Here is a 55,762-nt window from a genome sequence, read left to right as displayed (position 1 = left end):
GTCGGTCAAGCGCCACATGGGCACCGACTGGAAGACCGACATCGACGGCAAGGACTTCACGCCGCAGCAGATCAGCGCGTTCGTGCTGCAGAAGCTCAAGCGCGACGCCGAGGCCTACCTCGGCGAGACGGTCACCGACGCGGTGATCACCGTCCCGGCGTACTTCTCCGACGCCCAGCGCCAGGCCACCAAGGAGGCCGGCGAGATCGCGGGCCTCAACGTCCAGCGCATCGTCAACGAGCCCACCGCGGCCGCGCTGGCCTACGGCCTCGACAAGGGCGACGACCAGACCATCCTCGTCTTCGACCTCGGCGGCGGCACCTTCGACGTGTCCCTGCTCGAGATCGGCGAGGGCGTCGTGGAGGTCAAGGCGACCTCCGGCGACAACCACCTCGGTGGTGACGACTGGGACGCCCGCATCGTCGAGTGGATGGTCAAGAGGTTCAAGGACAACAACGGCGTCGACCTCGGCGCCGACAAGATCGCCAAGCAGCGCCTCCAGGAGGCCGCGGAGAAGGCGAAGATCGAGCTCTCCTCCTCGAGCGAGACCACCATCCACCTGCCGTACATCACCCACGGCGAGTCCGGCCCGCTGCACTTCGAGGAGAAGCTGACCCGCAGCGAGTTCCAGAAGCTGACCTCCGACCTGCTCGACCGCACCAAGGCGCCCTTCCAGAGCGTGCTCAAGGACGCCGGGGTCGACGTCAGCGGCATCGACCACGTCGTGCTCGTCGGCGGCTCCACCCGCATGCCGGCGGTGACCGACGTGGTCAAGGAGCTGCTCGGCGGCAAGGAGCCCAACAAGGGCGTCAACCCCGACGAGGTCGTCGCCGTCGGCGCGGCCCTGCAGGCCGGCGTCCTCAAGGGCGAGGTCAAGGACGTGCTGCTCCTCGACGTCACCCCGCTCTCGCTCGGCATCGAGACCAAGGGCGGCGTGATGACCACGCTGATCGAGCGCAACACGACGATCCCGACCAAGCGGTCCGAGATCTTCACGACCGCGGACGACAACCAGCCGTCGGTCGAGATCAAGGTCGCCCAGGGTGAGCGCCAGATGTGGTCGCAGAACCAGCCGCTCGGCAACTTCGAGCTGACCGGGCTCCCGCCGGCCCCGCGCGGCGTTCCGAAGATCGAGGTCACCTTCGACATCGACGCCAACGGCATCGTCCACGTGACCGCGAAGGACCAGGCCTCCGGCAAGGAGCAGTCGATGACGATCTCCGGCGGCTCCGCGCTGTCGAAGGACGACATCGACCGGATGGTCAAGGAGGCGGAGCAGTACGCCGAGGAGGACGCCAACCGGCGCGCCGCGGTGGAGACCCGCAACCAGGCCGACCAGCTCGTCTACACGACCGAGAAGTTCCTCGCCGACAACGGCGAGAAGCTCCCGGAGGACGTGAAGACCGAGGTGCAGGCCGACGTCGACGCCCTCAAGGCCACCCTCGAGAACGCCGAGGCCGGCGCCGAGGAGCTTCAGGCCGGCATCACGAAGCTCGGCGAGTCCAGCCAGAAGATGGGCGCCGCGATGTACGCCGCGGCCGAGGCCGACCAGGCCGCGGCGGGCGGTTCGGACGGCTCGACCGGCGAGGCCGACGACGACGTCGTCGACGCCGAGATCGTCGACGAGGAGCCGGCCGACGGCGCCGAGGGCGAGAACAAGTGACCGAGCCGTCCCGGGACGAGCAGGCTCCTCGGGAGCCCGAGGAGCAGGAGTCCCCTGCTCCTCGGGCCGAGGAGGCCGCCGACACCGTCACCGACGAGGTCGTCGAGGAGGTCGATGAGCTCGCCGAGGCGCGCAGGGCCCTCGCCGAGCTGACCAACGACCTGCAGCGGCTCCAGGCCGAGTTCGTCAACTACAAGCGGCGGGTCGAGCGCGACCGCGAGCTGATCAAGCAGAACGCGACGTACGCCGCGCTCACCCCGATCATCGAGGTGCTCGACACCATCGATCGGGCGCGAGAGCACGCCGAGAAGAGCGGGCAGAGTCTGGACCCGGGCTTCCAGGCGACAGCCGACCAGCTCGAGCGGGTGGTGGCCGGGCTCGGGCTGACCAAGTTCGGTGCTCCGGGCGACGTCTTCGACCCGACGATCCACGACGCGCTCAGCCACATCGGCGAGGACGCCGAGGTCCAGGTGACCACATGCAAGGTGGTCGCCAAGGCCGGCTACCGGATCGGCGACCGCGTCGTCCGGGCCGCGCAGGTCCTCGTGGTCGATCCGGCGAGCAACTGACGAGGGGGGGAGGTGCGCGATGAGCAACGGTGACGGCTTCCGGGCCGACTGGGCGCAGAAGGACTTCTACAAGGAGCTCGGCGTCTCCAAGGAGGCGACCAGCGACGAGATCAAGAAGGCCTACCGCAAGCTCGCGCGCGCCAACCACCCCGACTCCAACCCGGATGACGCCGCCAAGCACGACAGGTTCAAGGCGGTCGCCGAGGCCTACGACGTGATCGGCGACCCCGAGAAGCGCACGAAGTACGACGAGATGCGGTCGGTCTACGCCGGCGGCTTCGGCGGCGGCTTCAGCGGTGGCGGCTTCCCGGGCGGGGCCGGCGGCTTCGACCTCAACGACCTGCTCCGCGAGCGGGCCGGCGGTGGCGGTGGGTTCGGCGACATGTTCGGCGACCTCTTCGGTGGCGGCTCCCGCCAGGGCCGCGGTCGGCGCGCTCGCGCCCAGAAGGGCGCGGACGTCGACACGTCGGCGACGATCAGCTTCACCGACGCCATCGACGGGGTCACGGTGTCGCTGCGGCTCACCGCCGACTCCGCCTGCCCCGACTGCAAGGGCACGGGAGGCAAGCCCGGCACGAAGCCGCACGTGTGCCCGGAGTGCGAGGGCGCCGGCTTCGTCGTGGCGTCGGCCGGCGGCGCGTTCTCGATCAACGAGACCTGCCCGAGGTGCGGCGGTCGCCAGCTCGTGTACGACGAGCCCTGCCCGACCTGCCACGGCAGCGGGCGGGGCGTCTCGGCGCGCACCATCCAGGCGCGCATCCCGGCGGGCGTCAAGGACGGTCAGCGGATCCGGCTGCGCGGCAAGGGCGCGCCGGGCGAGAACGGCGGGCCGGCGGGCGACCTCTACGTCACCGTGAAGGTGTCGCCGCACCGACTCTTCGGTCGCAAGGACGACAACCTGACCCTCGACGTACCGGTGTCCTTCGACGAGCTCACGCTCGGTGCGGAGATCAGGATCCCCACGCTGGGCGGCGCTCCGGTGACCCTCAAGGTCCCGGCCGGCACTCCGAACGGGCGCACCTTCCGGGTGCGCGGCCGCGGCGCGCCGAAGAGCGACGGGAGCAAGGGCGACCTGCTCGCGACGGTCGAGGTCCAGGTGCCCGCGTCCGTCGAGGGTCCGGCCCGCGAGGCGATCGAGACCTACCGGTCGGCCATGTCGGGTCGCCCCCTCCGCACGAAGCTCTTCGAGGAGGCGTGAGGATGCCCGGCCGCGCCCCGTTCGAGCCCCCGCCGCCGGATGCCGCGGTCTTCGTGATCAGCGTCGCCGCGGAGCTCAGCGGCCTGCACCCCCAGACCCTGCGCACCTACGAGCGGATGGGACTGATCACGCCGGGTCGCACCGGTGGCGGCGGACGCCGCTACTCCCACCGCGACATCGAGCTGCTGCGCGAGATCAGTGACCTCACCTCGACGGGCATCGGCATCGAGGGCGTGCGCCGGATCCTCGAGCTCGAGCACCGGGCCGCCGCGCTGGTCCAGCGCAACGAGGAGCTCGAGGCCGAGCTGGCGGCGACCCGCGAGGCGTTGCGGCGGGCGCTGTCCGCACGGCGCAGTGATGCTCCGCCCAGCCGACTACCCGCGCTGCGTCCGCCGGACCCCGGCCAGTCCGTGGTCGTCTGGCGACGGGGGCGGTAGCCGGGCCCCGTCGCGCGGGCCGGATTCAGGCCAGCCTGCGCTGCAGCTCCTCGACGAGCGTCCGTCCGTCGGAGTCGAGGTCGCCGGTCCGGATGACCAGGGCGCCGGGCGTGACGCGCGCGCGCCACGGTCGCGGCGTCAGCCGACGGTGCACCGGCGAGACCCCCTCCAACGGCTCGAGGTGCAACGTCTCCGAGCGGGGACTCATGCCGGCGACGTCCGCGAGCGCGAGCTCGCTGCGCAGCCCGTAGTGCTCGTCGATCACCCGGGTCGGCGTCACCCGGACTCCGCCGGGGCGGAAGCGGCCGGCTGCCCAGAGGATCGTGAACCCGGAGAAGTACGTCGCGGGCACCAGCGCCAGCACCGCCCACAGCCAGGTGCGCTCGACGGCGCCCGTCACGCCGATCGCGACGAACCAGGCCCCGAGCAGTCCCGTCACCACGAACGTCGTCGCGGTGGGCAGGCCGCCGCGCCGCGGATGGAAGCGCGTCGGCTCGCCCGCCCGCACCTCGTCGCGGGCGGGGGGCGCCGCGCGCGACCATCGGGGCTGGGTCGCCACCGCGCTGGCCAGGACGATGAGGCCGAGGATCACGAACCCGCACGCCCACACGGCGCCGAAGCCGGTCTCGACCCGGCCGAGCAGGCCGACGCCGAGCGCGATCGATGCGGCGCCCGCGAGCAGCCCGAGCACGAGCAGCACGGGACCCGGGGCGCTGCGCGCGGTCAGCTGAACCACCCGCCGACGGTGTCGGCGACGCTCGAGACGCCGTCGGCGATCGTGTCGCCGGTGTCCGCGAGCGCGTCGAGACCCTCGTCGAACGCCTTGCCGACGTCGGGCCCGTTCTCGAAGAGCGAGTCGATGGCGCCGTCGGCGAAGATCGCCACGCCGGCACCGACGACGGTGCCGACGACCGCGCCGACCGCCGTGCCGACGCCGGGGACGACGGACCCCGCAGCCGCGCCGATCGCCATGCCCGTGAGGGCGCTGGCGCCGGCACCGGCGGCGATGCCGGCGGCGGCCGACGCGCCCTGCGAGACGACGATCTGGGTGCCGCTCTCGCCCTCCTGGTAGTCGTTGTAGATCCCGAGCCCGAGGCCGAGTGGCCCGAGGACCTTGCCGGCCCTGCCGAGGAACTTCGGGAGCTTGGCGTCGTCGAGCGCGGAGGACCTCCGCAACAGGTCCTCGGCCTCGTCGAGCTTGCCCTGGATCGCCAGCCGGTCGGCCTCGAGCTTGGCGTCGTCGAGCGTCTTGAAGAAGAGCCACTTGCGCTTCAGGTAGCGCTCGGGGTGTGCCTGCAGGTCGTCGACGGCGCGCCTGGCGTCGTCGACCAGGTCCTGTGCCTTGGTGTGCAGCTTCGACTGCTGGAGGCCGATCTGCACGCCCACCGCTCCGGCGGCCGCGTCTCCGAGGATCTCCGTCGAGGTCAGCAGCCACGAGGCGTGCTGGCCCACGGTGTACTCGTCCTGCAGCTCCCGGCAGGCGGTGGCGTACTTCCGGTCGATCCGGGCGGCCTCGCTCGCGGCGTGGCTGTAGGCGGTGATCAGCAGCTGGTGGGCGTCGTACGCCGCGACCTTGTCGTTGTGCGCCGCGACCTCCGCCTCGGTCCCCGTGAAGTTGTCGGGCGGTCGCGCGGGACCGGGACCCGGGTCCTGGATCAGGAAGCCGGCGACGGTGAGTCCCGCGGCGGAGGCGTCGGAGCGGATCGTCTGCATGTCCTGCTGGCAGGTGCGCAGCTTCTCGGCGAAGTCGTCGAGGTCGCCGCCCATCTTCTTCGCGGCCTTCTCGAGGTCGTCCACCTTGTCGCGCCCCTTGCGCATGCACGAGGAGAACTCGTCGCCCGCCTTGCTCTCCCACGAGGCGTCGGCGTCGCGGCGGGCGTCGTTCATGCGGTCGGCCGCCGCACCGATCTTGACGGCCAGCTTGTCGCGCAGCCAGTCGGCGGCCGACTCGATCGTGGCCGGCTTGCCCTCGATCTCGGTGTCGATGCTCACCGCGACATCACGTCCTTGATGTCGGTGAGGCTCGCCTCGGCCGAGGCGTCCGCGCGCTCGTAGTAGCGCCGGATCTGGCGGACCAGGGCCGCGACGCCGGTCAGTGACGTCGACACGTCGCCTGCGCTGTCGGTGACCTGGGCGAGCATGCTGGCGATCACGGCGGTCATCGGGCCGGCGTCGACGCCGCTCGGCACGCTCCCGGCGAGCTCCTCGAGGCCGCTCGCGCCCTTGTCGAGCCCGTCGGCGATGGCGCCCAGCACCGGTCCTTCGACGTGCATCTCGCTCATCGTGCGTCCTCGTCCGCGTCGCGCAGGCCGGGGTCGACGTCGACGAAGAGCAGGTCGTAGGGCGTCTCGTCGTGGATCCGCTGCAGCGCGGTGCCGTCGCACAGGATCCAGGAGCTGTCCGGCAGGTAGTGGTCGCGCAGCCGGTCGAGCGCCGAGTAGGTGTAGAGGGCCGTGCGGCCGTCCGCGACCAGGTGCATGAGGACCCGCCGGGTCGACGGGTCGGCCTCGTCGGTCGTCGGGACGTAGACCACCGGCGGGAGCTCCGGGCGCTCGGTGCTGGACGGATCGGGACTCGTGCTCACGCGGGCATCATGAGCAGCCGGGGGGCCGGTCAAACCCGTCGGGCGGCGTCCGGCTCAACGTCCCGCGGCGCAGACCCCGAGCTCCGAGCCCAGCCAGGCGGCGAGGTCGCCCGCCTCGTGGGCCGTCATCGAGCAGTCGGCCACGATCCGGCTCGAGCCCGCGTCGAGGCGGGTCCGGCGCCACGGCCGGGGGCACACCTGTCGACCGACCGGCCCGTCGACCTCGAGCACGAGCTCGGCGCTCGCGGTGGCGGGCCGGACCCGCACGACCTGCTCGCGTCGTACCCGCTCGCGCCCCCAGGGCGCGTCGTGGACGATCTCGTGCGGAGTCAGCCACAGCGCGTGGTTGCGGCGGCGCCCGGTGATCGTGAGGATCACGCGGACGAGGAAGTAGGCACCGACCAGCGCCACCGCGACGGTCCCGAGGACCCACGACCCGCCGGCGTCGACGCCGAGCCCGACCAGTACGCCGGCGAGGACGACCAGACCGGCGTCCAGCGCCACGGCGTACCACCACTCCGCGGCCCAGGACCGTGCCACCAGTGCCGGTGCGCCCTCGAGGCGGGATTCCCGGAGGGCCGGCAGCCGGCGCGTGGCGGCGGTCGCGATCGCGAGGCCGAGCGTGACGAGCGCGGCGGCGACGGTGTACCACGCCAGTGCGCGCACCGCGGCGACGTCGCCCGGGACGGCGGCGAACCCGATCCAGGCCAGTCCGACGCCCAGGCCGGCCAGGAGGAGGTTGCCGATCACCCCGGCCCACTTCGCCCGGCCGCGGAACTCGCGGATGGGGGGCCTGTCCACGTGCAGGAGTCTAAGAGCCCGTCCCGACATGACGACGGCCCGCCCGAGGGTCTCGGGCGGGCCGGCATCCGCAGAGATCAGGGCACGACGTGCACGACGATCGGGCTCGAGTAGATGTACTCGGCGAACGACGCGGTCTCGGTGTAGAACGCCTGGAAGGTGTAGTCGCCGACGGGCATCTCCTGGACCTTGGCCAGGAAGCTGTAGCCGCCGAACTCGAACGCGCCGTTGTCGGCGACGCTCGCCATGCAGCAGTAGTCGGGCGAGGAGCTGCCGCCCTTCTTATTGCCGTCCTTGTAGATGTCGACGTAGCCGTCGTTGGCCGGCTTGTCCTTGTACTGCACCGTCCCGGTCATCGCGGGGAGATCCCAGCTGTCCGTGGCCTGCGAGACCGTGAACTCGACGGCCGAGAGCGAGATCGCCGAGTTGTAGACCCGGACCTTCGTGGACTTCTTCTTGCCCTTGTACTTCGCGGTCACCGTGTAGACGCCGGGCGCGTTGGTGCTCGCGAGGCGGTAGCTGGCCTTGCCCTTCCTGAGCTTCTTCTTCGCGACGGCGGCGCCGTTGACGGTGAAGGTGACCTTGCCCTTCGCCTTCTTCTTGCCCTTCTTGGCCACGGCGGTGAGCTTCACGCCGGTCTGGCCGACGTGGGAGTACTTCGCGGACCGCTTGAGCTTGAGCTTGACCTTCTTCTTCGCCTTCTTGCCCACGATCTGGCTGTGCTGGTCGGCGTGGCTGACGCCGGCCGGTGCGGCGTTCGACGCGGTCGCGGTGATGGCGGCGGTGGGCACGCTCAGGGCCAGGGCCGCGACGACGGCGGTGGCGGTGCGATGGATGAGATTCATGCAGGCTGCTGCTCTCTACGATCGGGAGTGAACGGAACTCCCGGCGCGGATGCAGCCCGAGATGTCCCCCGTTTGACGTAGGGGTGCTGCCCGTGGGGCGGGTGGGGCAAACGGGTGGTCTAGTCCGGTTCGTCCGAAATTCGGAAACTGGGGTCGACTTGAGTGGAATGGACTCAACTTTTCTGAGGTTGTGCCAATGAAGGGCCGCGCAGCGGTGGCCGAGTGTCGAGATCAGCAGGAGAATCACGCCCATGAGCCAGTTCGGCGCCGAGAAGTTCACGACCCGCAGCCGCGAGGCGATCGAGGCTGCACAGCTCGCCGCGACGACCGCGGGCAACTCCACCGTCGAGCCCGTCCACCTGCTGGTGGCGCTGCTCCTCCAGGAGGGCGGCACCCCCGCGTCGCTGGTGAGCAAGTCGGGCGCCGACCCGGCCACGCTGGTGCGCGCGGCCGTCGCGGTGCGCGACGGCCTGCCCACCGCCAGCGGCGCCAGCGTGCAGACCCCCAAGGGCTCGGCCGCGCTGACGCGCGTGCTCGCGAGCGCGCTCGACCTGGCCGGAGGCCTCAACGACGAGTACGTCGCGACCGAGCACCTGCTGATCGCGATCGCGACCGTCGAGAGCCCGGCGCAGAAGGTGCTCACCGACGCCGGCCTCACCGCGGACGGGCTGCGCGAGGGCCTGACCGCCGTGCGCGGCAACCGCCGGGTGACGAGCGAGGACGCGGAGTCGACGTACGAGGCGCTGGAGAAGTACTCCGTCGACCTGACCGCCGCGGCAGAGGAGGGCCGGCTCGACCCGGTCATCGGCCGCGACGCCGAGATCCGGCGCGTGGTGCAGGTGCTGTCGCGGCGCACCAAGAACAACCCGGTGCTCATCGGCGAGCCCGGCGTCGGTAAGACCGCCGTCGTCGAGGGCCTCGCCCAGCGCGTCGTCGCCGGCGACGTCCCCGACTCGCTCAAGGACCGCCGGGTGCTCAGCCTCGACCTGGCCGCGATGGTCGCGGGCGCGAAGTACCGCGGCGAGTTCGAGGAGCGTCTCAAGGCCGTGCTCGACGAGATCAAGTCGGCCGAGGGTCAGGTCATCACGTTCATCGACGAACTGCACACGGTCGTCGGCGCGGGTGCCGGCGGCGACTCCGCGATGGACGCCGGCAACATGCTCAAGCCGATGCTCGCCCGCGGCGAGCTGCACATGATCGGTGCGACCACGCTCGACGAGTACCGCGAGCGCATCGAGAAGGATCCCGCGCTCGAGCGCCGCTTCCAGCAGGTCTTCGTCGGCGAGCCGAGCGTCGAGGACACGATCCAGATCCTGCGCGGCATCCAGGAGAAGTACGAGGCGCACCACGGCGTCCGCATCACCGACGCCGCGCTGGTCGCCGCCTCCACGCTCTCCGACCGCTACATCACCGGCCGCCAGCTGCCCGACAAGGCGATCGACCTGATCGACGAGGCGGCGTCGCGGCTGCGGATGGAGATCGAGTCCTCCCCGGAGGAGATCGACCAGCTGCGTCGCCAGGTCGACCGGCTCAAGATGGAGCAGTTCGCGCTCGAGAAGGAGACCGACGACGCCTCCCGCGAGCGCCTCGCCGCGCTGCGCCAGGACCTGGCCGACCAGGACGAGCAGCTGCGCGCGCTCGAAGCCAGGTGGGACCTGGAGAAGCAGTCCCTCGAGGGCGAGGGAGAGCTGCGTCGCCAGCTCGACCAGCTGCGCATGGAGGCCGACCGGCTGCTGCGGGAGGGCAACCTCGAGGCCGCGAGCCGGATCAACTACGAGTCGATCCCCGCCCTCGAGCGCAAGATCGGCGAGGTCGTCGCAGCCGAGAAGACCGACGTCGACCCGCTGGTCGGCGAGGAGGTCGGCGCCGAGCAGGTCGCCGAGGTCGTGGAGGCCTGGACGGGCATCCCCGTCGGCCGGATGCTCGAGGGCGAGACCGCCAAGCTGCTCCGCATGGAGGACGTGATCGGCGAGCGGCTGATCGGCCAGCGGGCCGCCGTGACGGCCGTGAGCGACGCCGTACGCCGCTCCCGGGCCGGGCTCTCCGACCCCAACCGGCCCACGGGCTCGTTCCTCTTCCTCGGCCCGACCGGCACCGGCAAGACCGAGCTCGCGAAGTCGCTGGCCGACTTCCTCTTCGACGACGAGCGCGCGATCGTGCGCATCGACATGAGCGAGTACTCCGAGAAGCACTCGGTGGCCCGCCTCGTCGGTGCGCCCCCGGGCTACGTCGGGTACGACGAGGGCGGCCAGCTCACCGAGGCCGTGCGGCGTCGCCCCTACTCGGTCGTGCTGCTCGACGAGGTCGAGAAGGCGCACCCCGAGGTCTTCGACATCCTGCTCCAGGTGCTCGACGACGGGCGGCTCACCGACGGCCAGGGCCGCACCGTCGACTTCCGCAACACGCTGCTGATCCTGACCAGCAACCTGGGCTCGAACTTCCTCGTCGACCCCACGCTCGACCTCGAGAAGAAGCGGGAGTCGGTGATGGCGACCGTGCGGGCGTCGTTCAAGCCGGAGTTCCTCAACCGGCTCGACGAGGTCGTGGTCTTCGAGGCGCTGACCCGCGACGAGCTCACCCACATCGTCGACCTGCAGCTCGCGCTCCTCGAGAGGCGACTGGCGGTCCGCCGGATCACGATCTCGGTCACCGACGACGCGAAGCGCTGGCTGGCCGAGACCGGCTACGACCCGGCGTACGGCGCGCGCCCCCTCCGTCGCCTGATCCAGACCGCGATCGGGGACCCGCTCGCGAAGATGCTGATCGGCGGGCAGGTCGCCGACGGCGGCCGGGTGACGGTCGAGCGGTCCGACCAGGGCCTGACCATCACCACCTGACGCCGACCCGCCCGAAAGTTTCGGGCGGGTCAGCGTCAGGGGAGGACCTTGCCGGGGTTCATGGCGCCCCGGGGGTCCAGTGCCTGCTTGACCGCGCGCATCAGGTCGTTCTCGACGTCGGACTTGTACGCCGCGGCGGCCTGCCTCTTCAGCGCGCCGAGCCCGTGCTCGGCGCTGATGCTGCCGCCGAGCGCGGCGACCTCGTCGTACACGGCCGCCGTGAGGTCGGGGGCGGCGGCGCGGAGGGCGTCGTCGTTCCCGGCCGGCGCACTCAGGTTGTAGTGGAGGTTGCCGTCGCCGACGTGGCCGTAGGTGACGAGCCGGACGCCGGGCAGCAGCTCCTCGAGCCGCGGCCCGGTCCGGGCGACGAAGCGGGGGAGCTCGGCGATCGGCACGGTGACGTCGTGCTTGACCGAGACGCCCTCGATCCTCTGGGCCTCGGAGACGCCCTCGCGCAGCGCCCAGAGCGACGCGCGCTGGGCCGGACCGCCGGCCACCACCGCGTCGACGGCGAGGTCCGGCCCCACCGCGGCCGCCAGCGCCGCGTCGAGCCGTTCGTCGACGTCGTCGGAGGTGCCGGCGAGCTCGACGAGGCCGTACCACCCGTGGATCCCGTCGAACGGGTCGCGCACCCCGGGGAGGTGGTCGACCACGAGGTCGACGGCCTGCCGGTTGAGCAGCTCCCACGCCGTGAGCAGTCCGCCGCCGTGCTCGCGCAGCACCGGCAGGAGCCCCACCGCGCACTCGACGTCCGGCAGCGCGAGCAGCGCGGTCGCGCGTCGCGGCGTGGCGGGCACGAGCCGCAGGACCGCGGCGGTCACGATGCCGAGGGTCCCCTCGGAGCCGATGAAGAGCTGCTTGAGGTCGTAGCCGGTGTTGTCCTTGCGCAGCGCGCGCAGGCCGTGCCAGACCCGGCCGTCCGGCAGCACGACCTCGAGCCCGAGCACCAGGTCGCGCATCATCCCGTAGCGCAGGACGGCCGTGCCGCCGGCGTTCGTCGCGACGTTGCCGCCGATCGTGCACGAGCCCTCGGAGCCCAGCGACAGCGGGAAGAGCCGGCCCGCCTGCCGGGCAGCCTCCTGCACGGTCTGCAGCACCGCGCCGGCCTCGACGGTGATCGTGTCGGCGACCGGGTCGACGTCGCGCACGCGGCGCATCCGCTCCAGGGAGAGCACGACCTCCCCGCCCCGCGGTGTCGCGCCTGCGGCGAGGCCGGTGTTGCCGCCCTGCGGCACGACCGCGACGCCCGCGTCCGCGCACAGGCCCACGACCGCGGCGACCTGCCCGGTGTCGGCCGGGCGGACCACGGCGGTGGGCGATCCGCGGAAGCGACCGGTCCAGTCGGCGACGTACGACGCGACGTCGTCGGGCTCGGTCAGGACGGCGCCGGGGCCGAGGGCTTCGTGGAGGCGGTCGATCAGCGTCATGGTCTCTCTCCGATGTCAGCCGAGCAGCAGCGCGACCAGCAGTGCGACCGGCAGGCTGCACAGCGTGGTGAGCAGGATGCTCTCGCGGGCGACGGCCTCGCCCACGCGGTAGCGGGTGGCGTGCAGGAAGATGTTCTGGGCGGTCGGCAGCGCGGCGGTGAGCACGACGCCGAGCAGCACCGGTCCGTCCAGGCCGAGGGCCGTGCCGACCAGCCACGCGACGACCGGCATGAAGACGAGCTTGAGCACGGCGACGGTGGAGACCTCGCGGTTGTGGCCGGACCTCCCCGGGAGCGGGCTCAGGCGCAGCGCGGCGCCGTAGGACATCAGCATCATCGGGATCGCCGCGCCCCCGAGCAGTTCCAGCGGCTGCGCGACGACCCGTGGCAGGGTCCAGCCCGTCCCCGCCAGCACCAGGCCGACCAGCGCCCCGATCGTCAGCGGATTGGTCACCAGCCGGCGCAGGATCGTGGCGGCGCCCATGCCGCGACCGGCGTGGCGGTCGAGCGCGACCAGCGCGATCGGCTGCACCACCAGCATCTGCACGAGCAGAGTCGGGACGACGACGGTGATGTCACGCACGACGTACGCCGCGATCGCGAGGCCGAGGTTGCCCGCGTTGACGTACGACGCGGAGAGCGATCCGATCAGCACCGCGCCGCCGTCGAGGCGCCAGCGCAGCCGCGCGAGCGCGGCGTACACCGCGAAGCTGGCGGAGAGCGCGGCCGCGGAGGCGACCAGGTTCGTCGCGGCGCCGCCGATGTGGGTCTTGCCGATCGTCGTCACCATCAGCGCGGGCGAGGCGACGAAGAACGCGATCTCGGCCAGGGTCCGCTGCGAGCGCGCGTCGAGCACGCCGGCGTGCGCGAGGGCGAGGCCGGCGCAGATGACCACGATGATCGTGGAGAAGCCGATCAGCAGGCCCACGCCGTGCCCTCTCGATGCCGCATCGGCAATGGACGATGCCGTGGGCCGCCGCCTACGGTCACGCCGTGACCGAGCGACGAGTGGTGATGGTCGGCAGGATGCGGGCTGAGCTGGACGCCGCGCTGCGTGAGAGGTACGACGCGGTCGGCCTCGACGAGGCCGACCCCGACACTGCGGCGAAGGCGGCGGTCGCGGTGACGAGCGGAGTCTGGGGTGTGCGCGGCGAGCACCTCGACCGGCTGCCCGGGCTGGGTGCGATCGTGAACTTCGGCGTCGGCTACGACTCGACCGACGTGGCCGAGGCCGCGCGCCGCGGCGTCGCGGTGTCCAACACCCCCGACGTCCTCACCGACTGCGTCGCGGACACCGCGGTCGGCCTGGTGATCGACGTGATGCGCGGCTTCTCGGCCGCCGACCGCCTCGTGCGGCGCGGTGACTGGGCGGCGGGCACGATGCCGCCACTGGCCCGCCGGGTCTCCGGCAGCCGCGTCGGCATCGTCGGCCTCGGCCGGATCGGCCTGGCGATCGCGCAGCGGCTGACCGCGTTCGACGCGACCATCGGCTACCACAACCGGCGCGAGCGCACCGATGTCCCGTACACCTACGCCGCCCGGGTTCTCGACCTCGCCCGGGAGAGCGACGTGCTCGTGCTCGCTGCGGCGGGCGGGGAGTCGTCGCGTCACCTCGTCGACGCCGCGGTGCTCGACGCGCTCGGACCGGACGGCTTCCTCGTCAACGTCGCGCGCGGGTCCGTCGTCGACCAGGACGCGCTCGTCGCCGCCCTCGTGCAGGGCCGCATCGCCGGGGCCGGGCTCGACGTCTTCGCCGACGAGCCGCACGTGCCCGAGGCCCTGCTCGGCCGCGACGACGTCGTGCTGCTGCCGCACATCGGCAGCGCCACGGTCGAGACGCGGGCGGCGATGATCGACCTGGCGCTCGCGAACGTCGAGCGGTTCCTGACCGACGGCACGCTGGTCACCCCGGTCCCGGCCTGACCTCACGAGGCCCGCAGCCGCACGTGCTCGGGGCCGATGCTCGCGACGTCCGGGGTGCCGAGCAGGCACATCGCGCGGCGCAGCTCGTCCACGAGCAGGTCGAGGGTGGCCGAGACGCCGCGCTGCCCGCCCACGATCAGCCCGTAGAGGTAGGCGCGGCCGATCATCACACCGCGCCCGCCGAGGCCGACGACGGCCGCGATGTCGCCGCCGGACCGGACCCCGGAGTCGACGTACACCTCCGTGCGGTCGCCGACCGCGTCGACCACCTCGGGCAGCAGCTCGAGCGGCACCGGCGCCCGGTCGAGCTGGCGGCCGCCGTGGTTGGAGAGCACGAGCGCGTCGGCCCCGGCGCGCACGGCCGCGAGCGCGTCGGCGACCGACAGGATGCCCTTGACGACGACGGGGCCGTCCCAGCGCTCCTTGAGCCACGCGATGTCGGTGGGGCGGATCGCCTGCTCGCGCAGCTGGTTGGACATGCCCCAGCGGCCGTACGTCGAGCCCTCGGGGAAGGTCGCGAAGCGCAGCGGCTCGGTGGTCAGGATGTTCGCGACCCAGCCCGGGTGCCGCGCCATGCCGGCCAGGGTCCGCGCGGTGAGCTGCGGCGGGATGGCGAAGCCGTTGCGCTTGTCCTTGCGCTTCATCCCGGTGACGGTGGTGTCCATCGTGAGCACGAGCGCGTCGTACTTCTGCTCCCTCGCCTCGTCGAGATGGGCGAGGCTCACGGCCCGGTCCTTCATCAGGTAGAGCTGGAACCAGTTGCGGCCACCCTCGGCCGCCCGGGCGGTGTCGGTGATCGAGGTCGTGGCGTAGGTCGAGAGCGTGTAGGGGAGGCCTGCCTCGGCGGCGGCCGCGGCCACCGCGCGCTCGCCGCTGTGGTGGCTCAGCCTGGTGTAGCCCGTGGGCGCGAGCACGATCGGCGCGGTCGCGGGCCGGCCGAGGATCGTCGTGGCCACGTCGGGATCCGCGACCTGGCCGAACGCGGTCGGCCGCAGCTCGACCCGGTCGAACGCCGCGCGGTTGCGGGCCATCGCGACCTCGCCGTCCGAGCCGCCGTAGACGTAGTCCCACACCGCGCCGGGCACCCGACGGCGGGCCAGGCGCTCGAGGTCGTCGACGCTGAGGCACCGGGAGAGCCTGCGCTGCGTGGCGTTCCGGTGCACCGGACGGCCCTTGAGGAACGGCTCGAGGTCTCGCCACCGGGGAACCTGTCGGCTCGACGTCACCTCTGGACTCCGCATCACTTGTGGGATAACTTCATAACTCGTCATACAAGTTACCGCATCGAGGGAGAACCCGCCATGGCCGCCGACCGCATCCGGAGCCTGACCCTGTCGCACGTCGTGCTGCCGCTCGACAACCCGGTCAGCGACGCCAAGGTGCTCACCGGTCGGCAGAAGCCGCTGACCGAGACCGTGCTGCTCTTCTGTGAGGTGACCACCGAGCAGGGCCTCGAGGGCATGGGCTTCAGCTACTCCAAGCGGGCCGGCGGACCCGCGCAGTACGCGCACCTCGCGGAGGTCGCCCAGGTCGCGATCGGCAAGGACCCCTCCGACATCGCCAAGATCTACGAGTCGCTGATGTGGGCCGGCGCCTCGGTCGGCCGCAGCGGCGTGGCGACCCAGGCGGTCGCGGCCCTCGACGTCGCGCTGTGGGACCTCAAGGCCCGCCGCGCCGACCTGCCCCTGGCCAAGCTGCTGGGCGCGCACCGGGACTCGTGCCGGGTCTACAACACCTCGGGCGGCTTCCTCCAGGCGTCCGTGGCCGAGATCAAGGCGAAGGCGACCGCATCGCTCGACTCGGGCATCGGCGGCATCAAGATCAAGGTCGGCCAGCCGGACTGGGCCGAGGACCTGCGCCGCGTCGCCGCCATGCGCGAGCACCTGGGCGACACCCCGCTGATGGTGGACGCCAACCAGCAGTGGGACCGCGCCCGGGCCCGCCGGATGTGCCGCGAGCTCGAGCAGTTCGACCTGATCTGGATCGAGGAGCCGCTCGACGCGTGGGACGCCGTCGGCCACGCCGACCTGTCGCGCACCTTCGATACGCCGATCGCGACCGGGGAGATGCTGACCTCGGTGCCCGAGCACATGGCGCTCCTCGACGCCGGTTACCGCGGCATCGTGCAGCCCGACGCCCCGCGCATCGGCGGCATCACGCCGTTCCTGAGGTTCGCGACGCTCGCCTCGCACGCGGGCCTCGCGCTCGCGCCGCACTACGCGATGGAGATCCACCTGCACCTGGCCGCGGCGTACCCGACCGAGCCGTGGGTCGAGCACTTCGAGTGGCTGAACCCGCTCTTCGAGGAGCGCATCGAGATCCGCGACGGTCAGATGTTCGTGCCCGACCGCCCGGGACTCGGCTTCACGCTCAGCGACAGGATGCGATCCCTGACCAAGGAGACCGCTACCTTCGGCCAGTGACGTCCCAGCCCACGCTCGCCCAGACCGTCGTCGCCGGGCTCAAGGCGCGCATCCTCGACGGCTCGCTCCCGGCCGGGGCCAAGCTCCCCTCCGAGAGCGAGCTGATCGAGGAGTACGCCGTGTCCCGGACGGTCATCCGGGAGGCGGTGACCCGGCTGCGCGCCGAGGGCCTGGTCGAGACCTTCCAGGGCCGCGGCTCCTTCGTGCTCGCGATGCCGGAGCCCACGTCGTTCACCGTCGAGGCCTCGGCGATCCGCAGCCAGGCCGACGTCCTCGCGATGATCGACTTCCGGCTCGGCATCGAGAGCGAGGCGGCGTACCTCGCCGCCCGCGACCGCTCGACCGCCGCCGCGGACGCCGTCCGTGCGGCGCTCGAGGACTTCGCCGCCGCCGGCCCCGAGGACGCGGTCGAGGCCGACTTCGCCTTCCACCGCGCGGTCGCGGCGGCGAGCGGCAACCGCTTCTACCTCGACCTCGTCGACTCCATCGGGCCGATGATGATCATGCTCCCGCGCACCCGACTGCCCGAGGAGTTCTCGCTCACCGACGCCGCGCACGTCGACCGGGTCCGGCGCGAGCACGACAACGTCGCGGCCGCGGTGATCGCGGGGGACCCGGAGACCGCCCGCGCCGCCATGCGCGTGCACCTCGGCAACACCAGGCGCCGGCTCCAGGGCTGAGTGGCCCGGCGCCGAGCGGCTGGTTCATCAAGGCATGATGTGGGAGCCGCGCCTCCCTCGGCGAGCTCGGCGCGGGAGGCGGGACTTCACCCTCTTCCCTTGATGAACCGCCCGCCGGCCCGCCGCGCGCCGCACCCCGGGACGGCCCTACCAGCGGGCGGTGTTGGGCGTGAACGACGGCTCGATCGAGCGCATGTAGACGGTGTCCTCGCGGCGCCGGACGCCGCAGGTGAGGTACTGCTCGTGCAGGACGCCGAGCTGGTCGCGGTCGAGGTCGACGCCGAGGCCCGGACCGGTCGGGACGCCGACCGCGCCGTCGGAGAAGGAGAGCACGCCGGGCGCGATCACGTCCTGGGACTTCCACGGGTAGTGGGTGTCGCACGCGTAGGTGAGGTTCGGGGTCGCGGCGGCGAGCTGGACCATCGCGGCGAGTGAGACGCCGAGGTGGGAGTTGCTGTGCATCGACAGCCCCATGCCGAACGTCTCGGTGATGCCGCCGAGCAGCGCCGAGCGCCGCAGCCCACCCCACAGGTGGTGGTCGGACAGCACGATCTGGACCGCGTCGGCCGCGACCGCGGGGGCGAGGTGCTCGAAGGCGATCACGCACATGTTCGTCGCGAGCGGGACGTCGGTGCGGGCGGCGACGTACGCCATCCCCTCGATGCCGGGGGTGGGGTCCTCGAGGTACTCCACGACGCCGGCCAGGCGCGAGGCGACGGAGACCGAGGTCTCGGGAGTCCAGGCACCGTTGGGGTCCAGGCGCAGTGGCAGGTCGGGGTACGCCGCGCGCAGCGCCTCGATCGCCGCGCACTCCTCGTCGGGGTGGAGGACGCCGCCCTTGAGCTTGAGCGAGCCGAAGCCCCACCCCGCGACCATCCGCTCCGCCTGGGCGACGACGCCATCCGGATCGAGCGCCGCGCCCCACTCGTCATCGGGGTGCCCCGGATGGCCGGCCCACTTGTAGAAGAGGTAGCCGCTGAACGGCACCCGGTCGCGCACCGCGCCGCCCAGGAGGTCGCTGACCGGCCGGCCGCACTCGCGACCGACGATGTCCAGGCACGCGACCTCGAAGGGGGAGAGGACGGTGTCGACGGCCGACGAGACGTCGAGCATCCCGCCGAACGACGCGCCGGCGCCCCCGGTCTCGCGGCCGAGCACGTCGGTGACCAGGCGGCGCAGGCCGTTGAGGTCGTAGGGGTCCTGGCCGGGCAGCGCGGCCGCGACCGCCCCGAGCCGGGCGAGATGCATCTCGTCGGCGTAGGTCTCGCCCAGGCCGAGGAGTCCCGAGTCCGTGTGCAGCTCGACGATCGCGCGCAGCGCCCACGGCTGGTGGACGCCGACGACGTTCAGCAGTGGGGGATCCGCGAACGCGACCGGGGTGACGACGACCCGGTTGATCCGGGAGCGGCTCATCACGGGGTGTTCATGCGGGCGGCTTGACGGCGAGCACGGGCACGCTGGCCTCGAGCAGGATCCGCTGCGCGCTGCTGCCCATCACGAGCTTGCCGACCGGCGTACGCCGGCGCAGGCCGATGACGATCAGCCGCGCTCCGGTCTGGCGGACGGCGGCCTCGAAGGTCGCGACGACGTCGGGGCCGTGGTCGGCCTGGTCGACGCGGGCCGTCACCCCCAGGTCGGCGGCCCGAGCGACCAGGGCGGCGGTCGCCGCGTCGTCCACGAGGTCGGCGTCGACGGTGGCGCCCCGGCGCGGGCTGTTGAGGATCACGACGTCGTCGCCGTGGACGGTGGCCTCGGCGAGGCCGGCCTCCAGGGCCGCCTCGCCCACGGGCGTGGGGACGTACCCGATCACGATGGTCATGCTCGTGCCTCTCAGACGGTGGTGTGGTCGCGATCGGCGGGTGCGACCGCGGGAGCCTTGCGGCGCCGGAAGACGAGCTTGGCCGCCGGCCAGAGCGCGACCAGCAGGAAGGCCGCGAAGATGACCCCGGAGATCGGTCGGGTGACCAGGCCCAGCGGGTCGCCGTTCTCGATGATCAGCGACCGGCGGACGTTGTCCTCGAGGATCAGGCCGAGCACGAAGGCGAGGACCATCGGTCCCGGCTCGAACCCTGCCTTCTTCATCAGGTAGCCGATGATCCCGAAGACGACCATCACGAAGATGTCGAACGTCGAGTTGTTGATCGTGTAGACGCCGAGGATCGTGATCAGCGCGGTGAGCGGCGCCAGGATCGCGGGCCGCACCAGCAGGATGCGCACGAAGAGGCCGACCAGCGGGATGCTGAGCATCAGCAGGATCAGGTTGCCGAGGTACATCGAGTTGACGACGCCCCAGAAGACGTCGGGGCGCTCCTCGATCAGCTGCGGCCCGGGCTGCACGTTGAGGACGAGCAGCGCCGCGAAGAGCATCGCCATCGACGCGTTCGCGGGGATGCCGAGCGTCAGCAGGGGGATGAACGACGAGGTGGCGGCCGCGTTGTTGGCGGTCTCCGGTGCGGCGACGCCCTCGACGGCGCCGCGGCCGAAGCGCTCGGGGTGCTTCGAGATCCTCTTCTCGGTGGCGTACGCCGCGAGCGAGGACATCACGGCGCCGCCGCCGGGCAGCACGCCGAGACCGAAGCCGATCACCGAGCCCCGGCCGATCGCGCCGGACGACTGCCTGAGGTCCTTGCGCGAGGGCCAGACGTTGGACACCTTCGCCGGCACGTGCGCCTTGCCGTGCCGCTCCTCGAGGTTGTAGAGGATCTCGCCGACGCCGAAGAGGCCCATCGCGACGATGACGAAGTCGAGGCCGCCCTGGAGCTCGAGGCTGCCGAAGGTGAACCGCTCGGCGCCGGTGAACTTGTCCTGGCCGACCGTGGCGAGCAGCAGCCCGATGGTGGCGGCGATCAGGGCCTTGACGGTGTTGCCGCTGCCGATGGTGGCGACGAGCAGCACGCCGAGGAGCGCGAGCGCGGCGTACTCCTGGGGCCCGAAGTCGAGCGCCCAGCCGGCCACGACCGGCGCGACCAGCGTCATGATCACGATCGACACGGTGGCGCCGACGAAGGAGCCGATCGCGGCGATGCCGAGCGCGGTGCCGGCCTTGCCCTGCCTGGCCAGCGCGAACCCGTCGAAGACCGTGACCACCGTCGACGCCTCACCGGGCAACCGGAGCAGCACCGAGGTGATGGTCCCGCCGTACTGCGCGCCGTAGTAGATGCCGGCCAGCATGATGATCGCCGAGACCGGGTCGACGGAGTAGACGATCGGCAGCAGGATCGCGATCGTCGCCGAGGGGCCCAGGCCCGGCAGCACGCCGATGAGCATGCCGATCAGCACGCCGATCAGGCAGTAGAGCATGTTGTGCGGCTCCGTCACGAGGGCGAAGCCATCGGCAAAGGCGTTGAGGTCCACGGTCTCCCTCTCAGAAGAGGTGGGGCAGCGGGATGCCCAACCCGTAGAGGAACAGGAAGTAGAAGGCGGCCACGGCTCCGACGGAGACCAGGATCGTGCTGCGCCAGGTCTCACCGCCGAGGAAGCGCAGCCAGATCACGCAGAGCAGGAGCGAGGGGATCTCGAAGCCGACGGCCGGCATCAGCGCACCGAGCCCGAGGAAGGTCAGGATCCCGATCGCCGGCAGCAGGCTGGAGCGGGTGAACCTCTCGCTGTCGGCCAGCTGCCGTCCGCCGACCAGCAGCGCCAGCGACAGCGCCGTGATCAGCAGGCTCACCACGAACGGCCACATGCCGGCGCCGGGTTTGCGCAGCGTGCCGAGGCCGTAGCCGTAGGAGAGCACCGTGCCGCCGACTCCGACGGCGAGAGTGACGAGCGCGCCGACCACCTGGTACGCCGGGCCGCCGGCGGGCGGTCGCTCCTCGGCGAGCTCCTCGGCCACCTCGGCCTGGAGCTCGGCCAGGATGTCCGGCTCGCCGGACTCCGGTCGCGGTGCGCGCTCGTCGCTCATCGTCATGTGTCCTCCGTGTGTGCCCGGTGGGGGATCAGCCCTCGCCGAGGTTGATGTCGTACTCCTCGACGAGGTCCGCGTAGCGCTGCTTGTCCTCCTCGAGCTGGGCCACGACCTCGTCGCCGGGGATCTCCATGGGCGTCAGGCTGTTCTGCTCGTTGAACGCCTTGTACTCGTCGGTCTCGAACGTGGCCTGCATCGCCTCGATCAGTGTCTCCTTGACGTCGTCCGGCGTGCCCTTCGGGACGGTCATGAAGCGGTACTGGGCGACCTCGACGTCGAGGCCCTGCTCCTGGGCGGTCGGCACGTCGGGCAGGTAGTCGATGCGCTCGTCGCTGAAGACACTGAGCGGGACCAGCTTGCCGGACTCGATGTTCTCGATTGCCTCGCCGGTCTGCATGCACGCGGTGTCGACCTGGTTGCCGAGCACGGCGGTCAGGGTCGGGGCGCCGCCGTCGAAGGGCACCGCCTCGGCGTCGACGCCGGCCGTCTCGTAGGTGAGCGCGCAGGAGAGCTGGGCGCCGGTCCCGACGCCGGACGTGCCGTAGGTGACCTTCTTGGTGGCGGCCTTGATGTCGCCGAGCGACTTGTAGCCGCTCTTCGGGTTGGTGACGAGCACGTAGTCGTCGCGCGAGACGCCCTGGATCACCTCGAAGTCGTCGATGCTGGTCGCCTCGTCCTCGCTGACCGCGAGCGGCGTGATGACGAAGAGGGACGCGTTCTGGATCGCGATCGTCGAGCCGTCCGGCTCGGCGCCGGCGACCTCCGCGGCCGCGAGCGCGCCGTTCGCGCCCTCGCGGTTGATGACCGGGAAGGACTCGCCCAGCTCGTCGGAGAGACCCTTGGACACCTGGCGGCTGATCAGGTCCGACGAGCCGCCCGCCGAGGCGCCGACGTACATCTCGACGGTGCCGCTCGGGTAGTCGCCACCCCCGTCCCCACCGCCGGTGGAGCTCTCGACACCGCCGCAGGCGGTGAGGGCCAGGCTCGCGCCGCCGATCGCGACGGCGAGGCGGGTGCTGTGCTTGCGCATCGTTACTCCTTGGTCGGTCGCCGGGACACGGTCCGGCGCGGTGTGACCACCGACACTAGGTAGCCACGTCGATGCCCGTCCAAGCCCGATTCGGCATGGAGTGATCCACTGCGTGCATCGTCAACTACGCTGGCCCGGTGATCACGCTCGACCAGGTCCGGTCGTTCGTCGCGGTGGCGGAGGAGCTGCACTTCGGCCGCGCGGCCGAGCGCCTGCAGATGACCCAGCCGCCGCTGTCGCGGCAGATCCAGAAGCTGGAGAGGTCGATCGGGGCCCAGCTCCTCGAGCGGGACAACCGCCGGGTGGTGCTCACCGGCGCGGGCGAGGCCTTCCTCGACGAGGCCTACCGGATGCTCAACCTGGTCGACAGCGCCGGCGACCTCGCCCGCCGCGTCGACGCCGGCGCCGCGGGCGTGGTCCGGCTCGGCTTCACCGCCGTCTCCGCGATCTCGATCCTCGGCCCGCTGCTGCGGCGGCTGACCGCCGAGCTGCCCGACGTCGAGGTGCGGCTCTCCGAGCGGGTGACCAACGCCCAGGTCGACGGGATCCGGCGCGGCGAGCTCGACATCGGGCTGGCGCGGCCGCCGTTCGACACGGCCCTGCTCTCGTCCCGGGTGATCCTGCGCGAGCCGCTGATGGCCGTCGTCCCGGAGGCGCACCGGTTCGCCTCGCTGGGCCGGCCGCTGACGCCGCGGGACTTCGAGGGGGAGGCCGTCATCGGCTACCACCCCCAGCAGTCGCGCTACTTCCACGAGCTCGTGGTGCGCTTCCTCGCCAACGCCCACCCGCGCATCGAGCAGCGGGTCCACCAGGTGCTCACCGCCATGCTGCTCGTCGCCGCCGAGCGCGGGCTGGCCCTCGCCCCCGCCTCCGCGACCTCGCTCCACGTCGAGGGCGTGGTCTTCAAGGAGCTCGACCACCACGGTGGCGACACCCGCCTCGACGCCGATCCGGAGCGGCCGGTGGAGCTGCACGCGATCTGGGCGCGCGACGTCGCCAGTCCCGTCGTACGACGGGTGCTGGGTGTGATCGCCGACGTGGTCGAGTAGCGGCGCCTCACCGGGGCAATGCTCGGAGTGCATCACGAGATTCAAATTCGGGCTTGGACAGGCATCGTTCTGGCTTCCTAGCGTGGTGACCACCGCCACTTGGCGGACCGACGACCGACGAGAAGGACGCCTCGTGACCGAGTACAGCCCCACCGACCTGGCCGCCCAGCTGAAGAGCGGGCTGCTGTCGTTCCCGGTCACCCACTTCACCGACGACCTCGGCTTCGACGAGGGCGGCTACCGCAAGCACCTCGCCTGGCTGGCGGAGCACCCGGTCGCCGGGCTGTTCGCCGCCGGCGGCACCGGCGAGGGGTTCTCGCTCACCTTCGACGAGACCGACCGGGTGGTCCGGGCCGCCGTCGACGAGGTCGCCGGCGCCGTGCCCGTGCTGGCCCCCGCCACCGGAGGCACCGCCAACGCGATCGCGCAGGCCAAGGCGGCCGAGGACGCCGGCGCGGACGGCCTGCTGCTGATGCCGCCGTACCTCACCGAGGCGGGTCAGGACGGCCTCGTCGAGCACGTCAGCCGGATCTGCGCCGCGACCGGCCTGGGCGTGGTCGTCTACAGCCGGGCGAACGCGGTGCTCAACGACGTGTCGGTCGCGACCCTCGCCGACCGCAACCCCACGCTCATCGGCTTCAAGGACGGCGTGGGCAGCATCGAGCAGATGACCCGCACGTACGCCCGGGTGGGGGACCGGCTCACCTACGTCGGTGGCCTGCCGACGGCGGAGACGTTCGCGTTGCCGCTGCTCCAGCTCGGCGTGAGCACCTACTCCTCCGCGCTCTTCAACTTCCTGCCGGGGTGGGCCATCGAGTTCTACGACGCCGTGCGCGCCCAGGACCGCGACGAGGTCTACCGTCGGCTCAACGAGTTCGTGATCCCCTACCTGGACATCCGGGACCGCACTCCCGGGTACGCGGTCTCCATCGTCAAGGGCGGCCTGGCCGCGGTCGGCCGGCCGGCCGGGCCGGTCCGCCCCCCGCTGACCGACCTGCGGGCCGAGGAGGTCGCCGAGCTCCGCGACCTGGTCGCCCGCGTCTCCTGATCTCCCCACCGAACTTCCCGGGAGGAACCCATGTCTGAGCAGCCCCGCTCGATCATCGCCGGCGCCGAGTCCGACCGCGCCGACCTCGTCGCCGCGACCACCGCGGCAGCCGCGGCGTTCGGCTCCTACCGGGCGACGACGCCCGAGCAGCGCGGCGCGTTCCTCGACTCGGTCGCAGACGAGATCGAGGCCGACAAGGTGGCGATCGTCGAGGCCGCCGTGGCGGAGAGCCACCTCCCCGAGCCCCGTCTCGCCGGCGAGGTCGGGCGCACGACCGGGCAGCTGCGGATGTTCGCCGGCGTCGTACGCCGCGGCGACCACCTCGGCGTCCGGATCGATCCCGCCCTGCCCGACCGCGCGCCGCTGCCGCGCGCCGAGATCCGGCAGCGCCACGTCGCGCTCGGCCCGGTCGCCGTCTTCGGGGCCAGCAACTTCCCGCTCGCGTTCTCCACCGCCGGCGGCGACACCGCGTCCGCGCTCGCCGCCGGCTGCCCGGTCGTCGTCAAGGGCCACCCCGCCCACCCACGCACCGGCTTCCTCGTCGCCCGCGCGATCGGCCGCGCCGTCGAGAAGCACGGGCTGCCCCCGGGCACCTTCTCCTTCCTGCTCGAGGTCGATGGACAGCGCGGCATCGACCTCGGGCAAAAGCTCGTCGCGGACCCGCGGATCAAGGCCGTCGGGTTCACCGGCTCCCGCGGGGGTGGCCTCGCGCTCGTCGCCGCGGCCGCCGCGCGGCCGGAGCCGATCCCGGTGTACGCCGAGATGTCCTCGATCAACCCCGTCGTGGTGCTGCCCGGCGCGCTCGGGGGCGACGTGGCCGCGCTCGCGACGGCGTACGTCGGCTCGCTCACCCTCGGCTCCGGCCAGTTCTGCACCAACCCCGGCCTGCTCTTCCTGCCCCGCGGCGAGGCGGGCGACGCGTTCCTGGCCGCCGCCGCGGCGGCCGTGCGCGAGGCGGCCGGTGCCCCGATGCTCACCCCGGCGATCGCCGCGGCGTACGCGTCCGGCACCGAGCGGCTGCGGGGCGCCGAGGGCGTGCGCGTCATCGCCGAGGGCTCGGGTGCCGACGGTGCGCCGGCGCCCCAGCTCGTCGAGGCCGCGGCACTGGGAGCGCCGGTGACCGACGAGGTCTTCGGCGCCTCCGGCGTCGTCGTCCGCTACGACGACGTCGACGACCTGCTGCCGCACCTGGAGTCGCTCGAGGGCCAGCTGACCGCGACCGTGCACGCCACCGACCGGGACGCTCCGGCGGCCCGTGCGCTGCTGCCGGTGCTGGAGCTCAGGGTCGGGCGGATCCTCTTCAACGGCTGGCCGACCGGTGTCGAGGTCGGGCACGCGATGGTCCACGGCGGCCCGTTCCCGGCGACCTCCGACTCGCGGGGGACCTCGGTCGGCAGCCTCGCGATCGAACGCTTCCAGCGTCCGGTCGCCTACCAGGACGTGCCGGCCGACGTGCTGCCCGAGGCGGTGCGCGACGACAATCCGTGGGGCCTGGTCCGCCGGATCGACGGCGAGCTCCAGCTGCCGTGACCTTCACACAGAGTTCCCCTCCTCGGCTGCGCTCCCCCGAACAACTCGGCGGGGGCCCCGAATGAGCAGCACCATCGCCCAGGTCGAGGTCGTGCCCGTCGCGGGGCGCGACTCGATGCTGCTCAACCTCAGCGGCGCGCACGCGCCGTACTTCACCCGCAACCTCGCGGTCGTCACCGACAGCGAAGGTCGCGAGGGCGTGGGGGAGGTGCCCGGCGGGGAGGCGATCCGCGCCACGATCGCCGACGCGGCGGCGCTGCTCGTCGGGCAGCCGGTCGCGACGTACCGCTCGCTGCTGCGCAGCGTCGCCGCGCGCTTCGCCGACCGCGACGCGGGCGGTCGCGGCCTGCAGACCTTCGACCTGCGCACGACGGTGCACGCGGTGACCGCGCTGGAGTCGGCGCTGCTCGACCTCGCCGGTCAGGCGCAGGGAGTACCGGTCGCCGAGCTGCTCGGCGACGGGCAGCAGCGCACGCAGGTGCCGATGCTCGGCTACCTCTTCTACGTCGGCGACCCCGACGACACCGACCTGCCCTACCTCCGCGAGCCCGACGGCGCCGACGACTGGGAGCGGGTGCGCCGCGAGAAGGCGCTCACGCCAGAGGCCGTCGTCCGGCTGGCCGAGGCGGCGCAGCAGCGCTACGGGTTCGTCGACTTCAAGCTCAAGGGCGGGGTGCTCGCGGGCGAGGAGGAGGTCGCGGCGGTCACCGCGCTCCACGAGCGCTTCCCCGACGCGCGGATCACCCTCGACCCCAACGGCGGCTGGCTGCTCGCCGACGCGATCCGCCTGCTCCGCGGCACCGACGACGTGCTCGCGTACGCCGAGGACCCGTGTGGCGCCGAGGGCGGCTACTCGGGACGCGAGGTGATGGCCGAGTTCAAGCGCGCGACCGGGCTGCGCACGGCCACCAACATGATCGCGACCGACTGGCGGCAGATGGCGCACGCCGTGCGCACCGACGCCGTGGACATCCCCCTCGCCGACCCGCACTTCTGGACGATGGCCGGCTCCGTGCGGGTCGCCCAGCTCTGCCACGACTTCGGGCTGACCTGGGGCTCGCACTCCAACAACCACTTCGACGTGTCGCTCGCGATGTTCACCCACGTCGGCGCCGCGGCGCCCGGCGAGATCACCGCGCTCGACACGCACTGGATCTGGCAGGACGGGCAGGGGCTCACCGAGGAGCCGCTGCAGATCCGCGCGGGCGCGATCGAGGTGCCCACGGCGCCCGGGCTCGGCGTACGTCTCGACCGCGACAAGGTCGCCGCGGCCCACGAGCTCTACCTCGAGCACGGCCTGGGCGCCCGCGACGACGCGGTCGCGATGCAGTTCCTCGTCGAGGGCTGGGTCTTCGACGCCAAGCGCCCCTGCCTCGTGCGGTGAGCCGCCCACGCACGTGGTGAAATGACCGCGTGAGCGAATCGGCACCGACCCGCCCCCGCCAGGTCACCCTGGCGGGCTGGCTGCTGATGGTCGGGTCCGCCCTCGTCGTCGTGCTCGTCTACCAGCGCGTCGGCTCGCTGCACTCGCTCGAGACGCAGGCCGCGGTCGACCGCTTCCTCGCCGAGCCGCCGGGCTCCGACCTGGGCATCTCCGACGACACGGCCATCGCGGTGATGCGCGCCCTCGCCATGGTCACCGGTGGATGTGCGGCGGCCGCCGGCGTGCTCGGCTACCAGGTGCTGCGGCGCAGCCGGGGCGCCCGGCTCGCGGTGACCGTGCTCGCGGTGCCCCTCTTCTTCGCCGGGCTGGTGACCGGCGGCTTCCTCAGCTCGCTCGTCGCCGCCTCCGCCGCCATCTTGTGGTTGCAGCCGTCGCGGTCCTGGTTCGACGGCCGCACGCCGCCCGAGCGGCCGGCGGCACCGGTCGCCGGGTCGGCGCCTCCCGCCGAGTCCCACCCCGTGCACCCGGCGCAGTCCCAGCACGCACAGCCCGCCCACCCCCTTCAACCGACACGGCCCCGGGCCGTCGTCTGGTCCGGCGTGCTGACCTGGATCTCCACGTCGGTCACCGTCCTGGCCCTGGTCGTGAGCGCCGTCGTGCTGGCGGTCTGGCCCGACCGGATGCTCGACGAGGTGCACCGCGACAACCCCGAGCTGGTCGAGCAGGGCATCTCCGACGACCTGCTCATCGGCGCGACGTACCTCCTCATCGCCGGGGTCGTCCTCTGGTGCGCGTCGGCGGCGGCCCTGGCCGTGCTGGTGCTCCGCGGCGCCGAGTGGGCGCGCATCGTGCTGATCATCTCCGCCGCGACCGCGGCCGCCCTCTGCCTGCTGGGCACGCTCATGGGCGCCGTCCTGCTGGTCCTGCCCCTGGTCGCCAGCGCGCTGTGCATCCGCCTGCTCGTGCGCACCGACACCCGCGCCTGGTGCGCCCCCCGCCGGGGGGATACTCCCTGACATATTCGGGGTCTCCGGGCGCGGTGAGAACCCCGAAAACGTCAGGGACTATCGCGCCAGGTCGGCCCTCGCCAGCCGCGCGATGCCCTCCTCGATGACCGCCGGCTCCTTGCAGAAGGCCCAGCGCACCAGGTGGCGGCCGGCGTCGGAGTCGTAGAACCCCCGGGTCGGGATGGCGACGACGCCGGCGCGCTCGGGGAGGGCGAGGCAGAAGGCCGGGCCGTCCTCCCAGCCGAGGCCGGAGATGTCGGTGGTCGCGAAGTAGGTCCCCTCGGGCACGCGTACGTCGAGGCCGACCTCGGCCAGTCCGGCGCAGAGCAGGTCGCGCCGGGCCCGCAGGTCGGCGGCCAGCGCGGAGGGGAAGTCCGGCTCGTCGTCGAGGGCGTGCGCGACCGCCGGCTGCAGCGGCGAGCCCGAGGTGAAGGTCAGCCACTGCTTGGCGGCGAGCACCGCCCCCACCAGCTCCGCCGGGCCCGTCGCCCAGCCCACCTTCCAGCCGGTGAACGAGTAGGACTTGCCGGCGCTCGAGAGCGTGAGCGTCCGCTCGAACATCCCCGGCAGGGTCGCCAGCGGGACATGGGCGTGGCCGTCGTACACGAGGTGCTCGTAGACCTCGTCGGTGATCACCACGAGGTCGTGCTCGAGCGCGACGTCGGCGACCGCCCGGAGCTCCTCGGCGGTGAGCACCGTGCCGGTCGGGTTGTGCGGTGAGTTCAGCAGCACGAAGCGGGTCCGCGGCGTGACCGCCGCGCGCAGCTCGTCGGCATCCAGCCGGAAGCTCGGCGCCCGCAGCGTGACCGGGTGTCGCACGCCGCCGGCCATCTGGATCATCGCGGTGTAGGAGTCGTAGTAGGGCTCGAGCACGACGACCTCGTCGCCGGGGTTCACCAGCCCGAGCAGCGCGGCGGCGACACCCTCGGTGCAGCCGGTGGTGACGACGACCTGGCTGTCGGGGTCGAGCTCGAGGCCGTAGTGGCGCAGCTGGTGGCGCGCGATCGCCTGCCGGAGCGCGGGTACGCCGGGGCCGGGCGCGTACTGGTTCTGCCCGCCCTCGAGCGCCTGCACCGCGCGGGCGATCACGGCGGGCGGGCCGTCGACGTCCGGGAACCCCTGGCCGAGGTTGACCGACTGGGTGCGGACCGCGAGCGCCGACATCTCCGAGAAGATCGTCGGCGGAATGCCGTCGAGACGCTGGGCGAGCATGCAGCCGACAGTAGCCGGAGTCATGGCTAGGCTCTGGAGGCGTGGACGAGACCCTCGCTGCCGACATCGACGCGACCTGCCGGCTGACCGGGGAGTTCACGCTCCGCTCCGGTCAGCCGGCGACGGAGTACTTCGACAAGTACCTCTTCGAGGCCGACCCCGAGCTGCTGCTCCGGGTGGCGCGGGAGATGGTGTCGCTGCTGCCGCCCGACACCGACCTGCTCGGCGGGCTCGAGCTCGGCGGTGTGCCGATCGCGACGATGGTCAGCAGCCTGACCGGCCGCCCGGCCCTCTTCGTGCGCAAGTCGGCCAAGGAGTACGGCACCTGCAAGCTCGCCGAGGGCCCGGGCGTCGCCGGCCGGCGGGTGACGCTGATCGAGGACGTGATCACCACCGGCGGCGCCGTACGGGACGCGACGAACGCGCTGCGGGCCGCCGGTGCGACCGTCGAGGTCGTCATCTGCGCGATCGACCGCAGCCCCGAGGGGGAGAAGCCTCTCGCCGATGTCGGGCTCGAGGTGCGTCCGGTGCTCACCAAGGCGCAGCTGGACGCCGCGCGGGGCTGAGCCGCGCCGCGTCAGTCGCGGTGGGTGGTGTCCAGGCCCATGATGTCGAGGTCGGGCACGCCGTCGTCGTCGTTGTCGGCGGCCCGACGGCTCGACGTACGCCGGTGCCGCCACCACTCGTAGGCCACCGGCACGACCGTGAAGGCGAGGATGACGAGGATCGCCTTGTCGATGTTCTCGCCGAGGCTCGGGAAGGCCTGGCCGAGGGTGAACCCCAGCAGCAGGATGCTGCCGACCCAGAGCACGGCGCCGACGAAGCTCCACACGAAGAAACGCCGCCGGTCCATCCGGGTCACTCCGGCGACGACGGTGATGAAGGTGCGCACGAACGGGACGAAGCGGCCGATGACCAGCGCCTTGTTGCCGTGCTTCTCGAAGAACGCGTGGGTCTGGTCGAAGTACTTCTTCTTGAGGATCCGGCCGTCGCGCTCGTAGAGCGGTGGCCCGATGGCGCGGCCGATCTCGTAGCCGACGACGTTGCCCAGGAACGCCGCGACCGTGAGCAGCACGAAGGCGATGAGCATCTCGACGAGCGGCGGCGTGCCGAACATGTCGATCCGGCCGGAGTTGAGGAAGAGGCCCAGCGCGAAGAGCAGAGTGTCTCCGGGGAGGAACGGGAAGAACAGCCCGCACTCGACGAAGACGATGGCCAGGCTGACCCAGTAGAAGGCGCCGCCGAAGCGGTCGAGGAGCCAGTTGGGATCCATCCAGTCCATGCCGAGCAGCAGTGGCTGCACGAGCAGGGCCTCCATCACGCCACCACGGTACCGGCCGGGTCCACAAGATCCGGTATCCGCGTGGTGGCCCGTTAGCCAATGGTTACCTCCCGGTGGGTGACGGCCACTACTGTCGCGCGGGTGGAGGGCGACGACGAGCCCCGCGCGCCGTACGACCCGATGCCGCACGGGCCGCCCGAGGTGGGCGTCGGGCCGTGGGACGGGCCGCGGCCGGAGGGGCAGCAGTACGACGCGTCGCTGCTCGCCGAGGGTGACCGGCGCAACGTGGTCGACCGCTACCGCTACTGGACCGTCGAGGCGATCGTCGCCGACCTCGACTCGAGACGCCACGACTTCCACGTCGCGATCGAGAACTGGCAGCACGACTTCAACATCGGGACCATCGTGCGGTCCGCGAACGCCTTCCTCGCCGCCGAGGTGCACATCGTCGGCAACCGGCGGTGGAACCGCCGCGGCGCGATGGTGACCGACCGCTACCAGCACGTCCGGCACCACCCGTCGGTCGCCGAGCTCGCGGCGTCCCTGCACGAGCGCGGCGTCGTGCTGTACGGCGTGGACAACCTGCCCGGGTCCCTCCATCTGGAGACCACCTCGCTCCCGCGGCGGGTCTGCCTCCTCTTCGGCCAGGAGGGTCCGGGCCTCTCCGCGGCCGCCCGGGAGGCGTGCGACGCGACGTTCTCGATCGCGCAGTTCGGCTCGACGAGGTCGATCAACGCCTCCGCCGCCGCGGCCATCGCCATGCACGCCTGGGTGCGGCAGCACGCCGACCTCTCCGGCGATGACGCCTGGCGGGGATAGCGCAGCTCAGCGCTGCTCGGCCAGCACGGCGCGCAACGACGCGAGCGCCCGATGGCTGTGCGACTTGACGGTGCCCTCGCTGATCCTCAGCTCGTTCGCGGTCTCGGCGACGGAGAGGCCGAGCCAGTGGCGGAGCACGACGACCTTGCGCTGCATCACCGGAAGCGCCTGGAGGGCGTCGAAGAGCGCGGACCGCTCCTCGACCGGCACCCCGTCGGGTGCCGCCCGTTCCCGCTCCGGGAGCCCCGGCGACTCCCGCCGCCAGGGGCGCCGCGCCTCGTCGATGCCGGCCCGCACGATGATCGTGCGGACGTAGGCCTCCTCCCGGCCGTCGCGGTTGATCCGGGGCCACGCGACGTAGAGCTTCGTCAGCGCGGTCTGCACGAGGTCGTCGGCCCGGTGCCAGTCGCCACAGATCGCGTACGCGACGCGGCGCAGGTGGGTCCGGCGAGCGCGGACGAACTCCGAGAACGCGGCGTCGCGCTCGGCGGCCCTCACAGCAGGCCACCGCCGCCCTCGGCGTACCGGCTGCGCGCGAAGTCGAGGAATGCGTCGAGCGTCGCGCCGATCTCCGGCCCCGCCTCGACCGCGATGAACTGGGGCTCCGGGACGTCCGCGGTGCTGCGAGCGAGCACGTAGTAGCGACTGCCGTCGAGGCGGACCTCGGCGACGGCGCTGCGGTCGCGGGCGGTCGCCTAGCTGTCCGGCAGATCGGGATGCGGACGCTGCTGGAGCAGCGTCACACCGTCGAGTGGTGCCAGCTCCTCGGTGCCATCGGCGAAGCGGACCAGTGGTACGTCGGTGCGACCGGGCCACCCCGCGCCGGGGGTCGTCGCCGCGCTCGGCGCGTCGCCGTCGAGCGGGAACGTGGACTTCTCCCGCGCGACCCAGCTGTCGAAGTCGGTGTGGACGAACCGCGCGGGCATGCTGCTCGAGGAGCCGCTGCCCTGCTTGTCGACGTACCCGACCCACCAGGTGACCTCGCCCCGGGCGCCGCGGTAGGACACGGCCACGGACCAGGCGCCGTCCGGACGGAGGTGCAGGGGGTCGTCGACCACCTTCAGGATCTTCACCTTGGGCGAGACGTGCAGTCCGTCCGGCTGGGCGGCGAGCGGCCAGTTCAGGGGCAGGTTGCGGTCGCGGATGACCGGGGTGCTTGCGGCCCGGTCGTCGTCCTCGGGTCGGGTCGGCGGGGGTGGCGCGTCGACGGCGGTGGAGGCGCTCGCGCTCGGTGACGGTGCGGCGGGCTCCGGCGTCCCGTGGTCGCCGCCATCGCCGCTGGTGACGATCGCGGTGGCACCGACGGCGATGACGGCCACGACGAGCATCGACCCGGCCTCGGCCAGCCGCCGGCGGTGGAGCGCCGCGCGGCCCCGGGCCACCAGCAGCTCCGGTGCGGGCGTGGGCGGACCGTCGCCGAACGAACGGTCGATCTCGTCGCGGATGTCGGTGTCCATGCTGGTGATACGCAGCGCGCGGGCCGTGGGTTGTCAGCCGGCGAGGAGTTTCTGCAGCGCGACGACCGCGTCGGGTGTCGATGCTGAGCGTCGCGCAGCGTGCGAGCCCGTGGAACGAGTCGTCTAGGGTCGGGGGCAGAGATCCGCCGCCGTCCGAGGAGCGCAGTCAGATGCCCATCGTCACCCCCGAGAAGTACGCCGAGATGCTGGACACCGCCAAGGCGGGAGCATTCGCCTTCCCGGCGATCAACGTCTCCTCCTCGCAGACCCTCAACGCGGCCCTCAAGGGTTTCGCGGACGCCGGCTCCGACGGCATCATCCAGGTCTCGACCGGCGGCGCGGAGTACCTCTCCGGCCCGTCGGTGAAGGACATGGTCTCCGGGTCGGTGGCGTTCGCGGCGTACGCCGCGGAGGTGGCGAGGAACTACCCGGTCAACATCGCGCTGCACACCGACCACTGCCCCAAGGACAAGCTCGACGGCTTCGTCCGGCCGCTGCTGGCGATCAGCGAGGAGCGCGTCTCCCGCGGCGAGGCGCCGCTCTTCCAGTCCCACATGTGGGACGGCTCGGCCGTGCCGCTCGATGAGAACCTCGCCATCGCGGAGGACCTGCTCGACCGCTCCATCAAGGCGAAGGTGATCCTCGAGATCGAGGTCGGCGTCGTCGGCGGCGAGGAGGACGGCGTCGAGAACGCCATCAACGAGAAGCTCTACTCCACGCCCGAGGACGCCGTCGCCACGGCGCGGGCGCTCGGCTACGGCGACCGCGGCTACTACATGACCGCCCTGACGTTCGGCAACGTGCACGGTGTCTACAAGCCCGGCAACGTCAAGCTCCGTCCCGAGGTGCTGCAGGAGGCCCAGGCGGCGGTCGTGAAGGAGTTCGACCTCGACGCCGGCTCGAAGCCCTTCCACCTCGTCTTCCACGGCGGCTCCGGCTCGTCGGCGGAGGAGATCGGCGCGGCGGTCGACTACGGCGTGGTGAAGATGAACGTCGACACCGACACCCAGTACGCCTTCACCCGCCCGGTCGCCGCGCACATGTTCCAGAACTACGACGGCGTGCTCAAGGTCGACGGCGAGGTCGGCAACAAGAAGGCCTACGACCCGCGCGCCTGGGGCAAGGCGGGCGAGGCCGGCATGGCCGCCCGCGTCGTCGAGGCCTGCGAGAACCTGCGCGCGGCCGGTAAGTCGATCGGCTGAGCCGCTCGCGATGTAACGCGGGATTATGGTCGCTGGAGCCGTCGCACGCCACGTGTGGAGCGTCCATAACCCCGCGTTACAGCTGACGGGTGGCCCGGGCCGACGTGTCACCACGCGCCTGGAGCGACCACAACCCCGCGTTACAGCTAGTCGGCCGCTGCGGCAGGCGCCGGAGCCGCGGTGTAGCCCTCGTGCTTGGGCTTCTCGAAGCACAGCGCGGCGATGAAGCCCAGGACGAAGGCCGCGGTCGGCAGCAGCACCGAGGTCGACATGGCGTTGCTGAACGACTCCGCGACCGCGGGCGGCAGCCCACCGCCGGAGGCGGCGCCTTCGCCGCCCTGGTACGACGGCAGCCCCTCGGCCGCGAGCCGCGCGTCGATCAGCACGGCGATGGCCGCGGAGCCCAGCACCGCGCCGACCTGACGGGTGGCGTTGTAGACGCCGGAGCCTGCGCCGGCCAGCTGCACGGGCAGGTTGCGCGTCGCCGTGGCGCTGTTGGGCGCCCAGACGAAGGCGTTGCCGATGCCGAAGATCACCATCGGCGGGACCGTCCACCAGATCGACGTGTCGGGCGTCATCACCCGGGTCAGCCACAGGAGGCCGACGAACAGGCACACGAAGCCGAAGCCCGTCAGCAGACGTGGGTGCACCCGGTCGGTGAGCCGGCCCACGACCTTCGCCAGGACGATGGTCATCACCGCCATCGGCACCAACAGCAGCGCCGCGCGGGTCGGGCTCAGCTCGCGCACCACCTGGGCCCAGATCATGATGGGGATCGCGAGTGCGGTGATCGAGAACCCCATCACCGAGATCGCGACGTTGGCCAGGGAGAAGTTGCGGTCGCGGAAGAGCCGCAGCGGGACGAGGGGCTCGGCCCTGTTGCGCGCCTGCCAGAGGACGAAGAGGGCGAGCACGGCCAGGCCCGCGACGATCATCGACCAGATGACGGCGTTCCAGTCGTACTGGTGGCCCTCCTGGATGCCGAACACCAGCAGGAACATGCCCGCGCCGCTCAGCGCCACGCCCAGCCAGTCGAAGCGGTGGGTGTGGGTCGGGAGCGTCGGCACCAGCCGCGCGGCCAGCACGAAGCCGACGACGCCGACCGGCACGTTGATGAAGAAGATCCACTCCCAGCCGAGGCCGTCGACCAGGACCCCGCCGAGGATCGGGCCGACCAGCGTCGCGACGCCCGCGGTGGCGCCCCACAGCGACATCGCCGCACCGCGGCGGTCGGCGGGGAAGATCCGGGTGATGATCGCCATCGTCTGGGGCGTGATCATCGAGGCGCCGATGCCCTGCGCGACCCGCGCCGCGATCAGCATCTCGATGGAGTTCGTGAGCCCGCACCACAGCGACGCGAGCGTGAACACGGTCAGGCCGACCATGTAGACGTTCTTCGGCCCGAACCGGTCGCCCAGGCGCCCGGTGATCAGCACGGGCGCCGCGTAGGCCAGCAGGTAGGCGCTGGTCACCCAGACGACGTCGTTCACGTCGGCGTGCAGGTCGTCGATGATCGCCGGCGTCGCGACCGACACGATGGTGGTGTCGACGAGGATCATGAAGAACCCGATGCACAGCGCGAACAGCGCCGGCCACGGCTCCTTGCCTCCGGTGGGGTCGGGACTCGTCGGCTGCGCTGCCTGGGCTGGTCGTTGGGTCACAGACCTACCTAACACCCGACCATGGACAATTGCTTCCATGAGCGAGCGGAGCGAGCGAACCTTCCGAGGCAGCGTGACCTGTGCCTCATGCGCGCACGGAGCGAAGCGGGTGCGCGCATGAGTGACTTCAGCGGGCAGGACCTGATGGCGGGCCCCCCGCCCACCCACCTCCCCGAGGACCCGGCGGCCGCGGAGCTGACGCCGGGTGCGGACGCCATGGAGGTCGTCCGCCGACACCCGGAGTCACCGGTTGCGTGGGCGACCCTGGCGACCCTCGCGGCCGAGGCCGAGGACGACCCGGTGACGATCTACGCGTACGCGCGGGTGGGCTACCACCGCAGCCTCGACCTGCTCCGCCGCAACGGCTGGAAGGGTCACGGCCCGGTGCCGTGGGAGCACGAGCCCAACCGTGGCTTCCTCACCTGTCTCGCCCTGCTGGCCCTGGCCGCGCAGGCGATCGGCGAGGATGCGGAGTGGGAGCGCTGCTCGACCTTCCTGCGCGACTCGAGCCAGACTGCCTACGACGAGCTGCTCGCCGAGGACTGAGCCCGCGCCACCCGCACCAGGTCGGCGGCGGCGCCCGCCGGCCTCCGGCCGGGCAGCCAGACGGCGCGCAGGGCGCGGGTGAGGTCGAGGCCGTCGACGGGGACGGCGACCAGCAGGCCGGTCGCCAGCTCGGCCTTCACCGCGAGCTCGCTGAGCACGGCGGCCGACTCGCCCGCGGCCGCCTTCACGGCGGCCGTGCTGGCGAGCTCCAGGCGAGACGGGCCGAGCGCGAGCCCGGCGCGGTCGAGCGCGCGCACCAGCGTCTCGCGCGTCCCCGAGCCCGCCTCGCGCAGGACCAGGTCGCCGGCGACCAGGTCGCCGGGCGAGAGCGGCGTACGCCGCCGGGCCCACGGGTGCTCCGGCCCGACGACCACGACGAGTGTGTCGCGCGCGACGGCCGTCGACGACAGCGAGCGCGGGACCGTCGGTGACTCGACGAACCCGAGCGCGACCTCGCCCCGCTCGACCCGGTCGAGGACCTCGACGGAGTTGCCGACCTCGAGGCTGACGTTGAGGTCCGGGTGGCTCCGCCGGAAGCGGGCCAGCCATCGCGGCGCGAGGTGCTCCGCGATCGTCAGGCTGGCTGCGACGGTCAGGTGTGCCGCCCGCTGCTCGGCCAGCGACCGGGCGCCCATGCTGATCCGGTCGACCGCGGTGATCGCCTCCCGGGCCCACGCGACCACGACCTCGCCCTCGGTGGTCAGCCGCGACCCGGCGGGGGTGCGCACGAGCAGTGTCAGCCCGAGCCTGCGCTCGAGGCGACTCAGCGCGCGGCTGGCGTTGGGCTGGGCCATGCCGGCGGCTCGGGCCGCCGCGCCGAGCGATCCCGACTCCGCGACCCGGACCAACAGGTCGAGGGCGGTCAGGTCCGGTCGCGTGCTCATGCGTCGATGATATGAGTCGGTGCCCGAACGACGGCTACCGGCGCGCCCCGCGTGGCCCGAGGCTGGAGCCATGGTCGCCCGACTCGTGCCCGGACTCGCGCTGGCCGCCGCCGGCGGCTCGGCGGCGCTGCTCACGCACGCCGTCGTGCCGGCGCTGAGCCCGACGCTCGTGGCGATCCTGCTCGGCCTCCTGCTCGCGAGCCGAGGCGGCGTCGCGAGCGCGAGCCGGGCGGGGCTCCGGGTCGCGTCGCGCCAGGTGCTGCGGGTGGGCGTCGCCCTGCTGGGCCTGCAGGTCGTGCTGCCGGAGCTGCTGGCGCTCGGCTGGCCCGTGCTGGTGGTCGTCGCAGGTGTCGTCGTGGGCGGGATCGCCGGCACGCTCGCCCTGGCCCGCCCGCTCGGCGTACCTCCCGAGCGGGCGCTGCTCGTCGCCTGCGGCTTCTCGATCTGCGGTGCGGCGGCGGTCGCCGCGGTCGACGGCGTGCGGAGGTCGAAGGACGAGGACGTCGCCACGGTCGTCTCGCTCGTGGTCGTGTGGGGGAGCGTCGCCATGCTCGCGCTCCCGCTGGGCGCGATGGCGCTCGGCCTCCCGCCGACCGCGGCCGGCGCCTGGTCGGGCGCGTCGGTCCACGAGGTCGGCCAGGTGGTCGTCGCAGGCGGCCTGATCGGCGGCGTCGCGCTGCAGGTCGCGGTCGCGATCAAGCTCGGCCGGGTGCTGATGCTCGCGCCCGTGCTCGCCGCGATCTCCTACCGGTCTCGGCGTGCTGCCGAGGTCCGCCCGCGACTCGTGCCGGTGTTCCTGGTCGGGTTCGTCGCGTGCGGTCTGGTCCGGGACGTCCTTCCCGGGCCGGTGCTCGACGTCGCCTCGGCGGTGCAGGAGGCGGCGCTCGCCATGGCGATGTTCGCCCTCGGCTGCAGCCTGGAGCCCGCCGTGCTCCGGCGGACCGGACGGCCGCTGCTCGCCCTCGCGGGGTGCGCCACGGTGCTCGTGGCGCTGCTCGGGCTGCCGGCGGCGCTGCTCACGGCGTGAGCAGCGCCCGCACCTTCGCAGGCCCGAGGGCGAGGAAGAGCGTCGGCAGGCGCGGGCCGCGGTCGGCGTCGACGAGCAGGTTGTAGAGGAGCCGGAAGAAGTCCTTCTGGTCCTGCTTGACCTGGTCGGTCGGTGCGTCCTCGAGGCCGAGACCCCGGGCGAGCTTGGGCACGCCGTAGATCAGCGCCGTCGTCTGCTCGAGCTCCAGCCGGTCGGGCAGTCGGTCGAGCAGCTGGCGCAGCCAGAGCTCCTCGTCCTCCGACAGCTCCGCGAGCCGCAAAGTGTCGGGTGTCTCGCGGACCGTCGTGCGGTCCTCGCTCGGCACGAACTCGGTCGTCCAGCTCATCGCCCTGCCCAGCCGGGGCTGGAGGTCGTCGACCGAGTCGTGCGCGTGGCCGACGTCGCCGACGATCCGGCTGATCAGCTCGGCGCTGCCCGCGGTGACGTCGGCGACCGACGAGAGGAGCCGGAAGGGCACGACCACCGGCGGAGTCGGCAGCCTGCCGGCCGCGGCCGTGGCCGAGGCCCGCTCGAACGCCAGCACCTGGGCGTCGCGCTTCGACCCGTCGTCGGCCTTGCGGCCGAGCGCGTCCCACTCGTCGTACAGCCGCACGACCTCGGGACCGAAGTCGATGTTGAACGCCTGCTTCGGCTGGCGGCGCACGTAGAGCCACCGCAGGATCGGGGCCTCGAGGATCTTCAGCGCGTCGGCGGCGGTGGGCACGCCGCCGGCCGACGACGACATCTTCTGCACGCCCGCGAAGCCCACGAACGCGTAGGCGACGTACGACGGGGCCCGGAAGTCGAAGACCCGCTTCACCAGCTCCTTGCCGACCGTGTACGACGAGCCGGGTGTCGAGTGGTCGAGGCCGCCGGGCTCGAAGTCGACGCCCTCGTGGGCCCAGCGCATCGGCCAGTCGACCTTCCACACCAGCTTGCCCTCGTGCTGGGTCGCCACGTTGGTCACGCCGACGAAGCCGCACGACGAGCAGGTGTAGGAGAGGTCGGTCGTCTCGTCGTCGTATGCCGTCACCTCGACGGTGTCGCGCCCGCACCGGCGGCAGTAGGGCTTGTAGGGGAAGCGGGCGAGCGACCCGTCGCCGGTCGGCTCGTCGTCCTCGTCGGCGACGGAGTCCTCGACCGCCTCGGCCTTCTTGGTGCGGTGCTTGCCGAGCACCTCCTCGATGACGTCGCGGTGGCGGATCGCGTGCAGGACCTGCTCGGTGTAGGCGCCGGACCGGTACTGCTCGGTCTGCGACACCTCCTCCATCTCGATGCCCATCTCGGCGAGCGCGGCGCGCAGGGGCGCCTTGAAGTGCTCGGCCCACGACTCGTGGCACTGCCACGGGTCGGGCACGGCGGAGAGCGGGCGGCCGATGTGCTCGGCCCAGGCCGGGTCGACCCCGGCGGGGACCTTGCGGAAGCGGTCGAAGTCGTCCCAGCTGTGCAGGTGGCGCACCGCGGTGCCGCGACGGCGGATCTCCTCGGCGACGAAGTGCGGGGTGATGAACTCGCGCAGGTTGCCCAGGTGGATCGGGCCGGACGGACTGGCCCCGGAGGCGCACGTGATGACCCGGTCGCCGCCCCCGGTCTCGCGGGCGTGGCGGATCGCGTCGTCGGCGGCGCGGGTGACCCAGTCGTGCGGCTCGCCGGACTGCGCGCCTCGTGCCATCGGTGGTGCTCCTGCGTGTGGGGCCGGGGGGTAGGGCGGCCCACGCTACCGGTCGCGTCCGGCCGGAAACGCAGGAGTGCCGGGACCACCGCCCAGTGGGGTCCCGGCACCTCCTGCGGCGCGCACCGGCGCACGACCTCATCCCCCGACGTGGGTCGTGCGGCGTGGCGGCGCCTGGCGGCATCTTCGCACTGACACCTCCGTGCCAGGCCGCGCCAAGCGGCCGCTGGCACTAACATGCCACCATGGGCGGATCCGGCACGCTGCTGACCGCGCTCGGCTACCCGGCCGAGCTGGATCGGCTCTACCAGCGACTGCGACCGCAGTCCGGTCGGACGCTCGACCGGGTCGCCGCCGACATGCTCCGCAGTCCCGAGGAGCTGCTCGAGGAGGTCGCGCTCCTCGTCGAGGCGGGGATCGTCGCGCTGGTGGACGCGCGGCTGCAGGTGCTGACGCCCGTCGAGGCGCTGCGCGGCGCCGTCGAGGCGCAGGTCGCCCATGCCGGGCGCACCCAGCGGCTCCTCGCCGGCGTCGGCCAGGCGATCGACGTGCTGGCCGTCGAGCAGCAGCTGTCGATCAGTGCCGACGCGAGCACCGAGCCGGTCCGGGGCGAGGTCTGGGTCGGGGGTGACGCGTTCGAGCGGGTGCGGAGCATGGTGCTCGACAACCAGGGCGACCTGGCCTGGCTGCGGCCCGACCAGTGGCGAGGGCCGCGTGAGGACCGGATGATCGGCCTGGTCGCCGAGGCGGTCGCCGGCGGGCGTGCCTCACGGGCCATCTACCCAGTGCGGGCGCTGCACGATGCCCCGGATGTGCTGGCGGCGCGGCGGCGTGCGGGCGAGCAGGTCCGGGTGCTGCCCGAGCTCCCGACCCGGCTGCTCGTCGTCGGCGACTCCCACGCGGTGGTCCCGGAGCCGCTCGGCCTGGCCGACCTGCCGCTGTCGATCGTGCAGCAGCGCGGCGTGGTCGAGGCACTGCGGACGTGGTTCGACGAGCTCTGGGGCCGGGCCGCGGTGCCGACGCTCGGCGGCGTCGAGCCACTGGTCGACCTGCGCCGGTTCCTGCTCGAGCAGCTCGCCGCCGGCGCGCACGACGAGCAGATCGCGCGCAAGCTCGGCATCAGCCTGCGCACGGTGCGGCGCCGGGTTGCCGGGCTGATGACCGAGCTCGGCGCCGACTCCCGCTTCCAGGCCGGCGTCGAGGCCGCCCGGCGGGGCTGGGTCTAGGTCTTCCCCCGATCAACAACGGTGGTTTCGAGACAGGCGCTTCGCGCCGTCCTCAACCACCGAAACCGGGCCGCGGTGGTTGAGGAGGGACGGAGTCCCGTCTCGAAACCACCCGGGCGTCAGGGCAGCAGGAGGTGGTACGCCGCGGTCTCGACGCGCCACGAGCGTTGCCGCTCCGGTCCGTAGACCTCGCCGTCCCCGCTGCACCAGAACGGGCCGCCGGCGACCGTGACCCGTTCGCCCCGCAGGTAGGTCACGTCGTCGCGGTGGTGGTGGGTCGCGAACCCGAGCCGCAGCCCGTACAGGACGCGCGCCAACGGGCCCGTCGAGCGGGAGACCATCACGTCCAGCCTGCCGTCGTGCGGGTCGGCCTCGGGGGTCAGGTGGGTGCCGCCGCCGACCGACGGGCCGTTGCCGACCGCCACCTGCAGCACCGGTTCGTCGACGTCGCACACCGGCTCGCCGTCGACCTCGACGCGCAGTCGCACGGTGGGCGGGTCGATCGCGGTCATCGCGGCGCCGATCGGGTAGCCGAGCCTCCCGAGGTTGACGCGGCCGACGCCGACCGCGCCGAGCCGCTCCTTCCAGCCCGCGCCCCGTCGGCTGGCCTCGGCGCCCGCGCCGACGTGCACGCTGTTGACGACGACCTCGCCGACCTCGTCGACCACCAGGTCCATGGGCCGCGGCGTGCCGTCGAGCACCACGCGCGCGGCCTCCTCCGGGTCGAGCGGGACGTCGGTGCCCCGGGCGAAGTCGTTGCCCGTCCCGAGCGGGATCAGCCCGAGCACGGCGTCCTTGAGCTCGCGACGCCGGTGCAGCGCGGCGACGACGGCGTGCAGGCTCCCGTCGCCGCCCGCCACGACGATGCGGCGCGACCCGGCCCGGTGCAGCACGCCGTCGAGCTCGCCGGGGTTGCTCGTCGAGGCGACCTCGACCGACGCCTTCTCGCGGAGCACGGCGAGCGCCGCCGCCAGTCGCTCCTCGTCCGAGGTGCCGGCCGCGGCGTTCGTGATCACGAGCAGCGGGTCCACTCCGCGGACCCTAGCCGACGACACAGGTCGCCAAACCACCCTTTGGTAGCGTGTGGCCGCAAGAGCTCCGGTGCACTTGTGCCGGAGCTGCTTCGTTTCCAGAGGGATTCCCAGAGGGAGCAGTGCATGCCGGCGATCGCCATCATCGGAGCCCAGTGGGGCGACGAGGGGAAGGGCAAGGCCACCGACCTCCTCGGCAGCCGCGTCGACTACGTCGTGAAGTTCAACGGGGGCAACAACGCCGGTCACACGGTGGTCGTCGGCGACGAGAAGTACGCACTGCACCTGCTGCCCAGCGGCATCCTCACGCCGGGCTGCACGCCGGTCATCGGCAACGGCGTCGTCGTCGACCTCGCCGTGCTCTTCCACGAGCTCGAGGACCTCGAGGCCCGCGGCGTCGACACCGGTCGCCTGCGCGTGAGCGCCAACGCGCACGTCATCGCCGACTACAACCGCACCCTCGACAAGGTGACCGAGCGGTTCCTCGGCTCGCGCCGGATCGGTACGACGGGGCGCGGCATCGGCCCGACGTACGCCGACAAGATGAACCGGATCGGCATCCGGATCCAGGACATCTTCGACGAGAAGATCCTGCGGCAGAAGGTCGAGGGCGTCCTCGACCTCAAGGCCCAGGTGCTGACCAAGATCTACAACCGTCGTCCGGCCACCGTCGACGAGACCGTCGACGAGCTGCTGGCCTTCGCCGACCGGCTCGCGCCGATGGTCTGCGACACCGGGCTGCTGCTCAACCAGGCGCTCGACCGCGGCGAGACAGTGCTCCTCGAGGCCGGCCAGGCGACGCTGCTCGACGTCGACCACGGGACCTACCCGTTCGTGACGTCGTCGTCGGCGACCTCCGGCGGCGCGTGCACGGGCTCCGGCATCCCGCCGACGCGACTCGGGCAGGTCATCGGGATCGTCAAGGCCTACACCACGCGGGTCGGCGAGGGCCCGTTCCCGACCGAGCTCCACGACGACGCGGGCGAGCACCTGCGCAAGGTCGGCGCGGAGTACGGCACCACCACCGGCCGACCGCGCCGCTGCGGCTGGTACGACGCGGTCATCGCCCGCTACGCCGCGCGCGTCAACGGCGTCACCGACTTCGTGCTCACCAAGCTCGACGTGCTCACCGGCCTCGAGCGGGTGCCGGTCTGCGTCGCGTACGACGTCGACGGCACCCGCCACGACGAGATGCCGGTCAACCAGAGCGACTTCCACCACGCCGTCCCGATCTACGAGCACCTCGACGGCTGGTGGGAGGACATCTCCGGCGCCCGCACCTTCGAGGACCTGCCGGCCAACGCGCAGCGCTACGTCGAGGCGGTCGAGGCGATGTCCGGCGCCCGCATCTCGGCGGTCGGCGTCGGCCCGTCGCGCGCCGCGACCGTGGTGCGGCACGAGCTGATCTGAGCCGCGCATGAGCGCCTTCACCTTCGCGCCGCTCACTCCCGCCTCGTTCCTGGACCGCTCGGCCGCGGTGTTCGCCGAGCGCCTCGCCGTCGTCGACGGTGACCTGCGGCTGACCTACGCCGAGCTCGCCGACCGCTGCGCCCGTCTCGTCAGCGCGCTCGCCGCCGCGGGCGTGGAGCCCGGCGACCGGGTGGCGGCGTTGTGCGCCAACAGCCACGTGATGCTCGAGCTGCACCACGGCGTACCGGCCCGGGGAGCCGTGCTGGTCTCGGTGAACATCCGGCTCAGCCACGACGAGATGCGCTACGTGGTCGAGCACTCCGGCGCCCGGCTGCTCGTCGCCACCCGAGAGCTCGCCGAGCAGGCACGGGCGCTGGCCGACGGGCTCGGGATCGACCTCGTGGTCGAGGAGGAGTACGACGCGTGGCTCGACGCCGCGCCGGCCGACCCGGTCGACCGTGCGGACGTGGACGAGCGCGACCTGATCGCCCTCAACTACACGTCGGGCACGACCGGACGCCCGAAGGGCGTGATGTACCACCACCGCGGCGCCTACCTCCAGGCGGTCGCGATGGCCTACCACGCGCGGCTCGGTCCCGGAGCGCGCTACCTGTGGACGCTGCCGATGTTCCACTGCAACGGCTGGTGCTTCACGTGGGCCGTCACCGCCGCCGGTGGCACCCACCTGTGCCTGCGCGCCGTCGAGGCCGGCGAGATCTGGCGGCTGCTGCGCGAGGAGGGCGTCACGCACTTCAGCGGCGCGCCGACCGTGCTCGCGATGATCGCGACCGACCCCGCGGCCGACTCCGCGGCCGGGCCGCTGGCGCAGCGCGTGCACGTCGACGTCGGCGGCGCACCACCGTCGCCGGCGCTGATCGGCCGGCTCGGTCCGCTCGGCCTCGACGTCACCCATCTCTACGGGCTGACCGAGACGTTCGGGCCGATCGCCATCAACGAGTGGCAGCCCGAGTGGGACGACCTCGACACCGACGAGCGCGACCGGCTGCGCGCCCGCCAGGGCATCGGCAACATCGTCGCCCGGCCGCTGCGCGTGCTCGACGCCGACGGCCACGACGTACCCGCCGACGGCGAGACGATCGGCGAGCTCGCCGCCCGCGGCAACGACGTGATGCTCGGCTACTACCGCGACGACGAGGCGACGGCCGCCGTCACCCGCAGCGGCTGCTTCCTCACCGGCGACCTCGCGGTCCGGCACCCGGACGGGTACGTCGAGATCCGCGACCGGCGCAAGGACGTGATCATCTCGGGCGGCGAGAACGTCGCCTCGGTCGAGGTCGAGCGCGCCCTCGACGAGCACCCCGCGGTGCTGGAGTGCGCGGTGGTCGGCGCCCCCGACGAGAAGTGGGGCGAGGTGCCGGTCGCGTTCGTCACGCTGCGCGAGGGTGCGGACGTCGACGTCGACGAGCTGCGGGCGTTCCTGCGCGAGCGGATCGCCGGGTTCAAGGTGCCCCGGCGCATCGAGCTCGTCGAGCTGCCGAAGACCTCGACCGGCAAGATCCAGAAGAACGTGCTGCGACGACGCCTTAGGGTGGACGCCCGTGAAGACACTGGTGATCGGCACCGGCGGACGTGAGCACGCTCTCGCGCTGGCCCTCTCGCGCGACCCGGGCGTCAGCGAGGTGCACGCCGCGCCGGGCAACCCCGGCATCGCCGCCGTCGCGAGCCTGCACGAGGTCGACCCGATGTCCGGTGGGTCCGTCGCCGACCTCGCCGAGTCGCTCGGCGTCGACCTCGTGGTCGTCGGCCCCGAGGCGCCACTGGTCGCCGGCGTCGCCGACGCCGTGCGCGAGCGGGGCATCGCGGTCTTCGGCCCGTCCGGGGCCGCGGCTCGGCTCGAGGGGTCGAAGGCGTTCTCCAAGGACGTGATGGAGGCGGCCGGCGTCCCGACCGCTCGTGCGCGCACCTGCGAGTCCGAGGCCGAGGTCGAGGCCGCGCTGGACGCGTTCGGCGCGCCGTACGTCGTCAAGGACGACGCCCTCGCGGCGGGCAAGGGCGTCGTGGTGACCCGTGAACGTGCGGAGGCGCTCGCCCATGCGGGGCTCTGCACATCACGGGGGAGCGGGCGCGTCGTGGTCGAGGAGTTCCTCGACGGTCCCGAGGTCTCGCTCTTCGCGATCTGCGACGGCGCCACGGCGTACGCGCTCCAGCCGGCCCAGGACTTCAAGCGGATCTTCGACGGTGGCCGCGGTCCGAACACCGGCGGCATGGGCTCCTACACCCCGCTCGCGTGGGCGCAGCCCGACCTCGCCTCGGTCGTGCTCGACCGGGTCGTCCGGCCCACCCTCGCCGAGATGTCGCGTCGCGGCGCGCCGTTCGTCGGGTGCCTCTACGTCGGGCTCGCGCTCACCGAGTCGGGTCCGCGGGTCATCGAGTTCAACGTCCGCTTCGGCGACCCCGACATCCAGCCGGTGCTCGCCGTGCTCGAGTCGCCGCTCGGCGCGCTCCTCGCCGCGGCCGCCGGCGGCCGCCTCGCCGACGTGCCGCCGCCCGCCTTCCGCGACGCCGCCGCGGTCACCGTGGTGTTGGCCTCCGCCGGCTACCCCGAGTCGTCGTCGAAGGGCGACGTCATCACGGGCGCCGACGCCGCCGGCCGAGGGCCCGACGTCGACGTGATCCATGCCGGCACCGCGCTCTCGGGCGACGACCTGGTCACGGCCGGTGGCCGCGTGCTCGCCGTACGCGCGCTCGGCCGCGACGTCGCCGACGCCCGCGCCCGCGCGTACGCCGCCGCCGACCTGATCTCCTTCGACGGCCTCCAGCGCCGCGGCGACATCGCCGCCGAGCCCCTCGGCGTCGTCGAGGGCGCCTCCGTCCGTTGAATCGGGACTTCTGACGGTTGAGCCCGGACTTTACTCCCGATTCAACCGTCAGAAGTCCCGACTCAACCGTCGTGGGAGGATGAGGCACGTGACTGTGCCCAACGTCCTGGCAGCCCGCTACGCCTCCGCCGAGCTCGCGCGGATCTGGTCACCGGAGCACAAGATCGTGCTCGAGCGGCAGCTGTGGATCGCGGTGCTGGAGGCGCAGCGCGACCTCGGCATCGACGTGCCCGACGGCGTCGTCGAGGCCTATCGCGAGGTCGTCGAGAAGGTGGACCTCGAGTCGATCGCCGCGCGCGAGCGCGTCACGCGACACGACGTGAAGGCGCGCATCGAGGAGTTCTCCGCGCTGGCCGGGCACGAGCACATCCACAAGGGCATGACCAGCCGCGACCTGACCGAGAACGTCGAGCAGCTCCAGGTCCGCCAGAGCCTCTCCCTGGTGCGCGACCGGGCCGTCGCCGCGCTGGCCAGGCTCGCGCGGCTGGCCGCCGAGCACGAGGCCACGGTGATGGCCGGTCGCAGCCACAACGTCGCGGCGCAGGCGACCACGCTCGGCAAGCGGTTCGCGACGATCGCCGACGAGATGCTGATCGCGCTCGAGCGGGTCGAGGAGCTGCTGGCGCGCTACCCGCTGCGCGGCATCAAGGGCCCGATGGGCACGGCGCAGGACATGCTCGACCTCCTCGACGGCGACGCCTCGAAGCTGCAGCGGCTCGAGGAGCGCGTCGCCCACCACCTCGGCTTCGAGCGGGTGCTGACCAGCGTCGGCCAGGTCTACCCCCGCAGCCTCGACCTCGACGTCGTCAGCGCCCTGGTGCAGCTGGTCTCCGGCCCCTCCAACCTCGCGACCACGGTCCGGCTGATGGCCGGCAACGAGCTGGTGACCGAGGGCTTCCGGGAGGGCCAGGTCGGCTCCTCGGCGATGCCCCACAAGATGAACAGCCGCTCCGCCGAGCGCGTCAACGGCCTCTCCGTCGTGCTCCGCGGCCACCTCTCGATGGTCAGCGAGCTCGCGGGCGACCAGTGGAACGAGGGCGACGTCTCCGACTCCGTCGTACGCCGGGTCGCGCTGCCCGACGCGTTCTTCGCCGCCGACGGGCTCTTCGAGACGTTCCTGACGATCCTCGACGAGTTCGGTGCGTTCCCGGCGGTGATCCAGCGGGAGCTCGACCGCTACCTCCCGTTCCTCGCGACGACCAAGGTGCTGATGGCCGCCGTCCGCAACGGCGTCGGCCGCGAGGCCGCCCACGAGGCGATCAAGGAGGCCGCGGTCGGCACGGCGCTCGACATGCGCCAGGGCCAGCCCGACAACGACGTGTTCGCGCGCCTGGCCGCCGACGACAGGCTGGGCCTGACCGCCGACCAGCTCGCGACCCTGGTCGCCGAACCGATCACGTTCACCGGCGCGGCCGTCGACCAGGTCCAGCACGTCGTGCGCCGGGTCGCCGACGTCACCGACCAGCACTCCGAGGCCGCGGCGTACGCCCCCGGCGCGATCCTCTAGGGAAGTCGCCTGCAACGCCCGGGCCGGTGCCGGACATGAACGAGTCATGAGCGACGGCCGCGACGAGTCCTTCCGCCGCCTGTACGCCGAGCACTTCGACGCCGTCCTGGGGTTCGCCGTGCGGCGCACCGACCGGACCGAGGACGCGGCCGACGTCACGGCGGACACGTTCCTGGTCGCCTGGCGCCGGCTGGCGCACGTGCCCGCCGGCGTCGAGACCCGGCCCTGGCTGTACGGCGTGGCGCGGCGGGTGCTGGCCAACCACCGTCGCGGTGACCGCCGGCGGACCCACCTCGGCCAGCGGCTGCGCCGGGAGCTGGCCGCCGCGCTGCCCGACGTCAGCGACGAGGTCGTGCAGCGGGCCGACGTCACCGCCGCGATGCAGCGGCTGAGCGCCCGCGACCAGGAGGTGCTCGAGCTGCACCTGTGGGAGGGACTCGAGCCGCGTGAGATCGCAGAGGTGCTCGGGCTCACGACCGTCGTCGTCCGCCCCCGGCTCTCCCGCGCCCGCGCCCGGCTGCGGGATCTGCTCGGCAACGATCCCGAACCGCCCGGACATCACCCCTCCAGACACCCCCAGCTCGCCAGGAAGGAGCAGCCGTGAACCCGAAGATCACCGACGAGGCCCTCGCGGACCTGCCGCTCCACCACGGGCGGGCCGACCTCCTGGAGGAGATCATGCGCACTCCCACCCTCGACGACCGCCCGATCCGCGCCGAGCGCCCTCGCCGCCGTACGACGTGGCTCGTCCCGGTCGCGGCCGCCTCCGTGGTCGCTGCGCTGGCCGTCGGCTCCGCCTGGTGGGCGACGGGCGGGTCCGGCGGCGACGGCGCGGACTCCGGGGTCGCGTCCCAGCCGACCGGCGCGGACGTGCGCGACCGCGTCGTCCTCGACGCGCCCGGATGGGTGGTCGCCGCCGCGTACGCCGACGGGCAGAGCGGCGAGATGACCTACGAGAAGGGCCGGGATCGCTTCGACGTCTCCTGGTACCCCGCCGACCAGTACGACTCCTACGTCGAGGACCGGCGCCACGTCGTCGAACCCCCGGCGGACGGCGAGCCCGTCACCGTGCTCGAGCTGGGTGCGCAGATGTGGGCCTACAGCGCGACCGACCACACCGCGATCCGCGAGGTCGAGGGCGGCCGGTGGTTCGAGCTCCGGGGGTCCGGGATGGACGAGGCCGGGTACCGCGCGCTCCTGACCAGCCTGCGGTTCGTCGACCAGGCCGAGTTCGACGCGCTCCTGCCCGGCTCCTTCGTGACCGGCTCCGAGCGGAGCGCCACGATCGACGAGATCCTGGACGGCATCGCCGACGTCGCCCACCCGCTGCTGCCCGCCGGTGTCGCCAGGTCGTCGATCGACTCCGACCAGAGCGACGACTACCAGCTCGGCGCCGAGGTCGCGGGAGCGGTCGCCTGCGCCTGGCTCGACGAGTACGCCGACGCGACGCGCGCCGGAGACGAACGGCGGGCGCAGCGCGCCGCGGGAGTCCTCACCTCGGCGCAGGACTGGCCGGTGCTCGACGACATGAACGCGCGGGGTGACTACCCCGAGGTGATCTGGGAGTACGCCGACCAGGTCGTCGCCGGCAAGGTCCCCGAGGGCTACGCGGGCGGGCTGGGCTGCGACCGCTGACGGCCCCAGGTCACGGCGTCGCGCACCTCGGGCGGCGCCCCGGCCCGGAGCTCCTCGTCGGGCACGGCGCCGAGCGCGTCGTTCACGATGGAGAACGCCAGCCGGAGCGCGACGAAGGTCGTGACCGCGAAGACCCGTCCATCGTCGAGTCCCGCCTCACGCAGCGCGTCGACGTCCGCCCGCGTCGTCGCGTTCGGGTCGCGGGCGACCTGCCGGGCCCAGCGAGCCATCGCCCGCTCCGCGTCGTCGAGGCCGTCGTCGGACCCGGTGAGCACGGCCGCGGCGATCGCGGGGTCGGACTCCTCGGCGAGCCGCGTGCCCCAGGCGAGCGAGCAGTAGGAGTCGCCGAGCGTGGACGCGCACGCCGCGACGAGGATCGCGCGCTCGCGCATCGACAGCCCACCCTCGACCGCGACCGCGGCGATCAGCCCGAAGAGCGCGTCGTGCGCCTCGGGGTGGTGCGCCCACGCCCGGCTCAGGTCCATCACGTAGCCGCGGGAGTCGACGTCGCCGTCGTACAGGGCACGCACCCGTGGCGTCGTCGGTGGCTCGCCCAGGAAGGTCATGCCCCAGTGTGCCGGCGCCCCCGACGGGTCGCCATCGTCAACAATGGGGCCATGCCAGCCAGCGCTCGTCGCGTCGTCGACGTCGTCGTGACCGGCCGGGTGCAGGGAGTGTCCTTCCGCTACCACGCCGAGCGGACCGCGCGCGGGCTCGGCGTGGCGGGCTGGGTGCGCAACGAGCCCGGCGGCTCGGTCGCGGCACACCTCGAGGGGGATCCCGAGACCGTGGAGGCCATGCTCGACTGGCTGCGCCAGGGCCCGCCCGCGGCATCGGTCGACCGCGTCGACGTCACCCCCGCGACGCCGACGGGCGCCCGATCGTTCGAGGTGCGCTCCTAGTCAGACGGCGCGGCGACGCGGACGAGCCGTGAAGTGCCCGCGCGCCGGCCCGCGGACGTCGACCCGCGAGCCATGCCGACGACTCAACCTCAGGCCCGAGCGTGCCCGCCCCAGTTGGCGAGCTTCGTCGCGACGGTGTGCAGGTCGGCGCGCCACACGTCCTCGTCGACCGGCGGCAGGATGTCGTCCCACTCGACGGCGTACGAGCCCTTGATCTGCGCGAAGCCCTCCGGTCGCGCCACGAACCAGACGTGGAAGTGGGAGCACCCGTCGCCCCAGCGGTTGACGTGCACGCGACCGACGTGCGGCAGCCCCTGGACGATGCGGACGAGGCGGTTGGCGATCCGCCCGAACTCCCCGGCCTGGTCGTCGTCGAGGTCGCCGGTGTCGAGGTGCTCGCGGCTCCAGAGCGTCAGCACCAGCGGCAGGCCGGAGGGCCTCGGCTCGACCGTGAGCTGCCAGTGCTCGTCCTCCCAGACCAGCCGGTCGGCGGTGAAGCCGGCGCACGCCGGGCAGGACCTGCCGCCCTCCTCACCGGCGCGCGGTGCCTCGGCGCCGGGAGCGTCCAGCACCTTGGGTACGACGGCACCGTCGACCGCCTCCCAGGGGAAGATGTCCCACTGGCTCATGGCGGGTGCGGGCAGGCGCCCGTCGACGGCGGCGGCCAGGACGCGGGCGTGGAAGTCGGCTGCAGGCTCCGGCATGGCCTCACTCTGCCAGCCGCGGCTCGGGCGAGCGGATCCGGCCCCTAGAGTTGGGGACGTGGCCGACCTCAACATCCCGACGGCGCCCGAGGTCGACGGCGCCACCCACGTCCACTCGGGCAAGGTGCGCGACCTCTACGAGTTGCCCGGTGGCGAGCTGCTCATGGTCGCCAGCGACCGCATCTCGATCTTCGACTTCGTGCTCGACACGACCATCCCCGACAAGGGCGAGATCCTGACCCGGATGTCGCTGTGGTGGTTCGACCAGCTCGCCGACCTGGTGCCCAACCACGTCCTCTCCACCGACGTCCCCGCGCCGGTGCTGGGTCGCGCGGTGGTCTGCGAGCGGCTCGCGATGCACCCCGTCGAGTGCGTCGCCCGCGGCTACCTGACCGGCTCCGGCCTCGTCGACTACCGGGCGACGGGCCCCGAGCACCGCGTGTGCGGCCTCGCGCTGCCGGCCGGGCTCGACGACGGCAGCCGGCTGCCCGCGCCGATCTTCACGCCCGCCACGAAGGCCGAGCTCGGCGAGCACGACGAGAACGTCTCGTACGACGCGGTCGCGGCCACCATCGGGGCCGAGCGCGCCGAGGAGCTGCGCGACCTCACGCTCGCGGTCTACGGCCGCGCGGAGCAGGTCGCCCGCGAGCGCGGCATCATCCTGGCCGACACCAAGCTCGAGTTCGGCGCCCGGCCCGACGGCACGACCGTGCTGGCCGACGAGGTGCTCACGCCCGACTCGTCGCGCTTCTGGCCCGCCGCCGAGTGGCAGCCCGGCCGCACGCAGCCGTCGTACGACAAGCAGATCGTGCGCAACTGGGCGCTCTCCCCGGAGTCGGGCTGGGACCGCGCGTCCGGCGCGGCACCGCCGCCGCTGCCGCCCGAGGTCGTGGAGCGCACCCGGAGCCGGTACGTCGAGGCCTACGAGCTGCTGACCGGCCAGCGCTGGTAGACCGTCGCGACCGGTGAGTAGGTTGACCGCATGACGACGTACAACCTCGCGAGCCTGCTCGAGGACAGCACGAAGGCCTTCCCCGACCGCACCGCGATCGTCTTCGGCGACAGGCGGCTGTCGTACGCGGAGGTCGACACGTTCGCGAACATGGTCGCCAACCTGCTCGTCTCGCGCGGCATCCGGCCCGGTGACAAGGTCGCGCTGACGTGTCCGAACCTGCCGTACTTCACGATCGTCTACTACGGCATCCTCAAGGCGGGCGCGACCGTGGTGCCGCTCAACGTGCTGCTCAAGGGCCGCGAGGTCGCCTACCACCTGGGCGACTCCGACGCGAAGGCCTACTTCTGCTTCGAGGGCACGCCCGAGCTGCCGATGGGCGAGGAGGGGTACGCCGGCTTCCAGCAGGTCGACGGCTGCGAGCACTTCTTCGTGATCACCGCCGACCTCGCGGCTCCCTCGCCGATCGACGGGACTCCCGACGACCCGGTGGAGACGATGGCGCAGGCGATGGGCGGCCAGGCCGCCGAGTTCGAGACCGTCGGCACCGACGAGGACGACACCGCCGTCATCCTCTACACCTCCGGCACCACCGGCCAGCCCAAGGGTGCGGAGCTGCGCCACCGCAACATGCGCGACAACGCGCGGTCGGGCGAGGCGCTCTTCGGCGCGAGCGCCGACAACCCGGACACCTACCTCTGCGTGCTGCCGCTCTTCCACTCCTTCGGCCAGACCACCTGCCAGAACGGCCCGTTCGCCTACGGCGCGACCATCGTCATGCTGCCGCGCTTCGAGCCGCGGGCGGCGCTCGACCTGATGAAGCAGGAGCGCATCACGTTCTTCGCCGGGGTGCCGACGATGTACTGGGGCCTGCTCGGCGCGCTCGAGGACGCCCAGGCCGACGGGCTCGACGTCACCGAGGTCGCGAGCAACCTGCGGGTCGCCGTCGCCGGTGGCTCGGCGCTGCCCGTCGAGGTGCACAAGGAGTTCGAGAAGCGCTTCGGCGTCACGATCCTCGAGGGCTACGGGCTCTCGGAGACCAGCCCCGTCGCGTCGTTCTCGTCGTACGGCGAGCCCGTGCGCGTCGGCTCGATCGGCGTGCCGATCCCCGGTGTCGAGATGAAGCTCATCGACCCGGCGTCGACCCGCGGCGCGTGGACGGACGTCGAGGGCGCGGACGAGATCGGCGAGATCGCGATCAAGGGCCACAACATCATGAAGGGCTACTACAACCGCCCCGAGGCCACCGCCGAGGCCATCGCCGACGGCTGGTTCCGCTCCGGCGACCTCGCCCGCCGCGACGAGGACGGCTGGTACTACATCGTCGACCGCTCCAAGGACATGATCATCCGCGGCGGCTACAACGTGTACCCGCGCGAGATCGAGGAGGTCCTGATGACCCACCCCGCCGTGTCGCTGGCCGCGGTGATCGGCGTGCCGCACGACAGCCACGGCGAGGAGATCAAGGCTGTCGTGATCAGGGCGCCGGGCGCCCAGGCCACCGAGGACGAGCTGGTGGCGTGGGGCAAGGAGCAGATGGCGGCGTACAAGTACCCCCGCATCGTCGAGTTCGTCGACGCCCTGCCGATGACGTCGACCGGCAAGATCCTCAAGCGCGAGCTCAGCTGATCAGGACTCGTCGCGGCCGATGTCGGAGGCGTTCGCCAGGGCCGCCGAGAGCACCTCGGCGATCTCGACCGCGGGCTCGCCGCCGCCGGTGTGGGTGACCGTCACCGAGACGATGCGGTCGTCGCCGGTGGGCGCGAGGGCCTGGACGGCGACGTCCTCGCCGGTCGTGCTGCCGCTGAAGCCGACCGCGCCCTCGGGAAGGCCGTCGGAGTCAGACAGGGCCGTGACGTCGCCCTTCTCGACGCAGGCGGCCACCGCCTCCTCGACGGCGGCGAGGGCGCCGTCGGCATCGCCGTAGCGCTGCGCGGGCACGAAGAGCGAGGCGGTGACGACGTCGCCGGACTCCAGCGTGTAGGACTTCGTGAGCGGCTGGGGCCCGTCGGCGTCCGGGGTGCCGATCGACGGGATCCGGGTGGTCAGCTCCGAGCAGGTGGTCGCCGTCGGCTGACCGCTGCCGAAGGTCGTGGTCGACTCGATCGCGGGCAGGTCGTCGTCGGTCAGCAGCGACGGGTCCTCGTCCCCGGAGCAGCCGACGAGCGCCACCGCGGCCACGAGCCCCACCAGGACGGCGCGACCACGGTCAGTCACTGGTGTCGCCGTAGTAGTCCAGGAAGGCGTCCTTGTAGGACGTCTCCAGGTCCATGTTGGTGACGTAGCCCGACGCCACCGACATCGCGCTCTGGGCGTACGCCGAGCGGTCCTCGGCCGGGATGTCCTCGATGTCGACGAGCCGCCCGTTGTCGTCGCGCCAGGTCTCCGGGATCTCGGACTCGGGGATCACGCCGGCCTCGGCCAGCGCGTGGAAGGTGCCGAGCTTCGCCTGGGTGACGCCGTACGACGCGCGCGTCTCGGCCTCGCGGGTCGCCTCGTCCGTCTGCGACATCGCGTCGTCGAGGGCACCCGTCCCGAGGTCGACGCCCTGGCCCCACGCGGCGTCGAGGGCCCGGCTGCCGAGCTCACCGACGACGTCGGCTCCGGGCAGCGGCACCAGGCCGGCCGCCTCGCCGACGAGGTCGGAGAACGCCTGGACGCGGGCGTCGTGCTCCTGGGCGTCGCCGATCTCGACGGAGCCGACGGCCCACTCGGCGAAGCCCTGCAGGTTCGCCGAGCGCTCCAGCCCGTCGCGCAGCTGGTTGCCGAGCCGGTAGTCGTCGGGGTCGTCGGCCATCTGGACGGCCGCGCCGTTGATCTGCTGCTGCTGGAAGGCGCCGATGCCCTCGGCGATGCTGGTGGCGCCGTCGTCGGTGCTGACCGCGACCTGCATCAGCTCCTCGAGGTCGCCCGAGAACAGCCGCGGGTAGTGGTCGGCGGTGCCCAGGAACGCGTCCTCGAAGGGGACCGCGCCCGGCTCACCCTCGCCCGGGGCTCGCAGCGCGGCGTCCATCGCGGGCGTGTAGTGCTTCATCAGCTCGGCGAGGTGCGGCGAGCCGGCTTCGGCGTTGTCGACGCTGAAGGACTCGTTGCCGGCGATGCCGTGGAAGAAGCGCGAGACGAGCTCGGCGGTGCCCTCGGGCTGGTTCGCGATCAGGTCCTCGTCGGTGCCGATGCCCTCGGCCAGCTGGGTGATGCCCTCGAACCCGTCGGCCTCCCAGCTGCGGTCGTGGAAGTAGTAGTCCTGCCGCTCGGGGTCGTCGGTGAGGAACTGGTAGCCGTCCTCCGGGTGCGACCCGAGGTTGCCCAGGGCCGCCGCCATCGGGTCGTCGTACCAGCCGTCGTACTCGCCGTCGGCGGTCAGCGGGCTGTGGCCGTTGTGGCCGTACCAGTACTCCGCGCCCAGGTCGTTGCCGGAGCGCTCGAACTCGTCGAGCTGCTCGGCCACCCCG

At 72.5% G+C, this 55,762-nt stretch carries 55 protein-coding genes (2 of these 55 cut by a window edge); 28 read left to right on the top strand and 27 right to left on the bottom strand.

Annotated elements, in window-relative coordinates; all coding sequences use genetic code 11:
• The 4 genes in view from dnaK to PZ894_RS16325 are tightly spaced (at most 19 nt apart) and all read left to right on the top strand, a layout consistent with a single transcriptional unit that may run on beyond the window.
• Positions 1-1,663, top strand: partial view of a molecular chaperone DnaK gene (gene dnaK / locus PZ894_RS16340; protein WP_275746392.1) — the 3' portion only. 200 nt of this gene lie to the left of the window's left edge; only the last 1,663 of its 1,863 coding nucleotides appear in the window; the start codon falls outside the window, past its left edge; the stop codon is at positions 1,661-1,663.
• Positions 1,660-2,232, top strand: coding sequence for a nucleotide exchange factor GrpE (gene grpE, locus PZ894_RS16335; protein WP_275746390.1), 573 nt, complete (start codon positions 1,660-1,662; stop codon positions 2,230-2,232). The genes dnaK and grpE overlap by 4 nt, the downstream gene beginning before the upstream one ends.
• Before the next feature lie 19 nt (positions 2,233-2,251).
• Positions 2,252-3,430 (top strand): molecular chaperone DnaJ, encoded by a 1,179-nt coding sequence (gene dnaJ / locus PZ894_RS16330; RefSeq protein ID WP_275746389.1) that lies wholly within the window; start codon positions 2,252-2,254, stop codon positions 3,428-3,430.
• Between the two features lie 2 nt (positions 3,431-3,432).
• Entirely contained in the window at positions 3,433-3,867 is a 435-nt protein-coding gene (locus PZ894_RS16325) for a MerR family transcriptional regulator (RefSeq protein ID WP_275746387.1), read from the top strand.
• A 25-nt stretch (positions 3,868-3,892) separates the two neighbouring features.
• Here the strand turns inward: PZ894_RS16325 and PZ894_RS16320 are convergent, their stop codons facing one another.
• From PZ894_RS16320 to PZ894_RS16295, 6 genes are all read right to left on the bottom strand, one after another.
• Entirely contained in the window at positions 3,893-4,603 is a 711-nt protein-coding gene (locus tag PZ894_RS16320; RefSeq protein WP_275746385.1) for a hypothetical protein, read from the bottom strand.
• Positions 4,591-5,859, bottom strand: a complete 1,269-nt coding sequence (locus PZ894_RS16315) for a hypothetical protein (RefSeq protein WP_275746383.1) — start codon at positions 5,857-5,859, stop codon at positions 4,591-4,593. Before PZ894_RS16315 ends, PZ894_RS16320 begins: the two co-directional genes overlap by 13 nt.
• Complete coding sequence (locus PZ894_RS16310) at positions 5,856-6,149, bottom strand: hypothetical protein (protein WP_275746382.1); 294 nt, start codon at positions 6,147-6,149, stop codon at positions 5,856-5,858. The genes PZ894_RS16315 and PZ894_RS16310 overlap by 4 nt, the downstream gene beginning before the upstream one ends.
• Complete coding sequence (locus tag PZ894_RS16305) at positions 6,146-6,451, bottom strand: SAV_915 family protein (protein ID WP_275746381.1); 306 nt, start codon at positions 6,449-6,451, stop codon at positions 6,146-6,148. Before PZ894_RS16305 ends, PZ894_RS16310 begins: the two co-directional genes overlap by 4 nt.
• 54 nt (positions 6,452-6,505) lie before the next feature.
• On the bottom strand, positions 6,506-7,252 hold the full coding sequence (locus tag PZ894_RS16300; protein WP_275746379.1) for a hypothetical protein: 747 nt from the start codon (positions 7,250-7,252) through the stop codon (positions 6,506-6,508).
• A gap of 77 nt (positions 7,253-7,329) precedes the next feature.
• The gene (locus PZ894_RS16295; protein ID WP_275746378.1) at positions 7,330-8,097 is read right to left on the bottom strand and encodes an Ig-like domain repeat protein; all 768 of its coding nucleotides are present in this window, start codon (positions 8,095-8,097) and stop codon (positions 7,330-7,332) included.
• A gap of 251 nt (positions 8,098-8,348) precedes the next feature.
• On the opposite strand from PZ894_RS16295, the gene clpB reads away from it, so the two are divergent.
• Positions 8,349-10,934 (top strand): ATP-dependent chaperone ClpB, encoded by a 2,586-nt coding sequence (gene clpB / locus PZ894_RS16290; protein WP_275746376.1) that lies wholly within the window; start codon positions 8,349-8,351, stop codon positions 10,932-10,934.
• Positions 10,935-10,969: 35 nt separating this feature from the next.
• Here clpB and PZ894_RS16285 read toward each other — a convergent pair whose 3' ends face one another.
• A complete protein-coding gene (locus PZ894_RS16285; RefSeq protein ID WP_275746374.1) occupies positions 10,970-12,361 on the bottom strand; it encodes an FAD-binding oxidoreductase in 1,392 nt (463 codons plus the stop codon).
• Positions 12,362-12,376: 15 nt separating this feature from the next.
• Positions 12,377-13,288, bottom strand: a complete 912-nt coding sequence (locus PZ894_RS16280) for an AEC family transporter (protein ID WP_275746373.1) — start codon at positions 13,286-13,288, stop codon at positions 12,377-12,379.
• A gap of 65 nt (positions 13,289-13,353) precedes the next feature.
• Here PZ894_RS16280 and PZ894_RS16275 point away from each other — a divergent pair, with 65 nt between their 5' ends.
• Positions 13,354-14,283 carry a 2-hydroxyacid dehydrogenase gene (locus PZ894_RS16275; protein ID WP_275746372.1) on the top strand — a complete coding sequence of 310 codons (930 nt, stop codon included), beginning with the start codon at positions 13,354-13,356 and terminating at the stop codon, positions 14,281-14,283.
• Positions 14,284-14,285: 2 nt separating this feature from the next.
• Here the strand turns inward: PZ894_RS16275 and PZ894_RS16270 are convergent, their stop codons facing one another.
• Entirely contained in the window at positions 14,286-15,509 is a 1,224-nt protein-coding gene (locus PZ894_RS16270; protein WP_275746371.1) for an alpha-hydroxy acid oxidase, read from the bottom strand.
• Positions 15,510-15,584: 75 nt separating this feature from the next.
• Here PZ894_RS16270 and PZ894_RS16265 point away from each other — a divergent pair, with 75 nt between their 5' ends.
• Together PZ894_RS16265 and PZ894_RS16260 are read left to right on the top strand one after the other, a co-directional pair.
• Complete coding sequence (locus PZ894_RS16265; RefSeq protein WP_275746370.1) at positions 15,585-16,706, top strand: mandelate racemase/muconate lactonizing enzyme family protein; 1,122 nt, start codon at positions 15,585-15,587, stop codon at positions 16,704-16,706.
• On the top strand, positions 16,703-17,386 hold the full coding sequence (locus PZ894_RS16260; protein WP_275746369.1) for a FadR/GntR family transcriptional regulator: 684 nt from the start codon (positions 16,703-16,705) through the stop codon (positions 17,384-17,386). Before PZ894_RS16265 ends, PZ894_RS16260 begins: the two co-directional genes overlap by 4 nt.
• A gap of 147 nt (positions 17,387-17,533) precedes the next feature.
• On the opposite strand, the gene PZ894_RS16255 is transcribed toward PZ894_RS16260, so the two are convergent.
• Genes PZ894_RS16255 through PZ894_RS16235 form a run of 5 tightly spaced genes read right to left on the bottom strand, consistent with a single transcriptional unit; the run spans position 17,534 to position 22,323 of the window.
• Entirely contained in the window at positions 17,534-18,799 is a 1,266-nt protein-coding gene (locus PZ894_RS16255; protein ID WP_275746368.1) for an enolase C-terminal domain-like protein, read from the bottom strand.
• Positions 18,800-18,809: 10 nt separating this feature from the next.
• Entirely contained in the window at positions 18,810-19,205 is a 396-nt protein-coding gene (locus PZ894_RS16250; RefSeq protein WP_275746366.1) for a universal stress protein, read from the bottom strand.
• 11 nt (positions 19,206-19,216) lie between these two features.
• The gene (locus PZ894_RS16245) at positions 19,217-20,740 is read right to left on the bottom strand and encodes a tripartite tricarboxylate transporter permease (RefSeq protein WP_275746365.1); all 1,524 of its coding nucleotides are present in this window, start codon (positions 20,738-20,740) and stop codon (positions 19,217-19,219) included.
• Positions 20,741-20,750: 10 nt separating this feature from the next.
• Positions 20,751-21,296 carry a tripartite tricarboxylate transporter TctB family protein gene (locus PZ894_RS16240; protein ID WP_275746364.1) on the bottom strand — a complete coding sequence of 182 codons (546 nt, stop codon included), beginning with the start codon at positions 21,294-21,296 and terminating at the stop codon, positions 20,751-20,753.
• A gap of 28 nt (positions 21,297-21,324) precedes the next feature.
• Positions 21,325-22,323 carry a tripartite tricarboxylate transporter substrate binding protein gene (locus tag PZ894_RS16235; RefSeq protein ID WP_275746362.1) on the bottom strand — a complete coding sequence of 333 codons (999 nt, stop codon included), beginning with the start codon at positions 22,321-22,323 and terminating at the stop codon, positions 21,325-21,327.
• 137 nt (positions 22,324-22,460) lie between these two features.
• On the opposite strand from PZ894_RS16235, the gene PZ894_RS16230 reads away from it, so the two are divergent.
• The 5 genes from PZ894_RS16230 to PZ894_RS16210 all read left to right on the top strand — a co-directional run bounded on the left by PZ894_RS16230 (position 22,461) and on the right by PZ894_RS16210 (position 28,350).
• A complete protein-coding gene (locus PZ894_RS16230) occupies positions 22,461-23,372 on the top strand; it encodes a LysR family transcriptional regulator (protein WP_275746360.1) in 912 nt (303 codons plus the stop codon).
• A gap of 133 nt (positions 23,373-23,505) precedes the next feature.
• Positions 23,506-24,420, top strand: coding sequence for a 5-dehydro-4-deoxyglucarate dehydratase (gene kdgD, locus PZ894_RS16225; protein WP_275746359.1), 915 nt, complete (start codon positions 23,506-23,508; stop codon positions 24,418-24,420).
• A 30-nt stretch (positions 24,421-24,450) separates the two neighbouring features.
• Positions 24,451-25,950 carry an aldehyde dehydrogenase (NADP(+)) gene (locus tag PZ894_RS16220; protein WP_275746357.1) on the top strand — a complete coding sequence of 500 codons (1,500 nt, stop codon included), beginning with the start codon at positions 24,451-24,453 and terminating at the stop codon, positions 25,948-25,950.
• A 61-nt stretch (positions 25,951-26,011) separates the two neighbouring features.
• Positions 26,012-27,334: an enolase C-terminal domain-like protein gene (locus PZ894_RS16215; RefSeq protein WP_275746355.1), complete on the top strand. Its 1,323-nt coding sequence runs from the start codon at positions 26,012-26,014 to the stop codon at positions 27,332-27,334.
• 29 nt (positions 27,335-27,363) lie between these two features.
• The gene (locus PZ894_RS16210; RefSeq protein ID WP_275746353.1) at positions 27,364-28,350 is read left to right on the top strand and encodes a hypothetical protein; all 987 of its coding nucleotides are present in this window, start codon (positions 27,364-27,366) and stop codon (positions 28,348-28,350) included.
• A 48-nt stretch (positions 28,351-28,398) separates the two neighbouring features.
• Here PZ894_RS16210 and PZ894_RS16205 read toward each other — a convergent pair whose 3' ends face one another.
• A complete protein-coding gene (locus PZ894_RS16205) occupies positions 28,399-29,553 on the bottom strand; it encodes a pyridoxal phosphate-dependent aminotransferase (protein WP_275746351.1) in 1,155 nt (384 codons plus the stop codon).
• Between the two features lie 41 nt (positions 29,554-29,594).
• Between PZ894_RS16205 and pyrE the strand changes: the two genes are divergently transcribed.
• Positions 29,595-30,119: an orotate phosphoribosyltransferase gene (gene pyrE / locus PZ894_RS16200; protein WP_275746350.1), complete on the top strand. Its 525-nt coding sequence runs from the start codon at positions 29,595-29,597 to the stop codon at positions 30,117-30,119.
• 11 nt (positions 30,120-30,130) lie between these two features.
• Here the strand turns inward: pyrE and PZ894_RS16195 are convergent, their stop codons facing one another.
• Entirely contained in the window at positions 30,131-30,871 is a 741-nt protein-coding gene (locus tag PZ894_RS16195; protein ID WP_275746425.1) for a VTT domain-containing protein, read from the bottom strand.
• A 144-nt stretch (positions 30,872-31,015) separates the two neighbouring features.
• Here PZ894_RS16195 and PZ894_RS16190 point away from each other — a divergent pair, with 144 nt between their 5' ends.
• Positions 31,016-31,654 carry a TrmH family RNA methyltransferase gene (locus PZ894_RS16190; protein ID WP_275746423.1) on the top strand — a complete coding sequence of 213 codons (639 nt, stop codon included), beginning with the start codon at positions 31,016-31,018 and terminating at the stop codon, positions 31,652-31,654.
• 6 nt (positions 31,655-31,660) lie between these two features.
• Here PZ894_RS16190 and PZ894_RS16185 read toward each other — a convergent pair whose 3' ends face one another.
• From PZ894_RS16185 to PZ894_RS16175, 3 genes are read right to left on the bottom strand one after another with little or no spacing between them, the layout of a single operon-like run.
• Positions 31,661-32,152: a SigE family RNA polymerase sigma factor gene (locus PZ894_RS16185; RefSeq protein WP_275746348.1), complete on the bottom strand. Its 492-nt coding sequence runs from the start codon at positions 32,150-32,152 to the stop codon at positions 31,661-31,663.
• On the bottom strand, positions 32,149-32,289 hold the full coding sequence (locus PZ894_RS16180; RefSeq protein ID WP_275746346.1) for a hypothetical protein: 141 nt from the start codon (positions 32,287-32,289) through the stop codon (positions 32,149-32,151). Before PZ894_RS16180 ends, PZ894_RS16185 begins: the two co-directional genes overlap by 4 nt.
• A gap of 60 nt (positions 32,290-32,349) precedes the next feature.
• Positions 32,350-33,111, bottom strand: a complete 762-nt coding sequence (locus PZ894_RS16175; protein ID WP_275746344.1) for a hypothetical protein — start codon at positions 33,109-33,111, stop codon at positions 32,350-32,352.
• Positions 33,112-33,281: 170 nt separating this feature from the next.
• On the opposite strand from PZ894_RS16175, the gene fbaA reads away from it, so the two are divergent.
• Positions 33,282-34,313, top strand: coding sequence for a class II fructose-bisphosphate aldolase (gene fbaA, locus PZ894_RS16170; protein WP_275746342.1), 1,032 nt, complete (start codon positions 33,282-33,284; stop codon positions 34,311-34,313).
• 146 nt (positions 34,314-34,459) lie between these two features.
• Here the strand turns inward: fbaA and PZ894_RS16165 are convergent, their stop codons facing one another.
• The gene (locus PZ894_RS16165; protein ID WP_275746340.1) at positions 34,460-35,974 is read right to left on the bottom strand and encodes a DHA2 family efflux MFS transporter permease subunit; all 1,515 of its coding nucleotides are present in this window, start codon (positions 35,972-35,974) and stop codon (positions 34,460-34,462) included.
• Between the two features lie 117 nt (positions 35,975-36,091).
• Here PZ894_RS16165 and PZ894_RS16160 point away from each other — a divergent pair, with 117 nt between their 5' ends.
• On the top strand, positions 36,092-36,520 hold the full coding sequence (locus tag PZ894_RS16160) for a DUF3151 domain-containing protein (protein ID WP_275746338.1): 429 nt from the start codon (positions 36,092-36,094) through the stop codon (positions 36,518-36,520).
• Here PZ894_RS16160 and PZ894_RS16155 read toward each other — a convergent pair.
• On the bottom strand, positions 36,493-37,404 hold the full coding sequence (locus PZ894_RS16155; RefSeq protein ID WP_275746336.1) for a LysR substrate-binding domain-containing protein: 912 nt from the start codon (positions 37,402-37,404) through the stop codon (positions 36,493-36,495). The two genes, PZ894_RS16160 and PZ894_RS16155, sit on opposite strands and share 28 nt — an antisense overlap.
• Before the next feature lie 70 nt (positions 37,405-37,474).
• Between PZ894_RS16155 and PZ894_RS16150 the strand changes: the two genes are divergently transcribed.
• Positions 37,475-38,431, top strand: a complete 957-nt coding sequence (locus PZ894_RS16150) for a putative sulfate exporter family transporter (RefSeq protein ID WP_275746334.1) — start codon at positions 37,475-37,477, stop codon at positions 38,429-38,431.
• Here the strand turns inward: PZ894_RS16150 and lysS are convergent.
• On the bottom strand, positions 38,421-40,103 hold the full coding sequence (gene lysS, locus PZ894_RS16145) for a lysine--tRNA ligase (RefSeq protein WP_275746332.1): 1,683 nt from the start codon (positions 40,101-40,103) through the stop codon (positions 38,421-38,423). The two genes, PZ894_RS16150 and lysS, sit on opposite strands and share 11 nt — an antisense overlap.
• Before the next feature lie 245 nt (positions 40,104-40,348).
• On the opposite strand from lysS, the gene PZ894_RS16140 reads away from it, so the two are divergent.
• A complete protein-coding gene (locus PZ894_RS16140; protein ID WP_275746330.1) occupies positions 40,349-41,329 on the top strand; it encodes a helix-turn-helix transcriptional regulator in 981 nt (326 codons plus the stop codon).
• A 119-nt stretch (positions 41,330-41,448) separates the two neighbouring features.
• Here PZ894_RS16140 and PZ894_RS16135 read toward each other — a convergent pair whose 3' ends face one another.
• Positions 41,449-42,360 carry a diacylglycerol kinase family protein gene (locus PZ894_RS16135; protein ID WP_275746328.1) on the bottom strand — a complete coding sequence of 304 codons (912 nt, stop codon included), beginning with the start codon at positions 42,358-42,360 and terminating at the stop codon, positions 41,449-41,451.
• Positions 42,361-42,486: 126 nt separating this feature from the next.
• Between PZ894_RS16135 and PZ894_RS16130 the strand changes: the two genes are divergently transcribed.
• The 6 genes from PZ894_RS16130 (at position 42,487) to PZ894_RS16105 (ending at position 49,752) form a co-directional block, all read left to right on the top strand.
• On the top strand, positions 42,487-43,770 hold the full coding sequence (locus PZ894_RS16130) for an adenylosuccinate synthase (RefSeq protein ID WP_275746327.1): 1,284 nt from the start codon (positions 42,487-42,489) through the stop codon (positions 43,768-43,770).
• A 7-nt stretch (positions 43,771-43,777) separates the two neighbouring features.
• Positions 43,778-45,364 (top strand): acyl--CoA ligase family protein, encoded by a 1,587-nt coding sequence (locus PZ894_RS16125; RefSeq protein ID WP_275746326.1) that lies wholly within the window; start codon positions 43,778-43,780, stop codon positions 45,362-45,364.
• Positions 45,330-46,610 carry a phosphoribosylamine--glycine ligase gene (gene purD, locus PZ894_RS16120; protein ID WP_275746324.1) on the top strand — a complete coding sequence of 427 codons (1,281 nt, stop codon included), beginning with the start codon at positions 45,330-45,332 and terminating at the stop codon, positions 46,608-46,610. The genes PZ894_RS16125 and purD overlap by 35 nt, the downstream gene beginning before the upstream one ends.
• Positions 46,611-46,689: 79 nt before the next feature.
• The gene (gene purB, locus PZ894_RS16115) at positions 46,690-48,117 is read left to right on the top strand and encodes an adenylosuccinate lyase (protein ID WP_275746322.1); all 1,428 of its coding nucleotides are present in this window, start codon (positions 46,690-46,692) and stop codon (positions 48,115-48,117) included.
• 46 nt (positions 48,118-48,163) lie between these two features.
• Positions 48,164-48,721: a sigma-70 family RNA polymerase sigma factor gene (locus PZ894_RS16110; RefSeq protein ID WP_275746320.1), complete on the top strand. Its 558-nt coding sequence runs from the start codon at positions 48,164-48,166 to the stop codon at positions 48,719-48,721.
• Positions 48,718-49,752, top strand: coding sequence for a hypothetical protein (locus PZ894_RS16105; protein ID WP_275746318.1), 1,035 nt, complete (start codon positions 48,718-48,720; stop codon positions 49,750-49,752). The genes PZ894_RS16110 and PZ894_RS16105 overlap by 4 nt, the downstream gene beginning before the upstream one ends.
• Here PZ894_RS16105 and PZ894_RS16100 read toward each other — a convergent pair.
• The gene (locus tag PZ894_RS16100; protein ID WP_275746316.1) at positions 49,722-50,318 is read right to left on the bottom strand and encodes a hypothetical protein; all 597 of its coding nucleotides are present in this window, start codon (positions 50,316-50,318) and stop codon (positions 49,722-49,724) included. The genes PZ894_RS16105 and PZ894_RS16100 overlap by 31 nt on opposite strands.
• A gap of 51 nt (positions 50,319-50,369) precedes the next feature.
• Here PZ894_RS16100 and PZ894_RS16095 point away from each other — a divergent pair, with 51 nt between their 5' ends.
• Entirely contained in the window at positions 50,370-50,654 is a 285-nt protein-coding gene (locus PZ894_RS16095; protein WP_275746314.1) for an acylphosphatase, read from the top strand.
• An 89-nt stretch (positions 50,655-50,743) separates the two neighbouring features.
• Here PZ894_RS16095 and PZ894_RS16090 read toward each other — a convergent pair whose 3' ends face one another.
• Positions 50,744-51,358, bottom strand: a complete 615-nt coding sequence (locus PZ894_RS16090; protein WP_275746312.1) for a hypothetical protein — start codon at positions 51,356-51,358, stop codon at positions 50,744-50,746.
• A gap of 58 nt (positions 51,359-51,416) precedes the next feature.
• Between PZ894_RS16090 and PZ894_RS16085 the strand changes: the two genes are divergently transcribed.
• Positions 51,417-52,310 (top strand): phosphoribosylaminoimidazolesuccinocarboxamide synthase, encoded by an 894-nt coding sequence (locus tag PZ894_RS16085; protein WP_275746311.1) that lies wholly within the window; start codon positions 51,417-51,419, stop codon positions 52,308-52,310.
• Positions 52,311-52,340: 30 nt separating this feature from the next.
• Complete coding sequence (locus tag PZ894_RS16080; protein WP_275746310.1) at positions 52,341-53,939, top strand: long-chain fatty acid--CoA ligase; 1,599 nt, start codon at positions 52,341-52,343, stop codon at positions 53,937-53,939.
• Here the strand turns inward: PZ894_RS16080 and PZ894_RS16075 are convergent, their stop codons facing one another.
• Both PZ894_RS16075 and PZ894_RS16070 read right to left on the bottom strand, forming a co-directional pair.
• A complete protein-coding gene (locus PZ894_RS16075; RefSeq protein ID WP_275746308.1) occupies positions 53,940-54,527 on the bottom strand; it encodes a hypothetical protein in 588 nt (195 codons plus the stop codon).
• Positions 54,520-55,762, bottom strand: the 3' portion of a protein-coding gene (locus PZ894_RS16070; RefSeq protein ID WP_275746306.1) for a hypothetical protein. The gene runs 1,085 nt beyond the window's last position; the window shows 1,243 of its 2,328 coding nt (coding positions 1,086-2,328); its start codon lies off the right edge, out of view; its stop codon occupies positions 54,520-54,522. Before PZ894_RS16070 ends, PZ894_RS16075 begins: the two co-directional genes overlap by 8 nt.

Source organism: Nocardioides sp. YIM 152315 (genome assembly GCF_029210375.1).
Classification (GTDB): Bacteria; Actinomycetota; Actinomycetes; order Propionibacteriales; family Nocardioidaceae; genus Nocardioides.
Note: the sequence above shows the minus strand (reverse complement) of the source record. Positions and strands in the feature narration are given on the sequence as shown.

Excerpts from the sequence above, each read along its gene's own strand:
- dnaJ (WP_275746389.1), top strand. The coding sequence starts at position 2,252 with ATGAGCAACGGTGACGGCTTCCGGGCCGACTGGGCGCAGAAGGACTTC.
- PZ894_RS16325 (WP_275746387.1), top strand. The coding sequence starts at position 3,433 with ATGCCCGGCCGCGCCCCGTTCGAGCCCCCGCCGCCGGATGCCGCGGTC.
- PZ894_RS16310 (WP_275746382.1), bottom strand. The coding sequence starts at position 6,149 with ATGAGCGAGATGCACGTCGAAGGACCGGTGCTGGGCGCCATCGCCGAC.
- PZ894_RS16295 (WP_275746378.1), bottom strand. The coding sequence starts at position 8,097 with ATGAATCTCATCCATCGCACCGCCACCGCCGTCGTCGCGGCCCTGGCC.
- clpB (WP_275746376.1), top strand. The coding sequence starts at position 8,349 with ATGAGCCAGTTCGGCGCCGAGAAGTTCACGACCCGCAGCCGCGAGGCG.
- PZ894_RS16285 (WP_275746374.1), bottom strand. The coding sequence starts at position 12,361 with ATGACGCTGATCGACCGCCTCCACGAAGCCCTCGGCCCCGGCGCCGTC.
- PZ894_RS16265 (WP_275746370.1), top strand. The coding sequence starts at position 15,585 with ATGGCCGCCGACCGCATCCGGAGCCTGACCCTGTCGCACGTCGTGCTG.
- PZ894_RS16255 (WP_275746368.1), bottom strand. The coding sequence starts at position 18,799 with ATGAGCCGCTCCCGGATCAACCGGGTCGTCGTCACCCCGGTCGCGTTC.
- PZ894_RS16250 (WP_275746366.1), bottom strand. The coding sequence starts at position 19,205 with ATGACCATCGTGATCGGGTACGTCCCCACGCCCGTGGGCGAGGCGGCC.
- PZ894_RS16240 (WP_275746364.1), bottom strand. The coding sequence starts at position 21,296 with ATGACGATGAGCGACGAGCGCGCACCGCGACCGGAGTCCGGCGAGCCG.
- PZ894_RS16235 (WP_275746362.1), bottom strand. The coding sequence starts at position 22,323 with ATGCGCAAGCACAGCACCCGCCTCGCCGTCGCGATCGGCGGCGCGAGC.
- PZ894_RS16220 (WP_275746357.1), top strand. The coding sequence starts at position 24,451 with ATGTCTGAGCAGCCCCGCTCGATCATCGCCGGCGCCGAGTCCGACCGC.
- PZ894_RS16215 (WP_275746355.1), top strand. The coding sequence starts at position 26,012 with ATGAGCAGCACCATCGCCCAGGTCGAGGTCGTGCCCGTCGCGGGGCGC.
- PZ894_RS16205 (WP_275746351.1), bottom strand. The coding sequence starts at position 29,553 with ATGCTCGCCCAGCGTCTCGACGGCATTCCGCCGACGATCTTCTCGGAG.
- PZ894_RS16195 (WP_275746425.1), bottom strand. The coding sequence starts at position 30,871 with ATGGAGGCCCTGCTCGTGCAGCCACTGCTGCTCGGCATGGACTGGATG.
- PZ894_RS16190 (WP_275746423.1), top strand. The coding sequence starts at position 31,016 with ATGCCGCACGGGCCGCCCGAGGTGGGCGTCGGGCCGTGGGACGGGCCG.
- PZ894_RS16175 (WP_275746344.1), bottom strand. The coding sequence starts at position 33,111 with ATGGACACCGACATCCGCGACGAGATCGACCGTTCGTTCGGCGACGGT.
- fbaA (WP_275746342.1), top strand. The coding sequence starts at position 33,282 with ATGCCCATCGTCACCCCCGAGAAGTACGCCGAGATGCTGGACACCGCC.
- PZ894_RS16160 (WP_275746338.1), top strand. The coding sequence starts at position 36,092 with ATGAGTGACTTCAGCGGGCAGGACCTGATGGCGGGCCCCCCGCCCACC.
- PZ894_RS16155 (WP_275746336.1), bottom strand. The coding sequence starts at position 37,404 with ATGAGCACGCGACCGGACCTGACCGCCCTCGACCTGTTGGTCCGGGTC.
- PZ894_RS16150 (WP_275746334.1), top strand. The coding sequence starts at position 37,475 with ATGGTCGCCCGACTCGTGCCCGGACTCGCGCTGGCCGCCGCCGGCGGC.
- lysS (WP_275746332.1), bottom strand. The coding sequence starts at position 40,103 with ATGGCACGAGGCGCGCAGTCCGGCGAGCCGCACGACTGGGTCACCCGC.
- PZ894_RS16140 (WP_275746330.1), top strand. The coding sequence starts at position 40,349 with ATGGGCGGATCCGGCACGCTGCTGACCGCGCTCGGCTACCCGGCCGAG.
- PZ894_RS16130 (WP_275746327.1), top strand. The coding sequence starts at position 42,487 with ATGCCGGCGATCGCCATCATCGGAGCCCAGTGGGGCGACGAGGGGAAG.
- PZ894_RS16125 (WP_275746326.1), top strand. The coding sequence starts at position 43,778 with ATGAGCGCCTTCACCTTCGCGCCGCTCACTCCCGCCTCGTTCCTGGAC.
- purB (WP_275746322.1), top strand. The coding sequence starts at position 46,690 with ATGAGGCACGTGACTGTGCCCAACGTCCTGGCAGCCCGCTACGCCTCC.
- PZ894_RS16110 (WP_275746320.1), top strand. The coding sequence starts at position 48,164 with ATGAGCGACGGCCGCGACGAGTCCTTCCGCCGCCTGTACGCCGAGCAC.
- PZ894_RS16100 (WP_275746316.1), bottom strand. The coding sequence starts at position 50,318 with ATGACCTTCCTGGGCGAGCCACCGACGACGCCACGGGTGCGTGCCCTG.
- PZ894_RS16095 (WP_275746314.1), top strand. The coding sequence starts at position 50,370 with ATGCCAGCCAGCGCTCGTCGCGTCGTCGACGTCGTCGTGACCGGCCGG.
- PZ894_RS16090 (WP_275746312.1), bottom strand. The coding sequence starts at position 51,358 with ATGCCGGAGCCTGCAGCCGACTTCCACGCCCGCGTCCTGGCCGCCGCC.
- PZ894_RS16080 (WP_275746310.1), top strand. The coding sequence starts at position 52,341 with ATGACGACGTACAACCTCGCGAGCCTGCTCGAGGACAGCACGAAGGCC.